Origin of the sequence: Bradyrhizobium hereditatis, from assembly GCF_020329435.1 — a bacterium.
Taxonomy (GTDB): domain Bacteria; phylum Pseudomonadota; class Alphaproteobacteria; order Rhizobiales; family Xanthobacteraceae; genus Bradyrhizobium; species Bradyrhizobium hereditatis.
This window is the reverse complement of sequence record NZ_JAGKJK010000009.1, coordinates 57,672-115,342: the sequence shown is the minus strand read 5'-3', so window position 1 is coordinate 115,342 and position 57,671 is coordinate 57,672. Positions and strand designations below refer to the sequence as shown.

Annotated in this window: 49 protein-coding genes and 2 pseudogenes (2 of these 51 cut by a window edge); 12 read left to right on the top strand and 39 right to left on the bottom strand. The window is 61.5% G+C overall.

The genetic code is table 11. From position 1 onward, the window contains the following. The 10 genes and pseudogenes from J6524_RS21730 to J6524_RS21690 form a co-directional block, all read right to left on the bottom strand. Positions 1-147 carry the start of a nuclear transport factor 2 family protein gene (locus tag J6524_RS21730; RefSeq protein WP_225674216.1) on the bottom strand. The gene continues 441 nt to the left of window position 1, outside the view, so the window shows 147 of its 588 coding nt (coding positions 1-147); it begins with the start codon at positions 145-147; the stop codon falls past the left edge of the window. Next, on the bottom strand, positions 84-956 hold the full coding sequence (locus tag J6524_RS21725) for an SDR family oxidoreductase (RefSeq protein WP_225674214.1): 873 nt from the start codon (positions 954-956) through the stop codon (positions 84-86). Before J6524_RS21725 ends, J6524_RS21730 begins: the two co-directional genes overlap by 64 nt. 378 nt (positions 957-1,334) lie before the next feature. Continuing rightward, positions 1,335-1,931: a TetR/AcrR family transcriptional regulator gene (locus J6524_RS21720; RefSeq protein WP_225674212.1), complete on the bottom strand. Its 597-nt coding sequence runs from the start codon at positions 1,929-1,931 to the stop codon at positions 1,335-1,337. 160 nt (positions 1,932-2,091) lie between these two features. Further along, entirely contained in the window at positions 2,092-2,451 is a 360-nt protein-coding gene (locus tag J6524_RS21715) for an SDR family NAD(P)-dependent oxidoreductase (RefSeq protein ID WP_225674210.1), read from the bottom strand. A gap of 64 nt (positions 2,452-2,515) precedes the next feature. Next, positions 2,516-2,956 carry an enoyl-CoA hydratase-related protein gene (locus J6524_RS37430; RefSeq protein ID WP_283843338.1) on the bottom strand — a complete coding sequence of 147 codons (441 nt, stop codon included), beginning with the start codon at positions 2,954-2,956 and terminating at the stop codon, positions 2,516-2,518. Positions 2,957-3,047: 91 nt separating this feature from the next. After that, positions 3,048-3,200 (bottom strand): annotated as a pseudogene (locus tag J6524_RS37425) (crotonase/enoyl-CoA hydratase family protein); the annotation flags it as partial. Between the two features lie 293 nt (positions 3,201-3,493). Continuing rightward, positions 3,494-4,594, bottom strand: a complete 1,101-nt coding sequence (locus J6524_RS21705) for an NADH:flavin oxidoreductase (protein WP_225674631.1) — start codon at positions 4,592-4,594, stop codon at positions 3,494-3,496. A gap of 69 nt (positions 4,595-4,663) precedes the next feature. Beyond that, positions 4,664-5,864, bottom strand: a pseudogene (locus tag J6524_RS21700) (ABC transporter substrate-binding protein). 96 nt (positions 5,865-5,960) lie between these two features. Beyond that, the gene (locus J6524_RS21695; RefSeq protein ID WP_312002435.1) at positions 5,961-7,523 is read right to left on the bottom strand and encodes a class I adenylate-forming enzyme family protein; all 1,563 of its coding nucleotides are present in this window, start codon (positions 7,521-7,523) and stop codon (positions 5,961-5,963) included. A gap of 442 nt (positions 7,524-7,965) precedes the next feature. Then, entirely contained in the window at positions 7,966-8,355 is a 390-nt protein-coding gene (locus tag J6524_RS21690; protein WP_225674205.1) for a winged helix-turn-helix transcriptional regulator, read from the bottom strand. 492 nt (positions 8,356-8,847) lie between these two features. Between J6524_RS21690 and acuI the strand changes: the two genes are divergently transcribed. The 4 genes from acuI (at position 8,848) to J6524_RS21670 (ending at position 12,312) form a co-directional block, all read left to right on the top strand. Beyond that, positions 8,848-9,834: an acrylyl-CoA reductase (NADPH) gene (acuI, locus tag J6524_RS21685; RefSeq protein WP_225674204.1), complete on the top strand. Its 987-nt coding sequence runs from the start codon at positions 8,848-8,850 to the stop codon at positions 9,832-9,834. A 94-nt stretch (positions 9,835-9,928) separates the two neighbouring features. Next, positions 9,929-10,387, top strand: a complete 459-nt coding sequence (locus tag J6524_RS21680; RefSeq protein WP_225674203.1) for a DUF2147 domain-containing protein — start codon at positions 9,929-9,931, stop codon at positions 10,385-10,387. A gap of 46 nt (positions 10,388-10,433) precedes the next feature. Further along, positions 10,434-11,216 (top strand): SDR family oxidoreductase, encoded by a 783-nt coding sequence (locus J6524_RS21675; protein ID WP_225674201.1) that lies wholly within the window; start codon positions 10,434-10,436, stop codon positions 11,214-11,216. A gap of 91 nt (positions 11,217-11,307) precedes the next feature. Beyond that, entirely contained in the window at positions 11,308-12,312 is a 1,005-nt protein-coding gene (locus tag J6524_RS21670; RefSeq protein ID WP_225674199.1) for an NADP-dependent oxidoreductase, read from the top strand. Between the two features lie 3 nt (positions 12,313-12,315). Here J6524_RS21670 and J6524_RS21665 read toward each other — a convergent pair whose 3' ends face one another. From J6524_RS21665 to J6524_RS21620, 10 genes are all read right to left on the bottom strand, one after another. Further along, complete coding sequence (locus tag J6524_RS21665; protein ID WP_225674197.1) at positions 12,316-13,137, bottom strand: enoyl-CoA hydratase-related protein; 822 nt, start codon at positions 13,135-13,137, stop codon at positions 12,316-12,318. A gap of 82 nt (positions 13,138-13,219) precedes the next feature. Next, positions 13,220-13,924 carry an SDR family NAD(P)-dependent oxidoreductase gene (locus J6524_RS21660; RefSeq protein WP_225674195.1) on the bottom strand — a complete coding sequence of 235 codons (705 nt, stop codon included), beginning with the start codon at positions 13,922-13,924 and terminating at the stop codon, positions 13,220-13,222. Continuing rightward, complete coding sequence (locus tag J6524_RS21655; RefSeq protein ID WP_225674192.1) at positions 13,921-14,226, bottom strand: molybdopterin dinucleotide binding domain-containing protein; 306 nt, start codon at positions 14,224-14,226, stop codon at positions 13,921-13,923. Before J6524_RS21655 ends, J6524_RS21660 begins: the two co-directional genes overlap by 4 nt. A gap of 264 nt (positions 14,227-14,490) precedes the next feature. Beyond that, the gene (locus tag J6524_RS21650; RefSeq protein ID WP_225674629.1) at positions 14,491-15,144 is read right to left on the bottom strand and encodes a flavin reductase family protein; all 654 of its coding nucleotides are present in this window, start codon (positions 15,142-15,144) and stop codon (positions 14,491-14,493) included. Between the two features lie 115 nt (positions 15,145-15,259). Then, positions 15,260-16,273: an NAD(P)H-dependent flavin oxidoreductase gene (locus J6524_RS21645; protein ID WP_225674190.1), complete on the bottom strand. Its 1,014-nt coding sequence runs from the start codon at positions 16,271-16,273 to the stop codon at positions 15,260-15,262. 53 nt (positions 16,274-16,326) lie between these two features. Next, positions 16,327-17,514, bottom strand: coding sequence for an acetyl-CoA C-acyltransferase (locus tag J6524_RS21640; protein WP_225674188.1), 1,188 nt, complete (start codon positions 17,512-17,514; stop codon positions 16,327-16,329). 53 nt (positions 17,515-17,567) lie between these two features. Continuing rightward, positions 17,568-18,698 (bottom strand): acyl-CoA dehydrogenase family protein, encoded by a 1,131-nt coding sequence (locus J6524_RS21635; protein WP_225674186.1) that lies wholly within the window; start codon positions 18,696-18,698, stop codon positions 17,568-17,570. Positions 18,699-18,718: 20 nt separating this feature from the next. Continuing rightward, positions 18,719-19,900 (bottom strand): acyl-CoA dehydrogenase family protein, encoded by a 1,182-nt coding sequence (locus tag J6524_RS21630; protein WP_225674184.1) that lies wholly within the window; start codon positions 19,898-19,900, stop codon positions 18,719-18,721. Positions 19,901-19,915: 15 nt separating this feature from the next. Next, positions 19,916-20,653 carry an SDR family oxidoreductase gene (locus J6524_RS21625; RefSeq protein WP_225674182.1) on the bottom strand — a complete coding sequence of 246 codons (738 nt, stop codon included), beginning with the start codon at positions 20,651-20,653 and terminating at the stop codon, positions 19,916-19,918. Between the two features lie 14 nt (positions 20,654-20,667). After that, a complete protein-coding gene (locus J6524_RS21620) occupies positions 20,668-21,396 on the bottom strand; it encodes an AMP-binding enzyme (RefSeq protein WP_225674180.1) in 729 nt (242 codons plus the stop codon). Between the two features lie 233 nt (positions 21,397-21,629). Here J6524_RS21620 and J6524_RS21615 point away from each other — a divergent pair, with 233 nt between their 5' ends. Beyond that, positions 21,630-22,373, top strand: a complete 744-nt coding sequence (locus J6524_RS21615; RefSeq protein WP_225674179.1) for an SDR family NAD(P)-dependent oxidoreductase — start codon at positions 21,630-21,632, stop codon at positions 22,371-22,373. A gap of 1 nt (position 22,374) precedes the next feature. After that, complete coding sequence (locus J6524_RS21610) at positions 22,375-23,052, top strand: glutathione S-transferase family protein (protein WP_225674177.1); 678 nt, start codon at positions 22,375-22,377, stop codon at positions 23,050-23,052. A gap of 31 nt (positions 23,053-23,083) precedes the next feature. Here J6524_RS21610 and J6524_RS21605 read toward each other — a convergent pair whose 3' ends face one another. From J6524_RS21605 to J6524_RS21590, 4 genes are all read right to left on the bottom strand, one after another. Continuing rightward, positions 23,084-24,283 carry a CaiB/BaiF CoA transferase family protein gene (locus J6524_RS21605; RefSeq protein ID WP_225674175.1) on the bottom strand — a complete coding sequence of 400 codons (1,200 nt, stop codon included), beginning with the start codon at positions 24,281-24,283 and terminating at the stop codon, positions 23,084-23,086. A 137-nt stretch (positions 24,284-24,420) separates the two neighbouring features. Continuing rightward, complete coding sequence (locus tag J6524_RS21600; RefSeq protein ID WP_225674173.1) at positions 24,421-25,560, bottom strand: epoxide hydrolase family protein; 1,140 nt, start codon at positions 25,558-25,560, stop codon at positions 24,421-24,423. A 19-nt stretch (positions 25,561-25,579) separates the two neighbouring features. After that, entirely contained in the window at positions 25,580-25,756 is a 177-nt protein-coding gene (locus J6524_RS37420) for a CoA transferase (RefSeq protein WP_283843336.1), read from the bottom strand. Positions 25,757-25,812: 56 nt separating this feature from the next. After that, complete coding sequence (locus tag J6524_RS21590) at positions 25,813-26,445, bottom strand: 2-hydroxychromene-2-carboxylate isomerase (RefSeq protein WP_225674171.1); 633 nt, start codon at positions 26,443-26,445, stop codon at positions 25,813-25,815. A gap of 237 nt (positions 26,446-26,682) precedes the next feature. Here J6524_RS21590 and J6524_RS21585 point away from each other — a divergent pair, with 237 nt between their 5' ends. Next, the gene (locus J6524_RS21585) at positions 26,683-27,198 is read left to right on the top strand and encodes a winged helix-turn-helix transcriptional regulator (protein WP_225674169.1); all 516 of its coding nucleotides are present in this window, start codon (positions 26,683-26,685) and stop codon (positions 27,196-27,198) included. A 118-nt stretch (positions 27,199-27,316) separates the two neighbouring features. Here the strand turns inward: J6524_RS21585 and J6524_RS21580 are convergent, their stop codons facing one another. Next, positions 27,317-29,119, bottom strand: a complete 1,803-nt coding sequence (locus tag J6524_RS21580) for an AMP-binding protein (RefSeq protein ID WP_225674166.1) — start codon at positions 29,117-29,119, stop codon at positions 27,317-27,319. Positions 29,120-29,305: 186 nt separating this feature from the next. Further along, entirely contained in the window at positions 29,306-30,505 is a 1,200-nt protein-coding gene (locus J6524_RS21575; protein ID WP_225674164.1) for an ABC transporter substrate-binding protein, read from the bottom strand. Between the two features lie 497 nt (positions 30,506-31,002). Here J6524_RS21575 and J6524_RS21570 point away from each other — a divergent pair, with 497 nt between their 5' ends. Together J6524_RS21570 and J6524_RS37415 are read left to right on the top strand one after the other, a co-directional pair. Then, positions 31,003-31,956: an alpha/beta fold hydrolase gene (locus J6524_RS21570; RefSeq protein WP_225674162.1), complete on the top strand. Its 954-nt coding sequence runs from the start codon at positions 31,003-31,005 to the stop codon at positions 31,954-31,956. 76 nt (positions 31,957-32,032) lie between these two features. Further along, a complete protein-coding gene (locus tag J6524_RS37415) occupies positions 32,033-32,155 on the top strand; it encodes a hypothetical protein (protein ID WP_283843335.1) in 123 nt (40 codons plus the stop codon). A gap of 400 nt (positions 32,156-32,555) precedes the next feature. Here J6524_RS37415 and J6524_RS21565 read toward each other — a convergent pair whose 3' ends face one another. The 9 genes from J6524_RS21565 to J6524_RS21525 all read right to left on the bottom strand — a co-directional run bounded on the left by J6524_RS21565 (position 32,556) and on the right by J6524_RS21525 (position 44,124). Beyond that, complete coding sequence (locus J6524_RS21565) at positions 32,556-33,362, bottom strand: enoyl-CoA hydratase/isomerase family protein (protein WP_225674160.1); 807 nt, start codon at positions 33,360-33,362, stop codon at positions 32,556-32,558. A 27-nt stretch (positions 33,363-33,389) separates the two neighbouring features. Then, positions 33,390-34,934, bottom strand: a complete 1,545-nt coding sequence (locus tag J6524_RS21560; RefSeq protein ID WP_225674158.1) for an AMP-binding protein — start codon at positions 34,932-34,934, stop codon at positions 33,390-33,392. Next, on the bottom strand, positions 34,927-35,445 hold the full coding sequence (locus J6524_RS21555; protein WP_225674156.1) for a (2Fe-2S)-binding protein: 519 nt from the start codon (positions 35,443-35,445) through the stop codon (positions 34,927-34,929). Before J6524_RS21555 ends, J6524_RS21560 begins: the two co-directional genes overlap by 8 nt. After that, positions 35,442-36,257: an FAD binding domain-containing protein gene (locus J6524_RS21550; protein WP_225674154.1), complete on the bottom strand. Its 816-nt coding sequence runs from the start codon at positions 36,255-36,257 to the stop codon at positions 35,442-35,444. Before J6524_RS21550 ends, J6524_RS21555 begins: the two co-directional genes overlap by 4 nt. Continuing rightward, positions 36,254-39,259, bottom strand: coding sequence for a xanthine dehydrogenase family protein molybdopterin-binding subunit (locus tag J6524_RS21545; RefSeq protein ID WP_225674152.1), 3,006 nt, complete (start codon positions 39,257-39,259; stop codon positions 36,254-36,256). The genes J6524_RS21550 and J6524_RS21545 overlap by 4 nt, the downstream gene beginning before the upstream one ends. A 129-nt stretch (positions 39,260-39,388) precedes the next feature. Then, positions 39,389-40,231 (bottom strand): helix-turn-helix transcriptional regulator, encoded by an 843-nt coding sequence (locus J6524_RS21540; RefSeq protein ID WP_225674150.1) that lies wholly within the window; start codon positions 40,229-40,231, stop codon positions 39,389-39,391. 31 nt (positions 40,232-40,262) lie between these two features. Then, the gene (locus tag J6524_RS21535; protein WP_225674626.1) at positions 40,263-41,990 is read right to left on the bottom strand and encodes a thiamine pyrophosphate-binding protein; all 1,728 of its coding nucleotides are present in this window, start codon (positions 41,988-41,990) and stop codon (positions 40,263-40,265) included. A gap of 61 nt (positions 41,991-42,051) precedes the next feature. Continuing rightward, positions 42,052-43,476 (bottom strand): UbiD family decarboxylase, encoded by a 1,425-nt coding sequence (locus J6524_RS21530; protein WP_225674148.1) that lies wholly within the window; start codon positions 43,474-43,476, stop codon positions 42,052-42,054. 33 nt (positions 43,477-43,509) lie between these two features. After that, positions 43,510-44,124 carry a UbiX family flavin prenyltransferase gene (locus J6524_RS21525; RefSeq protein WP_225674624.1) on the bottom strand — a complete coding sequence of 205 codons (615 nt, stop codon included), beginning with the start codon at positions 44,122-44,124 and terminating at the stop codon, positions 43,510-43,512. A gap of 166 nt (positions 44,125-44,290) precedes the next feature. Between J6524_RS21525 and J6524_RS21520 the strand changes: the two genes are divergently transcribed. The 3 genes from J6524_RS21520 to J6524_RS21510 all read left to right on the top strand — a co-directional run bounded on the left by J6524_RS21520 (position 44,291) and on the right by J6524_RS21510 (position 47,871). After that, on the top strand, positions 44,291-45,262 hold the full coding sequence (locus J6524_RS21520) for a LysR family transcriptional regulator (RefSeq protein WP_225674146.1): 972 nt from the start codon (positions 44,291-44,293) through the stop codon (positions 45,260-45,262). A gap of 107 nt (positions 45,263-45,369) precedes the next feature. After that, positions 45,370-46,611 (top strand): alpha-hydroxy acid oxidase, encoded by a 1,242-nt coding sequence (locus tag J6524_RS21515; protein ID WP_225674144.1) that lies wholly within the window; start codon positions 45,370-45,372, stop codon positions 46,609-46,611. Positions 46,612-46,890: 279 nt separating this feature from the next. Further along, positions 46,891-47,871, top strand: a complete 981-nt coding sequence (locus J6524_RS21510; protein WP_225674141.1) for a Bug family tripartite tricarboxylate transporter substrate binding protein — start codon at positions 46,891-46,893, stop codon at positions 47,869-47,871. Between the two features lie 1,554 nt (positions 47,872-49,425). On the opposite strand, the gene J6524_RS21505 is transcribed toward J6524_RS21510, so the two are convergent. The 4 genes from J6524_RS21505 to J6524_RS21490 all read right to left on the bottom strand — a co-directional run. Next, positions 49,426-49,749 carry a hypothetical protein gene (locus J6524_RS21505; protein WP_225674622.1) on the bottom strand — a complete coding sequence of 108 codons (324 nt, stop codon included), beginning with the start codon at positions 49,747-49,749 and terminating at the stop codon, positions 49,426-49,428. Between the two features lie 578 nt (positions 49,750-50,327). Continuing rightward, positions 50,328-51,692: an HlyD family type I secretion periplasmic adaptor subunit gene (locus J6524_RS21500; protein ID WP_225674139.1), complete on the bottom strand. Its 1,365-nt coding sequence runs from the start codon at positions 51,690-51,692 to the stop codon at positions 50,328-50,330. Positions 51,693-51,714: 22 nt separating this feature from the next. Beyond that, positions 51,715-53,535, bottom strand: a complete 1,821-nt coding sequence (locus J6524_RS21495; protein WP_225674137.1) for a type I secretion system permease/ATPase — start codon at positions 53,533-53,535, stop codon at positions 51,715-51,717. 11 nt (positions 53,536-53,546) lie between these two features. Next, a protein-coding gene (locus J6524_RS21490; RefSeq protein ID WP_225674135.1) for a hypothetical protein crosses the window boundary here: on the bottom strand, positions 53,547-57,671 show its 3' portion. 462 nt of this gene lie beyond the right edge of the window; only the last 4,125 of its 4,587 coding nucleotides appear in the window; the start codon falls outside the window, past its right edge — the gene reads right to left on this strand; its stop codon occupies positions 53,547-53,549.

Genomic DNA, 57,671 nt, shown 5'->3' with positions numbered 1-57,671 from the left:
GCCTTTGGAATTGCCGATAGCGTGCTCAGACGCGGCAAGCCGTGTTCCCTGATTGATGGCGCGCTTAGCGGCCAGTTCGACCGCTAACCACGCTTCGCCTTGTCCTTCTCGTTCTGAGCCATGATGGCGTCGCGCGCTGCGGCCCAATCTGAATCCTTCCAGTCGCGCATTTCGTAGAAGTTGCCGCCCATCGCCAGCGCCTGGGCACCGTCCATCACGATGGTCTCGCCGTTGATCCAGTCGCACCCGCCGGAGATCAGAAACGTCGCGAGATTTTGCAACTCGCTCATTTCCCCAAGGCGGCCCATCGGATTCGCGGCGACGGTCCTCGCACCGGCCTCGTCGCCCGGCTTGATGCGCTTGCTCATGCCTTCGGTCGGAATTTCTCCCGGCGCGATGGTGTTGAGGCGGATGCCGTACCTACCCCATTCCGTGGCCAGCGACATGGTCATGGCGTGAATCGCGGATTTGCTCATGGTCGACGGCACCACGTACGGGCCGCCATTACGTATCCATGTCACGGTAATGGAGACAACGTTGCCGCGATGTCCGCCGGCGATCCAGCGTTTGCCGACAGCGTGGGTCACGTAGAACGTGCCGTGCATCACGATATTGGCGATGGCATCGAACCCGCGCGGCGAGAGATCCTGCGTGCGGGAAATGAAATTGCCAGCCGCGTTGTTGATGAGATCCGTGAGGGGACGGTCCTTGAAAGCGGACTCGACCATCGCGTCGACCGCCGCGGCGTCGCGAATGTCCACGGCGTGTGCGGTGACCTTACCGCCATAAAGTTTCATCAACTCGGCGGCGGTCTCCTCGCAAACGCCTTTGCGGCGTCCGCAAATGTGAATCTCTGCGCCGAGGCTGAGAAATTTCGTTGCCATGGCCTTGCCGAGCCCGGTGCCACCGCCGGTCACCAGAATATTGCGGCCTGTGAGAAGCCCGTCGTTGAACATGATGCAATCCTCCGCTGCCGATTTTGTCGCTTAGTTGGTTGGTAATCCGACGTGCATAGAGCCTCGGTCACGGAGCGTGGTGAAGCCGGGTTCAAGCGGCCACAACAATACGGGATAGCTCACGGCCCATCCTCCGTTTTGCAACAAGTTGCAAAAGAATGTAGCTCGGAGTTTTTCTTTTTGCAACAAGTTGCAAAAGATAATTGCAGGCCCCAACTTGCTCGGTGCGTCGACGGTAGGTTGCGCGCCCGGTGGTCCTTTGGCTCGCTTTCAGAGCCGCATCATCGCCAAGGAGCTAACCCGACGCAGAATCGGGAAGAATTCACCCGGCATCAACGTCTCGTCCCGCATTTGCAAGGTATGGTCTCTGCTGGAAGCTTATGGACTCGGAAAGAAATTGGCGGCCTGATTGCGCAGGGCCTGCCGACCGGCTTCCAAAACGGCGTCAGACAGCCGCTTGTCGCCGGCTGCACGCGCGAGCACGATCGAACCGACCATGGTGGCAATTGCGCCGGCGGCAGCCTGCCGTGCATCGGATGAGGGCCTCTTCGGGATCAACCCCGCGATGAAGTCGATCATTTTCTCGAGCCCGGCTGCAAATGTACGCCGCGCCTCCGGGCCTGAGCGTCCGATCTCCGCGGCTAAGGCCGGAAGCGCACAGCCACGGGCCGGATTGTTGCGATGGCGGGGGCTCAGATAGGACTCGGCAACGGCGTCGAATCCTTTCGCGTCGGACAACCCTTGCGTCAAATTCAGCCAGTGGGTGACGGTTTGATCCATGGCCAAGGCGAGCGCTTCGACGACCAAAGCGTCACGTGACTTGAAGTAGGCGTAGAAGCTGCCATGCGTCAGATCAGCGAGCTTCATCAGGTCGACCACACTCAAGGCGTCGGCACCGTTCTGACGCAGACCATAGGAAGCATTTTCGACAATCCGCCTGCGCGTCTGCTGCCCATGGTCTTTCGTGTAACGCATTGCCTGCTCCGAGCTAACCTAGTAAACAGCGAAATGTTAGATGCTTAGAAACGTTAGATGCTTATCGTCATATAAAAACTGAACTCCGCAGAAAGGCGCATATCACCACCAAACCGAAAGCGGCGAGACAGAGAAGTTCAGGAAGACGACAGCACCGAAGTCAGACCGCCATCACCTTGTCCCACGCCTCGATCGGGTGATCCTCGGTCGGCGCGCCCCAGTTTGCGCCCGCGTTGTTCACCAGAATGTCCACCCGGCCGAGCTTCTTGATCGCTTCGTCAGTGAGTCGCTTGACGTCTTCGTCCCTGGAATTGTCCGCTGCGATCCACTCCGCCTTGATGCCGAGACCGGCAAGATGCGCCTGGGCCTTTTCCAGATCCGGCGCCTTGCGAGAGGAAATTACGACCCGCGCCCCTTGCTCACCTAGCGCCTCGGCGATTTGCAGCCCAAGGCCGCGGGAGCCGCCTGTAACAAGAGCATTCTTGCCGGTGAGATCGAATGCCTTCTTGATGCTTCCCATAGTCAGATCCTCAAGCTTTTGGGCGAAGTTCTGCTGCGCGGTTACGTGGGGATCCGCGGAATCCCTATTTGCCGCGGAACACTGCCGAGCGACGTTCCACGAAAGACTGGATGCCTTCTTTCATGTCTTCGCTGCTGAAGACGCGATCCTTGATATTCGGGATGTAATCGATCGCAGCTTTTTCACCGCCCTCGATGTATTTCAGCGCGGCTTCCTTGGTTACCTGAATGCCGATCGGCGCGTTCCTGGCGATCAGATCCGCAATCTCCATTGCGCGGGCGATCTGCCGGCCGGGAGCGACGACTTCCTGAACAAACCCGATTTTGTGCGCCCGGGCCGCATTGAACTCGTCACACAGAAACAAATGATACATCGCATCTCCCCAGCCGGCCCGGGTCAGATAGCGAAAGTGGGCGCCACCGAGCGGTGCGATCCCGCGCTTGGATTCCATCTGGCAGAACCGGGCGTCGTCGGCCGCCACGACAATGTCGCCAGCCAGCATCATTTCGATGCCGATCGTGAAACATATCCCCCTGCACTGCCGTCACAATCGGCTTGCGGCATCGGCTTTTCAGCGCGAACGCATCGATGTTGCCGGCCTTGATCTCGGTATTCTCAGCGTTTGGTCCAAAAAATTTCGGCATATCCAGCCCGGCCGTGAAATCCGGGCCTTCGGCACAGAGCACCCCGACCCAGTAATCGTCCGTTCGATCAAGAAGCGTCATCGCATCCGACATCTGCGCCATCATCTGCGGACTGAAGGAGTTCTTCTTTGCCACGTTGTCGATGATGATCTTGAACACATGCCCGTGCACCTCGGTCCGGATCTGGCCGACTTGGGTTTTCGTCTCGTTCATTTGCTGGTCTCCGAATTGCTTCCAGGCGACTGCGCAACGACATGCAGGCTGCAGCCAATTATTTTTTCCCAGCCAGCTTGGAATGGTCGCCAAAGGATCGGCTACAAAGCATCTGGATAGCCCCCATTCAGTAACGCTAGACCTCGGCCGAGAACCGTCCTAATAATTCTGGGTCGGGTCGCCGTTCAGCTCAGCGCGGCGAACGCGGTCCGTTCGAAAGCCATGAGTTCTTCCGTCCGGCCGTCACGTATCTTCAGCAGCCACTGCGGATCCTGAAGCAGCGCCCGCCCCACCGCGACAAGATCGAACTCCTCGCGATCGAGGCGGCGGATCAACTCGTCGAGGGACGCCGGACGGGAGCTCTCTCCGCCGTATGCGGCGATGAATTCGCCGGTCAGACCGACCGAACCGACCGAAATCGTCGGTACTCCCGTCACTTTCTTCGCCCATCCCGCGAAATTCAAATCGGAGCCATCGAACTCCGGCTCCCAGAAGCGCCGTTGCGAGCAATGCAAAATGTCGACGCCCGCATCGACCAGAGGTTTGAGCCAGGCTTCCAATGCGCGAGGCGTGTCGGCCAGCTTCACTTCGTAGTCCTGCTGCTTCCATTGGCTGATCCGGAGCAATATCGGAAAATCCGGTCCGATCGACGTGCGCACCGCGTGGACAATATCAGCGGCAAACCGGGCCCGGCCGGGCAGGTCCTTGCCTCCATAGGTATCCTCGCGGCGATTGGTACCCTCCCAGAAGAACTGATCGATCAGATAGCCGTGCGCGCCGTGCAATTCGACGGCATCGAATCCCAAACGCTTCGCGGCAAGCGCCGCATCGGCGAAAGCGCGAATGGCGTCTGCGATGTCCTCTTCGCTCATCGGCTCGCCGAACTTCTTCTCCGGTCGCGACAGACCGGACGGACTATCGTAGGCACCGGGAGGAGACCAATCCTGGGCGCGCGTGCGAACGGCTCCGACATGCCATAGCTGCGGCGCCATCAGGCCGCCCGCAGCGTGCACCTCGTCGACCACACGCCGCCAGCCCGCCAGTTCCTTATCGCCATAAAAGCGGGGAACATTCGGATCGTTCAGGGATGCCGGACGATCCACGCCCGTACCCTCCGATATGATGAACCCGACCGCCCCTTCGGCACGGCGGCGGTAGTACCGCGCGACGTCTTCGGTCGGAATTCCGCCCGGAGAGAACGAGCGCGTCATCGGCGCCATCACGACCCGGTTCGGCAAGTTCAGCCCTTTTAACTTGAAAGGCCGGAAGAGTACGTCGCTGGACATTCGCGCTCCTTGATTCAGCTGGTGGCTTTGAGGGCTCAGATCGCCCGCATTGCACTTCAAAAGGCAAGTTCACTCTTGCTCGGCGCTGAGTACGTTTCCGAACTGCTCCCAGGAACTGCCGGTCCAGCGCTGCAACTGAAGCTGCGTGTACGCCATGCTGCTTTCCAGGCCCGTGTTGATCGTAACGCCCGGTACGAGAGTCGGCAGCGACAGCCCGCGTATGCTCCGCGATTGCTTGACGATGTTTTCGCGCGAGAGATCGTCACCGCACTGCTTGAGCACCTGCTCCAGGATCTGTCCCTGCTGCGTACCGAACAGATAGTTGGCATCACCGATGTCGGCACCCGGCAGGTATTTCGCGAAATAGTCGCGGTAACCACTTGATGCCGGGATCATCGGCCCACTTCTTGTCGCCCGGATCCTTGAAGATTGTCGCGGCGACGATGCCCACAGCTTTCTCCGGCCCCGCTGGGACGATAGTTGAAGAGACTGAACTCGACACCAAATTGATCAGGAACAGCGGCTTCCAACCGATCTCGTCAACCTTCTTGATGGCTTGGGCCGCGAATTTCGGCGTGCCGGCGACCAGGAACGCCTCTGCGCCAGACGATTTCAATTTCACCACGTGGGAATCGATCGTCGGCTCGGTCACTTCGTACGAGGACGCTACAACCTTCTTGTCGAAGTCGCCTTTCAGGTAGCCTTTGAATGCATTGACGAAGTCCTTACCCAAATCGTCGTTCTGATAAAGGATCGCAATCTTTGCGTCCGGCCGGGCCTGGGTGATGTACTTCGCGTAGATTCGCCCTTCCGTGTCATAGCTGGGCAGCCCCGTGGTGGTCATCGGAAATTCAACGAAGTTCGTGAATTTGGTGACCCCGCTCACTACGAACAGATGAGGCACTTTCTTCGCGTTGACGTACTTGATGGTGGCGCTGATGCCGGGCGTACCCAGCGGACCGAACAGGAATGCCACCTCGTCGCTTTCGATAAGCTTTCTGGTCTGCTCCACCGTCTTGGGAGGACTGTAAGCATCGTCGTAGGTAATGAGGTTTATCTTGCGGCCGTTGATGCCACCGCGGTCGTTGATCGAATTGATGTAGGCGATCAGACCCTTGCCGGTATTGCTGAGCGGCGATGCGGGACCACTAAACGGGAACGTAGCCCCCACCTTCACTTCGGCGCCGGTGACGCCGGGTGTTTCTGCACGCGCCTGCACGCCGACAATCGTCACGCCGATCGCCGCTGCTAGTATGGACTTCCAGAGCATCGACTTCTCCCTTGTTCGGCGACGGATTGCGTCGCGCACTATTCGTTGAACTTCCCTGCGATCTTCGCGATCGACACCGTTTCTCGCGACGTTGTGTCAGCCCGCGGCTGCCGCATCGGACACCTTCGCAGCCCCTCGCTCGATCGCGATCTCTCGCAGCTTGTGTTTGAGTATCTTGCCGGTGGAGGCCGCGGGCAGAGCGTCGAGCACGATCAGTTCAGTCGGACGCTTGTACGAAGTGAGCTGTTGGGCCGTGTACGTCTTCAGGTCTTCGGCGCTAACTCTGGCGCCGGGGAGAAGCTGCACGAACGCGACGACCTCCTCATTGCCATCAACCGGTCGTCCCACCACAGCTGATTGGACGACTTGCTCGTGCGCGTTCAGAACCGCCTCCACCTCAGCGGGGTAGACGTTGAAGCCGGAGCGGATGATGAGTTCTTTGGTTCGGCCAGCGATGTAGAGATGGCCCTCGCCGTTCACCCGCGCGAGGTCACCCGTGTTGAACCACCCCTGGTCATCGATCGCCGCTGCCGTGAGTTCCGGAGCACGATAGTAGCCGAGCATCACGTTGGGGCCTCGGACGTGCAGTTCGCCTACTTCGCCGGTCGCAACGTTCTTGCCCTGCCTGTTCACGATGCGGTGCTCTATGCCGGGAAGAAAGGGGCCGACCGACTCGTCTGTGACAGGACGTTCTGAGCGGACACCCGATAGGCCCGGCGAACATTCGGTTATGCCGTAGTTGTTCAATAGAGGGATTCCGAATTCGTCCTCGATCCGCTTCTTCAGATCAAGGTCGAGGGGAGCGCCGGCAACGGCCATGACCCGCAGCCTGCCCCGTTCGAGCCGTTGAATGCCCTTGACCGCCTTGTGTTCGAGCAGACGCTGATATGTGGCAGGTACGCCGAACAGGCTTGTAATCCCCTCCTCGGCGATGGCATGGGCCAGCGCAGCGGGATCGGCCCTGGCCACAACATACAATGTGCCGCCGTGCATCAGCGTGGCGATCAACAGGATCGAGTACCCCACGATGTGGGACATCGGCAGCACGCCGTAGATGCGGTCGGCCGGTCCGCTTTGACGAAGGATTCCCGAAGTCTTTGCGGTAAAGAGGAGGTTGCGGTGGCTCAGCATGACTCCCTTCGGAGCACCGGTCGTGCCCGAGGTGTAGAGAAGGCCCGCGACCTGTCGGTCGCCATCCTTCTCGACGGGCTCCGCTTGCGCATCCGCATTGAGAGGACCAATGCCGATTCCACCGAACGGTCCCACAGCATCTATTTTAGCGCCGACGCGGCTGGCGTGATCGGCAGCTTCCTTTGAAAGCGCCGAGTTGAACAGCACGCGTCTGGCGCCGCTGTGCGTCCCGATCAGATCGATTTCCCTGGCAGAGAGGCGGGGATTAACCGCAATGCCCCAAGCATCGAGCTTACTCGCCGCGAAAAGCATCGCCCCGAGAGCCACACTGTTCTCGCTCGCAATCATCACGCGATCGCCGGGCCTGATTCCCAAATTGGAAAGATCCTTCGCGGCGGCGTCGACAGCTTCCGAGAACTGCCGGTAGCTCCACGAACGCCCCCCTTCCACGAACGCCGGATGATCGGGGATGTCCCGCACGAACGGCGCATAGACCTCATGTACCCTGGACGGCAGGCCGTCGAGCAATTCGGCCGCAGTGATATCGTCCACGCTCCTCATGCCATCCTCCTCGCGCCTTTTCTTCCGGGAGCGCTACGCGGCCCCCTTCAAACGGGCAGGTTCGCTCCTTCATGTCGATCGGCAGGTCGAGTAAATAGTTCTAAAATAGAACTGTCAAGTCGGACGACTGTCTATCAATTTTGAGGACGCAGATGCGTCGGTCGTACGCCCCTAATTCCTATTTGGAATTCGATGACACGACGCAAGTCGTTCGGATAAATCGATGGGATAAGGCTCGCTTGTGGCACACGCCTGCGAAAGCGGCAGAGCCGTACCACCTGAAAGCGACAGCTTTCCGGTCATGATAAAGCGCGTCAGCGTTCGACGGGAATCCGAGCCGGCGAAGTGGCGCGACCTTGAGACGTCTCAAGTCGGCCGACGCAGGTTTCCGCGATCACTCATTCAACCGTTACAGGGCGCATGCGTTTAGCTGGCGATCTTCAGGAACGTGGTGTGGCTGAGAGACGCCTTCAATTGAACCGCCATGTTGCTTGCCCCAACTCCGAAGCGAAAGCAGTACGGGCCCGAGGCTCTGGCCGAGCGTAGAGATTTCATATTCCACCTTCGGAGGAATCTGCGGATAGATATGGCGAACGATCACGCCATCGGCCTCCAGCTCACGCAGCTGAAGGGTCAATATCCTCTGCGTGGCGTTAGGGATGGCCCGGGACAGTTCCATGAACCGCTTCTTGCCGGCGAAGAGATGAAACAGGATCAGCGGCTTCCACATGCCGCCAATGACGGAGAGCGTCACTCCGACCGCGCATCCGCTTTTGGCGTCAAACCTTCTTGGACGCATGGTCACCTCCATAAATGATAGTATCAGCTATGACAGCACGAAGGGCACTAGTCTGGGGTCGGTAGAGTGTGAAGCCTATTCCATGGCACCGAAAGTCCCGGTCACACACGCCCCCCGTTGACGTCTTCGGATGTAACCATCGACGCCATTGAACAGCTCTTGATTTTCGCATTCATATCACATGACAACCGTAATACAACAAGTACTACAGCCGCAGACAGTCGCAGGATCTCGACAGAGGGCTCGTCGACAGCCCGCGCCAGATCGACCGGCGGGTGAGCCTCGGCATACCAGGTTGCCCACTCGCGCTTCGGGCACGACGTCGCCATGTCAGGCCCGCTGTCATATCGGCCGAGGCGGCCAGGGCTTCACGCGTTAGAACGCGGCGGGTACCTACATAAATGATAGTATCCGCTTTAATTGTGCCTTCTTGCGATCAAGCGGCGCGACCCTAGGTGCGTGGACAGCGAAACTCCAATTTAGGATATGGCGATGACGTTTAAGGCGCTGCTTGCTGCAAAGACAGGTGAGAAGGTTTCGACCAGCGTGGTCGAAATGAACGAGCAAGATCTCATGCCTGGCGACGTTACGGTTGCTGTCGACTATTCGACCGTGAACTACAAGGATGCGCTGGCCATTAGCGGGCGCGCAGAGATCATCCGCCAATTTCCCCTCATTCCCGGTATCGATCTTGCCGGAACGGTGGAGGCATCCTCTTATCCCGGCATCGCCGTCGGAGACCGCGTCGTCGCCAACAGCTGGGGACTGAGCCAGACCCACCATGGCGGTTACGCCCAGAAAGCGCGGGTCAAAGGCGAGTGGCTCGTGAAGATCCCCGCTCCATTTTCCACGAAGGATGCCATGGCGATCGGCACGGCTGGTTACACCGCGATGCTGTCGGTGCTGGCCCTCGAACATGGCGGCATCACACCGCAGCGTGGCGATATCATCGTAACCGGTGCCAATGGCGGCGTCGGTTCGATCGCGATCGCTCTCCTCGCCGATCTCGGTTATCGCGTCGTTGCATCGACTGGACGTCTTGAAGAAGCCGATTATCTGCGAAGCCTCGGTGCGGCCGATGTCATCGATCGGCGGACGCTTTCGGAGCCCGGGGCTCCTATAGCGCGCGAGCGTTGGGCTGGAGCAGTCGACTCCGTCGGCAGTCATACGCTGGTGAACGTATTGGCGCAGACGCAGTACCGCGGCGTGGTGACGGCGTGCGGCTTGGCTCAGGGTGCCGATCTTCCCGGAACGGTTCTGCCGTTCATCCTGCGCAATGTTACTCTTGCTGGAATCGACTCGGTGAATGCGCCGCAGGAGGCGCGAATCGAGGCATGGTCACGTTTGGCTCGCGATCTGGATGTGAACAAGCTTGCCCGAACCATGCAGGTGGTCGGCCTCGCAGAGGTTCCCGAAGTGGTGCACCAAATGTTCGCGGGGAAGGTCCGGGGCCGCACGGTCGTCGACGTGAATGCATAACCGTGTTTGCGACCCGCTTGGTCATACCTCGACGAGAATCGAACCACGCGGCATCGAAGCAAACAATAGGCCCCACTCCCTGGAGACCATCGTAATGCGTATTCTGAAACAATCAGGCGTTCTCGCGCTCATCCTGACTGCCGCACTCATGTTCTCCGGGGCCCGGGCGGACAATGCCTCACCTGTCGGCTTGTGGAGAAATGTCGATGACATCAGCGGCAAACCGAGAGCGCTTATCCGCATCACGGAATCCAATGGCACCCTGCAGGGGAAGATTGAAAAGGTGTTCCGCGCTCCGTCCGAAGATCGGAATCCGAAATGTGAAAAATGCGAAGGCGCGCTCAAGGACGTGCCGGTAATCGGCTTGGTAATCCTGAGCGGCCTAAAGAAGGATGGCGCCGAATATACCGCCGGCAAAATCCTCGATCCGGACAATGGCAAGGTCTACAGCAGCAAGATCCAACTGACCGACGGCGGCAAGAAGCTCAACGTGCGCGGGTACATTGGCGTGTCAATGCTGGGGCGTTCGCAGATTTGGGAGCGCCAAGAATAAAACGCGTCCTCACTGATCTGCTACGACGCGCATAGGAGCACGAAACATGACTCAATTGCATCAACACGACACTCCACCTTCCGTACAGGACGTTGCAATCATCGTTGGGGGCGGTCCGGGCATCAGCTCAAGTTGCGCCAGGCTGTTCGCCGAAAACGGCATGCGTGTCGGCATCGCAGCCAGGAATCCAGAAAAATCGGTCCTGCAGAATATGGAGAAGACGCACGGCGTGCGCCGATACGCTTGCGATGCCACCGAACCAGCGGCCGTGGAGTTGCTGTTCCAGAACGTCGTTCGAGACCTGGGGGCACCTACGCTTGTCGTGCATAATATCGACGGCCGCGTTCCCGGCATTTTCCGCAAGGGGATTACCGAAGCCGACCCAAGCATGGTGCTCGACACACTTCGTAACTCAGCATTCAGCGCGTACTTGGTGGGTCAGCAGGCTGCTCGACTGATGCGGGAAAACACACCAAGCCCCCGCGGAACGAAAGGAACGATCATCTTCACGAACGCAAGCGCGGCGCTCAAAGGCTTCCCGATGAGCGCTGCCTTTGCAATGGCATGTCATGCCAAGTCCGGACTCGCACAGAGCATGGCAAGGGAATTGATGCCGCAGGGTGTCCACGTGGCAAATGTGCCGATTGACGCCGCGATTGGCTGGACTCAGGAAGACGGTACCCGCGCGCACCGACTGGCGGGAACGACTGTCGACGACAACATGGCTGACCCGGACCGCATCGCCGAAACCTATCTGCATCTGCATCGCCAGCATCGGTCGACGTGGGCATTCGAAGTCGTGCTGCGGCCGTGGGTCGAGAAGTGGTGACTGCGCTCACGGAGCAGAGGTGCGTCGCTCCTGAACGGGAGCGTCAGCATACGCCTGATGCCGCGACCAAACTTCAATTGGAGAAGACATCATGAAGGCATTCGTTGTCGATAAATACAGAAAGAAGGGCGCTCTGCGCCTGGCCGACGTGCCTGAGCCGGAGTTGCGCGACGACGATGTCCTGGTTCGAGTTCATGCAACTGCGGTGAACCTTCTGGACTCCAAGGTCAGGGACGGAGAATTCAAGCTCATACTGCCGTATCGTCCGCCTTTCATTCTGGGGCACGATGTTGCCGGGATAGTCGTCAGGGTCGGCCCCAAGGTCAGGCGGTTCAAGGCCGGCGACAAGGTCTATGCACGGCCGCGCGACCATCGGATCGGGACGTTCGCGGAATTCATTGCCATGAATGAAACCGACGTGGCGCTAAAGCCCGAGAACATCAGCATGGAAGAAGCCGCTACCATCCCGCTGGTGGGGCTGACCGCCTGGCAGGCGCTAGTGGAGGTCGGCAAGCTGAAGCCCCGTCAGAAGGTTTTCATTCAGGCCGGCTCCGGTGGTGTGGGGACTTTTGCCATCCAACTCGCCAAACATCTCGGCGCGACAGTTGCGACGACAACGAGCACGAAAAATGTGGAGCTGGTCAAGAGTCTCGGCGCAGACGTGGTCATCGACTACAAGACGCAGGATTTCGAAAAGATTTTGTCGGGCTACGATCTGGTCCTGCACAGCCAGGACACCAGGACGCTTGAAAAATCTCTGCGCATGCTGAAACCAGGTGGCCTCCTCATCTCGATCTCGGGGCCGCCCGACCCAGAATTCGCCAAGGAACTAAAGTTGAACCTGTTCCTGAAACTGGTGATGCGCGTGCTGAGTCATGGTGTGCGGAAGAAAGCCAAAAGCCTTGGTGTGCACTTCTCATTCCTGTTCATGCGAGCGGAGGGGCAACAGTTGAGCGAGATCGCTTCCCTTATCGAATCCGGCGCAATCCGTCCGATCGTTGACAAGTCTTTCCCGTTTGAGAAGACAGCGGATGCCTTGGCTTACGTCGAGACCGGGCGCGCGAAGGGTAAGGTCGTCATCAGAGTCGGGGAATAAGCTTCACCTGTAACTGGGGACACGTTTCTCGATGAAGGCCTGCACGGCTTCGGTGTGCTCCGCCGTACCCGCCGCAACGACCATCTTCTCGGCCTCGTGATCCAATGACGTCAGGAAGTCAGCCGATAGCGCAAGGTCGAGATTATCCTTGATGGCGGCATAGGCGCTTACCGGACCGTTTGCCAACGTCCTCGCCAAAGCAAATGCTTCGGTTTGCAGTTCAGAATCAGGCACCACGCGATTTACCAGCCCCAGCGCTTCGCAGCGGCGTGCATCGATCCGCTCGGATAAGAGCATCAGTTCGCGGGCACGCGCCGTCCCGGCCAGCCGGGTCAACAGCCACGAAATGCCGTAATCACCGGTGAGCGCAATCCTGGCGTAACCAGTCGTCATGATAGTGGATTCGGCTGCTATACGAATGTCGCAGGCGAGCGCGATCGCAAGCCCGGCGCCAGCCGCCGGTCCCGGCAGGGCCGCGATGGTGGGCTTACGCAGGGAGACAAGCACGCCGGTCAGGGTTCGCTGACGTTCCCGCAATCGCGCAACCTTGTCGCTGAATGACATGGCGGGTGCGGCAGAGTTGCCGCCCATCCCCTTGACGTCACCGCCCGAACAAAAAGCGCTGCCTGCACCGGTAATCAGCAGTGCGCCGACGCCCGAATCGTCACCGTTGCGCTTGATCATCTGGCGCAACGCCGGCGTAAGATGGTCGGACAGCGAATTTCGTGCCTCGGGTCGGTTCAAGGTAATCACGGCGACGCGATCCCGGATCGCACACAGCAGTTCGTCCGTTCCGGTATCAATCGAGATTGATCCATCCGTCATGGTTGTGACCTTTCATGTCCTGCGTCTGGAGAGCTTTAGAACGAGTAAGCGCGTTACCCCGCTATGACTCACCGGCCAGGCGTCACCAATTTTCGTGGAACGGCCGCAGTTCCGTAAGGAATGACCAGGCCGATCGATCCTGACTGTAGAGATGGTACAGTTCATCGGCGATGGCGGCAGGCTTGATGAAGAATTCATCCGGTTTGTCGCTCATCCGCGCGCGCATCCGGGGCGTGTCGATCACGGCGTCGATGAGGACATAGGCAACGTGGACGCCTAGAGGCCCGATGTCACGCGCGATCGACTCTGCCAATATGCGCTGCGCCGCCTTTGTCGGAGCGAAGCCGGCAAAATTCGCCTTGCCCCGGATCGCAGACGTGTTTCCGGTCACCAGGATCGCGCCCTTGCCTCGATCGATCATGTCAGCAGCCACTTCGCGCGCCAAGTACAACAAGCCCATCACGTTGACCTCGAAATTGCCCTTCAGCATCTTCGGGTCGATCTCGCGAAAGCTCCCCCAGCCTCCTCCTACCGCGTTGTGGACGAGAACCTCGGCCGCCCCGAAGCGGCGCCTTACATCAGTGACGGTGGTCCGCACCTGGCTCTCGTCGGACACGTCGCGGGTTACCGCGTGCACATCGGGAAGCTCTTGCGCAAGGCGATTGATGAGCTCCGCTGAACGGGCAAGCGCGACGATACGGAACCCGCCAGCAGAGAAGCGCTTGACGATGGCAGCTCCAGTGCCCGGCCCTACACCTGTCACGATCGCGATTGGTTTCTCGGTCATTTATTGCTCCCTCGAGTTCCGGCCGCTCTCATATGAATTCGCTCGGACTGCGACTGATAGGGCGCAGCCTCGTGCGCGGACACCAGGGCCAGACGTACCGCGACGTTCTTGTGGTAGGGCGTGCCCGCAATGGGATCGCGGTTGCCGCTCTCGGTGAGCATATTGATGCGCGGCCCGTTGATCAGGCCCTCTCCATCCGACGTGGGGTATGCCTGACCGTAGCCGTGCGGCAGCGCCAGGTGGCCATTCCGCATGGCGTCATCGACCTTGCAGCGGACGACGAGGCGAAACGCGCGAGCCATTCCAGCATCTGAGGGACCACCAGCCGGACCCTTCGATCCGAATGGCTGATCAACGACCAGACCTCGTCATAGTCGTGCCGGGTAACCGCCGTGCCCTGGCGTGTCGCCACGATTGTATCGAACAGAAGATCGCCGAGCTGATGATCCGCCACCTCGTCCGATGCGCCGATCGCGCGCTGCACCGCCTGGGGCGATCGCTTCTCGCAAGCCAAAGCCGCGCTCCACAAGGGTGCCGCGGCCGCCGTGCCATTCATCTCCTCGCCATCAGGTGCCATGGAACTCCGGCTTGCTGCTGCCGGGCGGGCGCTTCATCTCGAACATGTTTTCCGTACGGACCTCGAGGTAATCTCCACCGCGGCCAGCGCGCAGTATGGGACGCGCAAGTGCAGTGTTGTAGACACCGTCCTCGATCAAGGACTTATCGATGTATACTGCGACGACCTCGCCTAGCACGAACCACCCTTCAACCTTCTCACCGCGCGCGTTCGTCAATTGAGAGACTTCGGTAACCTTGCATTCCATCGCGGCCCTGCTCTCGCCCACCCGCGGCGCAGCGACGTGGCGTCCGGGTATTGGCGTCAGCCCTGCTGCTTCGAACTCGCTCACGCCGTGATCGAGTGGCGTCGCCGTCATGTTCATGCGGTCACCCAGATCCATCGTGACCAGATTCCAAACGAATTCGCGGGTCTCACTGACGTTCTTTACGGTGTCCTTCCACGAAATTGAGGAGAACCCGATAATCGGAGGGTCGTAGAGGAACGCGTTGAAGAAGCTATATGGAGCGAGGTTCAGTTGACCGGTCGCATTTCGTGACGAAATCCAGCCAATCGGACGCGGCGCGACAATCGCGTTGAATGGATTATGTCGGAGTCCGTGGCCCTTCGAAGGCTCGTAGTAATGGAAGTCGGCCAGATCCATAAACTCCCCTTCCCGAGACTGCCGAAGGCCATCCATCGCTGGCCAATCGAGCTTCACCATAACAATCACCGCACGCCCAACCATGCGTGGGAATAGCCCTCGTTAGAACATCCGGCTACGCGATCGCGCGGGCGGCAGCCGGCCTTTGCTCGGCATTATCGAGGAAGCCAGTCAGGCGCTGACGGATGATTCGCTCGGCATCCGCCATGATGCGGTCAATCAGTTCCTTCACCGTCGGAATATCGTGAATGAGCCCTACGACCATGCCGCAGCTCCAGGCGCCCGCTTCCATGTCGCCTTCGATCATCACCTTCGGATAGACTCCAGCGACCTGCTCGTGGATGTCGCCAATCTTCAGGCTTGCGCCTTTCTCGCGCTCGATCTCCAGCAACTGGTCGACGCCCTTGTTCTTCAAGACGCGCTCGGTATTGCGCAGCGCGCGCATGACCAGCACGGTGTCGAGTTCGGTCGCCTTGACTAAGGCCTGCTTTACATTGTCGTGGACTGGCGCTTCCCTCGTGGCGATGAAGCGGGTACCCATGTTCATGCCGGCCGCCCCCATCGACAGCGCCGCGACGAGGCTCCGCGCGTCGGCCATGCCGCCCGATGCCACGAATGGAATCTTCAGCTCGTCCGCCGCACGGGGCAGCAGGATCATGTTCGGGATGTCGTCCTCGCCGGGATGGCCGCCGCATTCGAAGCCATCAACGCTGACAGCGTCGCAGCCGATCTTCTCGGCCTTGAGCGAGTGCCGCACCGAGGTGCATTTGTGGATCACCTTGATGCCAGCGGCTTTCAGCGCCGGCATATACTGCTCGGGGCTGCGGCCAGCGGTCTCCACCGCCTTGACGCCGCCTTGCTTGATAGCAGCGATATACTCCGGATATGGCGGCGCGGTGAAGCTCGGCAGGAAAGTAAGGTTCACGCCAAAGGGCTTATCCGTCATGTCGCGGCAGCGCGCGATCTCCTTGGCCAATAGTTCCGGCGTCCGTTGCGTCAGGCCGGTGATGATTCCGAGCCCGCCGGCATTCGATACTGCGGCGGCGAGTTCGGCGAACCCTACATAATGCATTCCGCCCTGAATGATCGGATGTTCGATGCCGAACATCTCGGTAATTGCAGTCTTCACGCGTACCTCCAATGTGTTTTGACAGATCTCTAGTCCAGCCAGCTTGTCGTCCGTCAGTGGACAACTTCGAGGAGGCCTGCGGCACCCATGCCGCCTCCAATGCACATCGTGACCACCGCATATTTCGCCCTGCGCCGGCGTCCTTCGATCAGAGCATGGCCGGTCAGCCGCGCTCCGGTCATGCCGTAGGGATGACCGACTGCGATCGATCCGCCATTGACGTTGAGCTTCTCCGGGTCGATCCCGAGCTTGTCGCGGCAATAGATCACCTGCACCGCGAATGCCTCGTTCAATTCCCAGAGATCGATATCGTCGATCTTCAGTCCGTGTCGCTTGAGCAGCCGAGGCACGGCATAGACCGGACCGACGCCCATCTCGTCCGGTTCGCAGCCTGCGGCGACGAAGCCACGGAAGATACCGAGCGGCTTTAATCCCTTTTGCGCCGCGAGCTTGTCGCTCATGATGACAGCGGCACTGGCGCCATCCGAAAGCTGACTGGCATTGCCTCCGGTAACAGTGAAGCCTGGCCCCTTGGCAGGCTTCACACCGGCGAGACCCTCTGCGGTGGTATCGGGACGCGGTCCCTCGTCGGCCGACAATGTCACCTGCTGATACGACACGGCGCCGGTCGCCTTGTCCGTGATTGCCATCGTGGTCTTGATCGGTGCGAGTTCGTCGTTGAACCGGCCGGCTTGCTGCGCAGCCGCCGTCCGGCGCTGGCTCTCGAGGCTGTATTCGTCTTGGCGTTCGCGCGAGATATTGTAGCGTTTCGCGACGATTTCGGCCGTATCGAGCATCGCGATGTAGGCATCTCCCTTTATCGCGAGCAGTTCAGGATCGACGGCATGAAAATTGTTCATCTGGTTGTTCTGGACCAGGCTGATCGATTCACCGCCGCCTCCGATGGCAACTTCCACGCCATCGAAGATGACCGAGCGCGCAGCCAAGGCAATCGCCTGCAGGCCGGACGCGCATTGCCGGTCGATGGTGGTTCCCGCCACACTGACCGGGAGTCCGGCGCGCAGCAGCGCCTTGCGTGCAATGTTCATCCCTGTGGTGCCCTGTTGCATGGCGCAACCCATCACAACATCCTCGACTTCGGCGCTCTCCACGTTGGCGCGTGACAAGGCAGCGGAAATTGCATGACCCAGCAACGTCGCGCCTTCGGTATTATTGAGGGCGCCCTTGTAGGCTTTGCCAATGGGAGTGCGAGCAGTCGAGACGATTACGGCTTCAGTCATCGCTTACCTCTGGTCGGGATGCAGCAATCGATTTGCTGCGCGGGGAAGGAGATTCAGCTCTGCTGCGCGTACCGCATCAGATGATAGGCAGGATCGCCGAACTGGATGTTGATGGAGCTTATTCGCTTGAAGTAGTGGCCGACGTTCAACTCGTCGCTCATGCCCATGCCGCCGTGCAGTTGCACGGCCTGCTCCGCGACGAAGCGCGCGGCATAGCCTACCTTCGTCTTGGCGCCGGACGCCAGTTTCGATCCGTTCGGTTCCTTCGATGCCAGGCTTAGGTTCAAATGCTGGGTCAGCGAAATCGACTCCTCAAGCGCGATGAACATATCGACCATTCGATGCTGCAGCACCTGAAACGTTCCCAGCGCAACCCCGAACTGCTTGCGCGTCTTGCTGTATTCGAGCGTCGCCGAGTTCAGCTCCGTCATGGCGCCGACGGCTTCCGCGCAAAGGGCCGCGATGGCGCGATCGCGGGCCGCCTCCAGGGCAGCGACGCCCTCGCCTTCGTTGCCCAGCATCTGGCTGGCCGGCACCTCGACGTTCATCAGCGTGAGTTCAGCGGCGCGCCGACCGTCGATGGTCTTGAAGCTCTGGAGGTGAAGATTGGCAGCGTGGCGATCTACAATAAACAGGCTCACGCCATCGCGGTCGCGTGGCTGGCCCGAGGTGCGTGCCGAAACGATCAGCTTGTCGGCCCATGGCGCTCCGACCACCGCTGCTTTACTTCCGCTCAGAACAAACCTGTCCCCTTGGCGGCGTGCCGTTGTGTTTACGTTGTCAAAATCGTAGCGCGATCGTCCCTCCGCCCACGCCAGGGCCCAGATCGCATCGCCCTCCATGATCTTCGGTAGAAACGCCTGGCGCTGCTCGGACGAGCCGATGTTCTCGATCAGGTCACCGGCCAGGACAACCGTCTCAAAATACGGCTCGACGACGAGGTTGCGGCCGAACTCCTGCATCACGATCATCGTCGCAAGCGAGCCGCCACCAAGGCCGCCGGAGCTTTCCTGGAACGGCGCGGCACAGAGCCCAAGTTCGGCAAAGGATTTCCAGTGCCTGCGGCTCCAGCCTTCATCGGTCGCAACGATCTTGCGGCGCTCATCGAAATCGTACTGCTCGCGCAGGAAGCGTTGAATGCTGGAACGGAGCAATTCCTGTTCTTCGGTCAACTGAATATCCATCGGATGCCTCGTGCGATTCGTCAGAGACCGAGCACCGCTTTCGCGATGATGTTGCGCTGGATCTCGTTCGATCCTCCGTAAATGCTGAGTTTGCGGGAGTTCAGATACTTTTCCGTCGCGGTGTGTCCGTAGTCCGGCCCCGGCATGAAGTGGTTGGCGCTTACCGGGTGCTCACGGATGGCCAGACCGTAATTTCCGATCGCCTGATGCGTCAGGTCCGTGATGCGCTGGAAGATCTCGGTGCCCCGGATCTTGAACAGCGACGCCGCCGGCCCCGGGTCGATGCCCCGCGACATCTGCGCGACGATGCGCAATTCGGTTGCCTCCAGCGCCAGCACATCGAGCTCGACGCGCGCGATCTCCCTGATGAATTCCCCGAAGGCTGGATCGTCCTCACCAACCTCGGTTCTCACGATCTGCTTGAGACGCCCGAGATACCGAGTGGACCGGCCGATCCCGGCCATGCTGGTGCGTTCGTTGCCGAGCAGGAATTTCGCGTAGGTCCACCCCTTGTTTTCCTCGCCAATCAAGTTCTCTACGGGGACCCGCACGTCCTCGAGGAACACGTCGTTGACTTCGTGCGATCCGTCGATGGTGATGATGGGCCGCACGGTGACGCCGGGCGATTTCATGTCGATCAGCAGGAAGGAAATGCCGGCCTGAGGCTTTGCCGAAGGATCGGTGCGCACCAGGCAGAAGATCCAGTCGGCATGCTGGGCCAGCGTCGTCCAGGTCTTGTGGCCGTTGACGATATAGTGATCGCCGTCGCGCACCGCCTTGGTGCGGACCGATGCGAGGTCGGATCCGGAGCCCGGCTCCGAATAACCCTGGCACCACCAGTCCTCGCCTGAGAGGATACGCGGCAGAAACTTCTTTTTCTGCGCGTCGTTGCCGAAGGTGTAGATGACCGGACCGACCATGGTCACGCTGAACGCAAGCGGCGGCAGCGTCCCAGCGCGCGAGGTCTCCTGCTCAAAGATGAATCGTTGCGTAACGGACCAGCCGGGGCCGCCATATTCCTTGGGCCAGAGCGGCGCGATCCAACCCTTCTTGTAGAGGATGCGGTGCCAGAGCAGCGACTGCTCCTTGGTCAAATCGGTCTCGGGGTTGGGAACGCGCATTTCCTGCGGATAGTTCTCCGCAATAAAAGCGCGCACCTCGTCACGAAATGCAGCATCCTCGCTGGAAAGATTGAGCTCCATCGTGCGAGGCTCCCGTTACCACTTCTCGCCGAACGGACGGATCTCCAGCTCGAAGGTCCAGGCGCTCTTGGGCTGCTGATAGAGCATCCAATAGCTTTCCGCGACCGACGACGGCGGCATCAACGCATCGGGGTCGTCCAGCGCGGTCGGACCAAGTGCCTCTAGCCGCCGCTGGCGTACCCACTCGGTGTCGACGCCGGAATCGATGATGAGATGCGCCACGTGAATATTCTTGGGACCCAACTCACGCGCCGTCGCCTGGGCTACGGCTCGCAGACCGAACTTGGCGCTGGCGAACGCCGCATAACCCGCCCCACCGCGGAGACTCGCGGTCGCGCCGGTGAAGAAGATATTGCCCTTGCCCCGGGGCAGCATCAGCCGCGCGGCTTCGCGCCCGGCGAGGAAGCCGGAATAGCAGGCCATCTCCCAGACCTTTCGGAACACGCGCTCGGTGGTTTCTAGGATCGGAAAATTGACGTTGGCCCCGATATTGAAGATGCAAACCTCAAGCGGTGCGTACTTGTCGGCATCTCTAAGGAAGGAGATGATCTCCTCTTCCTTGCGCGCATCGAGCGAACGCGCGTGAATTTCGCCGCCCGCCCTCTCGATCTCCTTGACGAGCGGCTCGAGCTTGGCGCCGTTACGGCGCCCGGCAAACACCGTGAAGCCCTCGGAGGCGAACTTCTTTGCGATCTCGCCGCCGATAAAGTCCCCGGCACCGATTACGGCCACGGTTGCGTTTCTCTTTTGCAAAGGCGTTCTCCCGGTCAGGTTAAGTGAGTTCGTCGCTGGAACCTCGCCGCCTGCTTGGCAGCAGCTCGGTCGCGACGCAAACAGGCCGCGAGCTCATGCTCGCGTATCTTGCCGGCTGAGCTTCCCGGCAAGACATCGACGACAACGATCTTCGGCGGCCGAATATAGGCGGCGAGCCGAGGTTTGATGGAATCCATCAGATCGGTCGCCTTGACGCGCGATCCCGGGAACGGCTGCACGAATGCGATAAGCTCCCCATCACCGTTGAGGGCTCGGCCAATGACTGCGGATTGCACATCCTTGTGTGAATTGAGAATTGCCTCGAGCTTGGCTGAGACGGCGCCAATCATTTCTTTGGTACGACCGAGAATGTACAGGCAATCGCCGTCAAAGCGGGCAATGTTGCCGGTATTGAACCAGCCTTCGCTGTCGATCACTTTGCCTGTCAGCTCGGGAGCGAGATAATAGCCGCGCATCACGTTGCGCCCGCGCACGTGGAGTTCTCCGACTTGTTCCTTTGATAGTGGTATGCCGTCGAGTGTTCTGATGCGCCCCTCAACTCCCGGCAGCAACGTGACAACAACGCCCAGCTCCAGATCGCAGTAGCTCCAGGATGCCCCGTTCTCGACGAGCGCGATCCGGTCGGGGGCTTCGACAAACTGTCTTGCCGTTACTTCATGGATGCGGCTCGGCAAGCCGACAGCAATCTCGTCGAGATTGATCGCCTCCGAAAGCTCCGCCACGACTGACCTCCCGACCAAGCATGCCTGCTTCTGCAACGCGGCACATTCGCCGCTTTACCTAACGTTCTTTTTTAGAACTCGTCAATCACTAATTCATTATCCCTGGACATGCGGCCCGAAGGGGCAACTTTGCTGCCCCATTATTGCGCGCATTTTGTTGGAAAGCCTCGTTTACAAAGTATCGTTCCGCAGCTACGATTAAAGTATCAAATAGGAACTTATCGGAGAACGGGATGGTGGAGCGCCGCGGCGTAGCGATACTTGTTGGCGCTGGCGACGCCATCGGCGCGGCCGTCGCCAGGCGTTTTGCGAAGGGCGGCTATACGGTTTGCATCTGCAGGCGGGATGCGTCCAAGTCGCAGGGGCTTGTGGGCGAGCTGAGAGCTGCCGGACATAGCATTCACGCGTTCAGTGTCGATGCCCGCCAGGAAGCGGAGGTCCAAGGCATATTTGCGCGAATCGAGAAGGAGCTGGGGCCGATCGAGGTCTGCCTGTTCAACGCGGGATCGAACGTCAACAAGCCATTGCTGGAGACAACCGAGAAGCTGTTCTTCAAGGCTTGGGAATTGGCCTGCTATGGCGGCTTCCTGGTCGGACGTGAGGCTGCACGCGTCATGCTTCCGCGCAAACACGGCACCATCTTCTTTACTGGTGCAACGGCCAGTGTGCGTGGCGGCTCGGGGTTTGCGGCATTTTCAGCAGCGAAGTTCGGACTTCGAGCAGTGGCTCAGGCGATGGCGCGGGAGCTCGGACCGAAGAACATTCACGTCGTGCATCTCCTGATCGACGCCGGCGTCGACAGCGAGGCCATTCACCAGCGCATGAAAGCAGCGAAGGGAATCGATGCAAGCGAAATTCCCCCGGACAGCCTGACCAAGACATCTTCCATTGCCGAAGCCTACTGGTTCACGCATCAGCAAAGCAGGGATGGCTGGACCCACGAACTCGATCTCCGCCCCTCCGTGGAGAAGTGGTGATATGAACACGACGCCAGACCTGACCCTGTGGGGCGTTGGGACCAGCCGCACCATTCGTGCGCACTGGGCCATGCACGAACTTGGCTTGTCCTACGAGACAAAGCCCATCGGACCGCGAACGGGTGAGACCAAGACCGCTGAATACACCAAGCTCAATCCGCGTCAGAAGATTCCCTTGCTGCAGGACGGTGATTTCTGCATCGGTGAAAGCGCAGCGATCGTTGCCTATTTGTCGCGAACCTATTCGACGCCCGACCGTTCGCTGATTCCCGTAACCCAGCGCGACTTCGCCGCTTGGCTGGAATGGTGCTTCTTTATTGTGGCCGAGCTCGACTCAACCAGCCTCTACGTCATGCGCCGCCATCGCGCGGATGCACTGGGACACATCTACGGAGTTGCCCCCGAAGTCGTCGCACAAGCCGGTGAGTATTTCCGGCAACAGTTGCGACACGTGGAGGTCGCGCTGGCAGATGGGCGGCAGTTCCTGATGGGCGACCAATTCACCAGCGCCGACATCCTGCTCACGACCTGCCTTGAGTGGGCCGTCGCCTATGGGGTCGGAATTTGCGACAATGCGCAACCCTACCTCGAACGCATCAAGAAACGGGACGCCTATCAGCGAGCCGTCGCGGCGAATGTCCCGATGGCACCGATCACGCCAGCGGCCGCGAAGGTCTGAGAACGTTCAACGGTCGCGAGAGAGCTTCGCCTCAGACAGCCACGCGCACGGCGCGCTCGGCAATCATCGTGTCGATGGCGCTGTCGTCATACCCCAGTTCGCGCAAGACATCGCGCGAGTGTTCGCCGACCCGGGGAGCCGGTCCGCCGATTGCAGCTTCGTTGATTTCGAAGCGGGCCGCGGGCTTGGGCTGCCGAACCCGCCCGACCTTCGGCTGATCGAACTCCGTGATGATGCCGCGCGCGACCACCTGCTCATTGTGGATGATTTCGCCCCGTCGCAGAATCGGAGCGCACGGCACGTCGGCAGCGTCGAGGCGATCGAGCCATTCGGCGGTGGTGTGTTGACCGATGTATTCCGCCATCTTGTTGATGCGCGCGGTGGCGTTGACCGAACGCGCCGATGGCGTCGCAAACCGGGGATCGTTGGCAAGCTCGGGATCGCCCGAGGCCCGGCAAAACCCCTGCCATTCGGAATCGGAAATGGTACCGGCCGTGATGTAGCCATCGCTGGTCTTGAACACGAGATCCGGCCGGTCGTTGGGATCGGCGGCGGTGGCCTCGGCTCCTACCACCGTGTACTGCATCATGCCTTCCGGCCACAGGTAGGAAATCATCGCATCCAGCATTGCGACCTGGATATGATCGCCCTGCCCGGTTTTCTCGCGGGCATAGAGCGCCGCCGCCACGGCCTGTGCGGTGAACACTGCGGTAGTTTTGTCGCACACGATGGTGCGGATCATTTGCGGACGGTTCGTGACCGGCTGCGACTGGATATCGGCAAAACCTGATAGGCCCTGAATGATCGGATCGTAAACGCGCTTCTTCACGTACGGGCCGGTGTCGCCGACGCCGCTGATCGAGACGTAGATCAGGCGCGGATGCCGCTGGCGCAACTCCTCTACGCCGAGTCCGAGGCGCTCCATGGTGCCGGGCCGGAAATTCTGCACCAGCACATCGGTCTGCGCAACCAGCCTGGCGAGCACCTCGCGGCCGGCCGCGCGTTTGACATCAATCGACAGCGAACGTTTGCCGCGGTTCGAAGAGATGAACAGCGCGGAGAACTCGCCGTCCTTGTCGATCGTGGCACGGCTGCGGCGGGTGATGTCGCCGCCGATCGGCTCGATCTTCAGGACGTCGGCGCCCTGATCGGCCAGAAACATGGTCGCGAACGGGCCCGACACAACGCCAGTCAGATCGAGGACACGAACACCGCTAAGCGGGCCAGGCATGGGCATTCTCCCGAGTTAACTTCTGCTTTAGATCCGCGAGTTTGGCTTCGCCACTCATCCCGGACAGCCGTTCTTTTTGCTTGTTAAACAGTTTAAGCGCGTGGATGCCTGGGACAACATGACGTTTGGGCCGCATCTCAACGCACCGTCCGGAAGAACTTCCTGACGTCGCCGACATACAGCTGCGGCTGCTCGAATGCGGCGAAATGCCCGCCCTTCTCCATCTCGCTCCAATGCGTAATATTGGAAAAATTTGGCTCCATCCAGCGCCTGACCGGCGTGATGATCTCCTTGGGGAACACGGCGACGCCCGTCGGCACCTTCACGACCGGCGTGGTCCTGCGCTTGCCAAAACTCTCCCAATAGAGCCGCGCCGACGAGGTCGCCGTCGCGGTCACCCAATATAGCATGACGTTGTCGAGCAGATCGTCCTTGCCAATGATGTTTTCGGGATGGCCGTTACAATCGGTCCAGGCCCAGAATTTTTCCAGAATCCAGGCCGCCTGCCCACTCGGCGAATCCGTCAGGCCATAGCCGAGTGTCTGCGGCCGCGTCGACTGCTGTTTCGAGTAGCCGGAATCGAGGTCGACGTAGTGCTTGAGGCCGGCGATCGCCCGCTTCTCCTCCGGTGTCGGCTCGCCCTCGACCTTCGGCGCCGCGTTGAACGCAAGCGTAACGTGGATGCCGGCGCAATGCGCAGGATCCTGCGCACCCAGCGACGTCGTCACCGCCGAGCCCCAGTCGCCGCCCTGCGCGCCATAGCGCGCATATCCGAGACGGTCCATCAACTTGGCCCAGGTCGCCGCGATGCGGTCAACGCCCCAGCCGGTGGTCTTGGGTTTTGTCGAGAAGCCGAAGCCCGGGAGCGAGGGACAGACGACATGAAACGCGTCGGCGGGATTGCCGCCGTGGGCTGCGGGATCGACCAGCGGCGCGATCACCTTCTGGAATTCGACGATCGAACCGGGCCAGCCATGGGTGATGAGCAGCGGCAGCGCGGACGGCACTTTCGAACGGACATGCAGGAAATGGATGTCGAGCCCGTCGATCTCGGTGGTGAACTGGTCGAAGCGATTGAGCTTCGCCTCACGCGCCCGCCAGTCATAGTGCTTGGCCCAGTAGCCGCAGATCTCCTGGATCCATTTCAGCGGCGCGCCCTGGCTCCAGTCGTCGACCAGTTCCGGCTCTGGCCAGCGCGTACGGGCAAGCCGCGACTTGAGATCGGCAAGAATGTCGTCGCTGACGTGGATGCGAAACGGCTTTATGGTGCTGGTCATCGGTTGCCCCCAAGTCTTGTCATTCCGGGGCACGCGAAGCGCGAGTCCGGAATCCATTGAACAACGAACTCGGCGGCACGGTGGATTCCGGGCTCGATACGTCGGCACCCTGATCCGCCAGAAACATGGTCGCGAACGGGCCCGACACTATCCCGGTCAGATCGAGGACACGAGCGCCGTTAAGCGGGCCAGGCATGGGCATTCTCCCGAGTTGACTTTAGCTACGCCACTCATCCCGGACAGTCGCCGCCGTCAGGCCGTCTTAGGAACAGGCTGTCTGGTCTGCTCGATGATCGACTCCTCGACGTCGCGGACTTGGTCCTTGCCAAAGAACATTTCCTTTCCAACGAAGAAAGTCGGCGAGCCGAAGGCTCCCCGGCTGACGGCGTCGTTGGTCAGATCGATCAGCCTCTTCTTGACGTCATCCTGTTGTGCGCGCGAGATCAGCCGGTCGATCTCGATGCTCGAGGAGATGAATGCGTTACGGAAGATTTCGGGGTCGTCCATCTTCTTCGGCTCTTCCCACATATGATGGTAGGCGGCGCGGAAGTAGGGCTCGAACACGCCTTCGAATTGGGCGGCGACGGCGCCGCGCATCAACATCAGCGTATTGACTGGAAAGAAAGGATTCTGACGGAATTTCGTGATGTTGTGGCGCCGGATAAAGCGCTGGGTCTCGAGTGCCTGATATTCCGGCTTGTTCTTGATTCCGCGAAGCGAGTCGAACGGCGACATATTGCCCGTCGCCTTGTAGATGCCGCCAAGCAGAACCGGCACGTACTCGAACTTGACGCCGGTACGCCGCTCGATCCCCGGAATGGCTACTTCCGCCAGATAAGCGTTCGGGCTGCCGAAATCGAACTGGAACTCTACCTTCAGGGGCATGTCGGCTCCTCCCGCGAGTGTTTGAATGATCAAGTCTGGTGCTCACTAGCCGAAATCCGGCTATCATTCGTTTACAGTTCTAAAAACGAACTGTCAAACTGTTGCAAATTTCCGCTGGTTTCGCCCCATCCGTAGGGATTGTTTGGAGATGAGTACCTATCTAGAATGATAAGGAAGCGACGGTTCCCTGGACGATTCGAGCAGAAACAGGGCGCCTGATGGACTGGAGAGCAGCAGATGCGATGGGATGCCCTTGAAGAAGAGCCGTGTTCGATGGCCCGCACGATCGGCGTGATCGGTGACCGTTGGACCCTTCTTATCCTGCGCGAATGCTTCCTGCGCACGCGCCGCTTCGAAGGATTTCAGTCCGCGCTCGGAATCACGCGGCATCTGCTCGCGGAACGGCTGAAGAAACTGGTGCGGCAAGGCGTGCTGCGCCGCATTCCCTATCAGGAGTCGCCCAAGCGCCATGAATACATCCTCACCCAAAAGGGCCTCGATCTCTATCCGATCATGATGGCGATCGTGCATTGGGGCGACACGCACATGGTCGACGAACGCGGGCGGCCGTTGCTGCACCAGCACCGCAAATGCGGCAAGAACTTCGATCCGGTCATGGTGTGCTCCGAATGCGGTGAGCCGCTGTCGGCCAAGGAGGTTCATACCCATCCGGGCCCCGGCGCCCGAAGCACAACCCCGGCAACAAAAGCGCCGGAGAAGCCGAAGGCAAAGCCGCGCCGCAGTGCCGCTTGAGGTGACCGCTCACGCGGGCTTACCACAATGCTAAGCAGGCATCAGCGCGAGCATACCGTAGGCACCAAATGGCGGACACGAGATGTCCGTCGACGGTCGCGGCCGGCTGAACCCGTCCTCAGACCTGGATCACCTCTCGACTTGCCTCATTGCAGTAGAGACGTTCGACCTGGTCAGCGCGATGTTTCAGCACAGCACGTTGATTGACGTAGGCCTTGTCAGTGATTTCTCCTGCCGCCAGTGACGGCGGGTCCTTCAGCAGCAAGAACGAACAGATTCTTTCGCTGCTTCCAACAGTTTCGTTGTATTCCTGAAAACGATCTTTCAGAAATTGAACCACGAGAGGGTCGCAGGTTAGATCCGCGGCTGGGGTCTTGGAAATCCGCGCCGCCTCGGTCGGATTCAACCAGCAGAGCAGCGCGCACGATTCACGGTTTTCTCCCGCAACGACAATGTCCAGCAATACGCCGCGCGTTGCCGCCAAAATCGCCGCGCGCATATTCCCGATCGAGACCCACGTGCCGTTCGCGAGTTTGAAGTTCTCTGAGATTCTGCCCGTAAAGCGCAGCCCAAGCTCCGGCTTCTGAGGGTCCAGAAACGAGACGGTATCGCCGATGCGATAGAAGCCTTCCTCATCAAAGGCCTGTTCCGTCAAATCCGGCCTTCCGAGATAACCGGGGGTAACGTTGGGTCCCTTGACCCTTGCCTCGTAGGTATCGGAGACGGGGATCAGTTTTAGCTGCAGGCCCGGCGCGGGAAGACCAATCTCGCCCGGCTGGTCCGTCGCCCAATGGGTTGTACTGATCGTCGGGGCCGTTTCGGTGGTGCCGTAGCCCGACATGACCGGGATTCGCCGACCGGTGATCGACGATGTCAGCCGATAGAGTTTTTCAAGCGTGCCCTGCGAGATTGCAGCCCCGGCATAGCTCAATCTGTCCATCCGCTTGAACACGCTGGCGCCAAGCTCGAGATCGTTCTCGATCGCATCACACAAGAGGTTATAGCCGGCAGGTACGTTGAACATGGCCGTCGGCGAAATCTCCCTGAGATTCGCGACCGTCTTGTGGAAGAGCTGAGGCAGCGGCCGACCATCGTCGATGTAGAGCGTCCCGCCATTTTTGAGAATGCTGTGAAGGATTACGTTACTGCCCATCGTATGGTGCCAAGGCAGCCACTCGACCTGCACCGGCGCGTCCGGAGGAGACACGAGCAGACTCCCCATTTGCAGGGAGCTCGCCATCATGCGGTGGGTGTTGAGCACGCCTTTGGGGAAACCGGTCGAACCGGATGTGAAGAGAATCTTTGCGACAGCGTCGCAAGAAACAGCGCGTGAAGCATCCGCGAATCCTGCACTTCCCGTTAGGGATGTCAGTACGCCGAAAGGCACGGTGTCCGGCGCCCCATCGACGCTGATCCAGGTTGCGGCTGCCAGTTCGGGAATCGAGCGCCCCGCGGAAAAGTCGCGCCCGCTCTGGACGAAAACGAAATTCGGGCGCAGCGCTTCCGCTATATCCTTGAGACGAGCCAGGCCGCCGGGCATCAGCGTGTAGTTAGGCGAGATCGGCGCCAGGATTATCCCTATCGACATCGCGGCAAACGAGATCACCGCGTTCTCGATGGAGTTTCCTGAAAGTATCGCCAGCTTGTCAGCCGGCTTTGCGCCCATATCGATCAGGCTTTGGCCGACCGCCTGAACCTGCAACCATGCTTCGCCATAGGTGATCTCGTCCCACCCCCCGTTCGCATTGCGCTGCGCGAGAAAAATTCTGTCGGGAACGGAATTTGCCCAGGTCGGGAGGAAGTCCGTGATGCGCCAGTCGCACTTCCCCAGCTCAACGGGCGAGCTCAAAATCAGTGTGCCGTCGGGTCGACGCTCTATGGAAAGCTCCCTCGGCGCAAATGTCAGTGCCTTCGTCGACATCGAAGATGATCTCCTGAATTATCGGGATGGGCCGATCGAGCACGCTACACGCGCTTAGCCTTGTGCCCATCGCTGCTGGGCCGCCTCCCTGGATAACGCGCTGTCAGTTGGTCTGTCGGGCCGGACCGGTCGGCAGTTTGCCCTGAACCTGCCAACCGCCGCACCTGTCGCTGCGCCGATGCAACCTCACTCGGACCTGGCGTCCAGCACTTCCCCGAAAGCTTGCCAGCTCGTGCCGGTCCATCGCTGCAACCGCATCTGCGTCCAGATCATGTTCTCGGCGTCGGTGGTGTTCACCTTGATGCCAGGCAGCGCAGTCGGAACGACGAAGTCCTTCAGGTTCTTGGCCTGCGCAAGAATATTCTTGCGAGACAGGTCGTTGCCGCACTGCTTTAGAATCTGCTCGAGCAGGATGCCTTGCTGATAGCCAGTCAGATAGCTGCCGTTGGTGATATCGGCACCCGGCAAATACTTATCAAAAAACACCCGGAAGGCCTGCATGCCCGGGTCATCTTTCCATGCCGAATCCAGAACATCCTTGTTGGTCGTGCCGACGATCACGCCGACCGATTTGTCGAGACCGGCGGGCGCCAGCGTGCCTCCGACAGAGCCGGATGGAAAATTGATGATCACGGTTGCCTTCCAGCCGATCACCGAGGCTTGCCGGATTGCCTGCGCGGCGAACTTCGGTGTGCCGGCAATCACGAGAGCGTCCGCACCGGAGCTCCTCAGATTGACGACCTGTGAATCAACCGTCGGTTCGGTCACCTCATAGGAAGCGCTCACGACCTTTCGGTCGAAATCTTTGCCGAGAAACGCCTTGAAGGCGTTGACGTAGTCTTTGCCGAGGTCGTCGTTCTGATAGAGGATGGCATACTTGGCGTTTGGCAGCGCCTTCGTCAGATACTTGGCGTAGATCTTTCCTTCGGTGTCGTAGCTGACAAGACCCGTCGTGGTGAGCGGGTAATTGGCGACGTCCGTGAACTTGGATGACCCGCTGATAATTGCGATGCTGGGCACTCCCTTCGAGCGCAGGTATTTTGCCGTAGCCGAGATGCCGGGAGTGCCGAGCTGGCCAAACATGAACGACACTTCGTCGCTCTCAACCAGTTTGCGGACGTGCTCCACCGCTTTGGGCGGACTGTATGCGTCGTCATATGCGATATAGTTGATCTTGCGACCGTTAATGCCGCCACGGTCGTTGACCGACTGTATGTAGGCCATAAGTCCCTTGCCCACGAGCCCGATCGATGAAGCCGGTCCGCTGAAGGGAAAAACGCCGCCGATCTTGATCTCCGTCGCTGAAATTCCGGGCTCTTCAGCCGCGAATGCCGGGCCGCTCAAAAATAAAGTCAGAGCCGCCACGGTCTTCCATTTCACCAACATTGCGTATCCTCCCAAACGCGCACCCTTCCGGGGTACGTCGCATGCTGCAATCCTACAGTTCTTTTTCAGAACTAGTCAAGCATTTAGATAAGCGTATGCCGGCCGACTAGCGACGGCCTCGCGGCGCGGCGGAAACTTACGAGTTCAACCATTCCACCGAATCTGTGCTTTGGTAGCCCCACCGGCGCATGACGGCCACGCGCGCTCGCACGCTGAATGTCAGGCGGAGAGTCATGGCATCGCCTCGCCCAGCTGACGCGCACATCCGTTCCAATTTCAAACCGATGTTGACGCATTCCCTATCGTCGATTAGCTTTACAAATTCGCGAGGCCCAAGAAATGCGCAAAGCCAGGGCACATAGTTTTCCAGGATCGATCGTGTCGTTTGTAGCAAAGCTGCGCCTTACCTTTCAAAGATGGCGGAGCGACTCGATGTTAAGCGCGTCTTGGCGGCGCGCGTGGGATCGCTGATGTAATCGGCAATGGAGAACAGTTCAGTGGATTTTGTCACTGTCCAGAACGGACCAATAGAACTTAATGTGGCATGCAGCGGCTCAGGCCCGCTGATCGTCTGCGTCCATGGCTTTCCCGAGCTCTGGTACTCTTGGCGGCACCAGATTGCGCATTTTGCGGCATTGGGTTTTCGGGTGGCCGCGCTCGACGTCCGCGGCTATGGACGGAGCTCGAAGCCGAGAGAAGTTGAGGCCTATACACTGCGCAATCTCGCCTCTGACGTCGTTGCCGTGATTGACCGTCTGGGCGGCGGCCCGGCTATTCTGTTCGGCCACGACTGGGGTGCGCCCATCGTCTGGCATACCGCACTGCTACACCCGGAGAATATCCGAGCGGTAGCTGGTCTGAGTGTTCCCTTCTTTCCGCGCGGAAAAGCGCCTTTCATCGAAGTGGCGCGATCCGCTTACAAAGGACGTTTCTTCTACCAGATTTATTTCCAGGAAGAGGGCGTCGCCGAGGCGGAACTTGAGCCAGACGTCGCGGCCGCCCTGCGCAAGATGTATTTCGCGTTGTCCGGGTCTGCATCCCTCAACAAGTGGCTTGAGCCGAAGCCGCCCGAGGCAAAGCTGCTAGACGGGCTCATCGATCCACAGCCTTTTCCAGGCTGGATGAGCGAGGCCGATCTCGGCGTTTATGTTGATGCGTTTCGTGCCGGCGGCTTTCGCGGCCCGCTCAACAGATACCGCGCCCAGACCATGGACTTCGTCGATCTGGCCGAATTGACCGGACGGAGCATTGCGCAGCCATCGGCCTTCATTGCCGGCGAGCGCGACCCAATACGCGCCTTCATCCCGGGCGCGGACCTTTACGCTACCCCCGGGATCGGCTGCACCGATTTCCGCGGCTCTACTATCATCTCGGATATCGGACATTGGGTGCAGCAGGAAGCGCCAAACAGAACCAACACGGCGCTCGAAGCGTTCGTTCGAGGGCTCTAACGCAAATGACGCCTGGCACGAGGATCGATCTTTTCACCGAGCGCAGACATTATCGGCCTCACATCTGATGTTCCCGTTGCGCCAGAAGCAGCCGGTTCTCCCAGAGCCGCTGGAGCGCACGGCGACCGTGATCGCATCGGGCATCGGCGGCTTTCCGGCAATCGTCGAGGTGGTTCGATCTGGCTTCAAGGACAAGTAGTACTGGGCGGTAACTCCCGAGTGCGTGGTTCAAAACTATCAGTAATAGGTTTGCGACGGATTGAACTAGAGGCCGCGGCGGGGCTCGTGCAGCCGCTCGCGACTATCCGCTATCATCGAGCGTACGAAATCTTACACAATCGTAGTCTGGCCAGGAAATCATGGCGCCGGGTAACGGGGGAACGCTACCGCCTCTCCCCATACCAACTAGGGCTACGGTAGCTTATCCAATCCTTCGCATGAGGCGGTTCAAGAGTCCCGCACCCATGTTACACCCTTACCGAGGCGCTAGCCGCAGCGCGGTATGGCCGCGCTGGCACCCTGTTCTTGTTGAGGCCAAGCTTGGGTCGCCCCGATGAGACCGGCCGCGGTGCGGTGTCGTTAATTCCGGTTCCCCGTGATCAGCGCCCAGCGAATTTCGGCGGACGCTTGGCGTTGAAAGCTTCGACGCCTTCCTTGAAGTCATCCGATTGGCGCAACCGGCTGTAGCAATGCCCCTCGAGCTCGATTGCGATCGCGAGCGTGGAATCCTCCGTATCGTTCAGGAGCTTCTTCGCGGTGCGCTGCGCCAGCGGCGAGAAGGTGCGCAGCTCGTCAACGAGTTGGTCTGTCGCCTTCTCCAGTTCGAAGTCCGGCACGCATTCGGTCGCAATCCCCCATTCCAGCGCCTGCTTTGCCGAAATGCGCTTTGATCGCATCACGATGTCCTTCGTGCGGGTAATGCCGACCATCTTCTGCAGCCGTGCGGATCCGCCCGATCCCGGGATTTGCCCAAGCTTCTGTTCCGGCAAGGCATATTGCGTGGTCTCTGACGCGATGCGGAAGTCGCAGGCGAGCGACAGCTCGAAACCGACACCGAAGCAATAGCCGCGATTGGCTACGATCACCGGCTTGGCGCAACGCGCGGGCGCCGCGATGTTCCAGGCCAGTTTCGACACATGCTCGGGGCTCGCTTCCATGAAGCCGCCGATATTACCGCCGCTGGAGAAATGTTCGCCTTCGGCCCGCAGCACGATGACACGGACACGCGGATCTTCGTCGAGCGTTTCAAAGGTCAGCCGCAGCTGGTCGCGCTGCGGCATCGAGACGACGTTATAGGGCGGTCGGCCAAGAATGATATCGGCCCGTTCGCGCTGCTCATCGAGCTCGACCTTGAATCCGTCGAGCTTGTTCAGGCGAGGATCGGCAAAGATGTAGGATGACGGCATTTCTTGCTTCCTTCTGTTTGTAAGCGATCAGGCCGCGTCCGGTGGCGGCCGGCGCTCGGCGTCATACTCTCCGGCGACGAGCAGGCGCCGCAGCAGCTTGCCGACCGGCGATTTCGGGATGGCATCGACGAAGACGTAACGCCGCGGGCGCTTGAAGTTGGTAAGGCCCGAGGTGCGGCAGAACTGCTCGAGCTCCGCCTCCGACACCGGCCGATTGCGCTTGACAAAGGCTGCGACGACCTTGCCCCATTTCTCGTCGGCAAGACCGACCACCGCCACTTCGGAAACCGCGGGATGCAGCGACAAGCAGCTCTCGATCTCCACCGGCGAAACATTCTCGCCGCCGGTGATGATCATGTCGTCGACGCGGCCGGTGACGAAGAGATCGCCCTCGGCATCGATAAAGCCAGTGTCGCCGGTAAAGTACCAGCCCTCGCGCAACGCCTTGGCATCAGCTTCGGGCCGCCGCCAATAGCCTTCGAACGCTTCATCGCCGGCGAGCAAGGCGATGATCTCGCCTTCCTCTCCCGGTGCGGCCAGCTCGTCCACCGAGCGGGAGTTGATGCGGACTACCCTGATGTGCTGGTTGATGCCGGCCTTGCCGGCTGAGCCGGGCTTGATCGGCGCATTCTGGTCGATCGTGAAGGTGTAGATCTCGGAGCTGCCGTAATGATTGACGAACAGCTCAGGCTTGAACACGTCGGCCAGCTTCTTGAGCAGTCCATCCGTCATCGAGGCGCCGGCAAAGCCGAGCTTTCGAACGCTTGATATGTCGGTGACAGCAAACGCGTCGTGGTGAACGAGATCATGATAGAGCGTCGGCACCAGATAGAGATTGCTGACCCTTTCACGGTCGATCAACGCAAGCGCCTCGCGGGCGTCGTAGCGCGGCAGGCAGATGAAGGCGCCGCCGATCAGGGACATGGCGAGCAGGGAGCGGACGCCCATGGTGTGATAGAGCGGCATCACGCCAAGCGTGCGCTCGCCCCGGCCATAGAGGTTCTGCGCCACATGCGCGACGGCCGCTGCCCGCTCGGCGCGGTGACGGCGCGGCACACCTTTTGGCCGAGATGTCGTGCCCGAGGTGTAGAGCATGATCGACCAGGCATCGGCACCGACTCGCGGCAGGGCATCGGAAGCGGTGCCACCCACCATCTCCGCGAAGGCCGGGTCGCCGTCGACCTTCATGCCGACCGCAACGCGCTGCAGGCTGGCCGCGCGTGTGGAATTTCTGACGGCCTCGGCGGAGACATCCTGATAGAACACGGCGCGCGCCTCGGCATTTTCGATGCAGAAATCGAGCTCGTCGGCCTTGGCGCGCCAGTTGATGGGAGTGAGGACGAGGCCTGCCAATTGACAGGCCCAATGCAGCGTCGCCGCCTCCCAGCGGTTCTGCAGCACAGTGACGACATGGTCGCCGGGCCTCAGCGCGATTTGGTCGAAGGATGCCACGAGCGTCGAAATCTTGCGGTACCACTGGCGATAAGTGAGGCGGACATCGCCATCGACCAGCGCAAGCGCATCCGGATCTCGCGCGACGCTTGCAACAAAGCTGCTGCCAAGATCAAGCATCTGACTTCTCTTCCGTGGTGCTGGCAAAGTCGGCGGCCGCTTCGAGCGCCGCCTTTATGATCGGGGTGTATCCGGTGCAGCGGCAGAGATGGCCGCTGAGGAGATCGCGAATATCGGCTTCGCGCGGCGAGGGATTGCGGCGCAGATAGTGATCGAGCGACATCAGGATGCCGGCCGTGCAGAACCCGCATTGCAGAGCGTGGTTGCGGCGGAATGCCTGCTGCAGGATGCCAAGCCGGTCGGCTGAGGGGGCGAGGCCCTCGACGGTTTGAACCTCGCAGCCATCGACCTGCGCTGCCAGGGTGAGGCAAGAGCGCGTGAGCATGCCATCGACGATGACCGTGCAGGCGCCGCAAACGCCGTGCTCGCAGCCAACATGGGTTCCCGTCGCGCCGATCCGATGGCGCAGGAAGTCGGAAAGCAGCATGCGCGGCTCAGCCTCGGCCTCAACTGGTTTGCCGTTCAGGTGAAAGCGGACTGGATGATGGCCATGGGCGGCAAGACGCGTCATTGCAGCACCTCGCCGATCAGGTCGCGCCCAATAATCCGCACCAGATCGCGCCGATATCGCGCAGTCGCGTGCACGTCGTCGCGCGCGTCAAGTTCGTAAGCAAAGCCGTTCAACGCATCGTCAAGCGCGGTGCCATCCAGGCATGGCCAGTCCCGCGCCATCGGTACATCTGCGACGCCACCCACGGCAAAGCGGACGCCGTTCGGCGTCGCCACGGCCGCACAGGCCACGATGGCGAAATCGCCGTGGCGGCGGGCGACCTCGCGGAAGGCGCATCCGCCGCCGCGATGACCGGGAAACGACACGGCCTCGATCAACTCGTCTTCGGCGCGATCGGTAGCCATCATACCGACAAAGAAATCGCGAGCTGGGACGCGGCGACGCTGTCGTTTGCTGCGCAGATGCACCTCGCCGCCGAGCGCAATGAGCGCGAGCGGCATCTCGGCGCTGGGGTCCGCATGCGCCAGCGAGCCGCAGATGGTGCCGCGGCTGCGCGTCTGGACGTGGCCGATCCAGGGTAGCGCCAGCGCAAGCAGTGGCAGCGTCCGTGTCAGTTCCGGCCAAGCGAGCAATGTGGCCTGGCGCACGCCCGCGCCGATCGTCACGACGCCCGCCCGCTCCTCGACGCGGTTGAGCTCCTTTAGCCGCATGATGTCGATCAGGACCTTTGGCCGGGCCAGGCGCATGTTGAGCATCGCCATCAGCGACTGGCCGCCGGCCAGCACGCGAGCATTGCCGCCCTCGTTCGAAAGTCCTTCCAGAACTTCGTCGAGGGACTCGGCCCTGACATAGTCGAAGGCGGCGGGCTTCATCGTCGTCCTCCAAACAGGCTTGCGAGCCTGCCGAGCAGCGCAACGAGGGAGAAGCCGCTGGCGGACGCTCCACCGCCGGCCTTGCGCGCAAGTGCCGCGAAAAACTGTCCGATGATCACGCGCGTGGCGCCGTCGAGCAGGCGGCCCCCGATGCTGGCGACCTTGCCGCCGATCGATGCGTCATAGCTGTAGCGCAGCCTCGTGCCGCCCTTGCCGTCGGGCTCGAGCGTGATCCGCCCCTCAGCGTCTCCGAAGCCGAGCGCACCCTCGGCCTTGCCGCGCAACCGGACGGCATTGGGCGGGTCGAGATCGAACAACTCGACATCGGCGCGATAGCGTCCTGTCACCGGACCGATGCCCAGCGTCACGTCGGCGCGGAAGTGCGTGTCGGAGACCTTCTCGATGCGCTGGCATCCGGGAATTACGGCCTGCAATGTCCTGGCATCGAGCAACATCGTCCACACCTGCTCCGGCGCAGCTTTGACCGCAGCGCTGCCTTCTCCGCGCAGCCGGCGGTCTGCCTCCCGAGCGGCGGCTGCCCTCGTTTGTCCTGCCGCCGGCAACGGTTCCGGCCCGCGCGCCAGGTCGGCGAGCTTCGCCGGCACCAGTGGCAATGTGACGTCGGCCAGTCGCAGCGCATCGGCCACGGCGTTAGCGATGCACACAGGCGTCGACATGCAATTGCCTTCGCCGACGCCTTTTGCCCCCAGCGGGGTAAGCGGCGACGGCGTCTCCATGTGAATGATCTGCGGATCCGGAACTTCGGTCGTGGTCGGCAACAGATAGTCGGCAAACGTTCCGGTCAGAAAGCTGCCGTCGGCGGCATAGGCGTATTCTTCATAGAGTGCCGCCCCCAGCGCCTGGGCAAAGCCACCGCGGATCTGCCCGTTCACCATGGCCGGATGCAGGATGGTGCCGCAATCGTGCATGGTCACGTAGCGATCGATCCGTGTTTCAAACGTCGTGCGATCAATCTCGACGCCGCAGAAATCGAAGATGAAGCCGTGGCAGAGAGAGGAGTTCATCCGATCGTCATCATCCGGTGCGGTCAGCTCCGGCGGGCTCCAGAACACGGTCTCGCGGATGGTCTGGTCAGCATCGTCACGCAATGAGCCCGGCGACCAATGGCTGAGCGCCGCAACTCTGGAAAAGGCAAGGCGGTTCTCTGGATTGTGCTTCGAACCCACGAAGCCGGCCGCGAATACGATATCCGCCGGCTCTACGTTCAGCTGACTGGCGGCGACGCGCGCGAGACGGGCAGCGATGCGTTCGGCCGCCAATTTGGCGGTGCCGGCCACGGCTGCCGCAAACCGGCTCGCATAGTTTCCAGAGGCGATCGACCATGCATCCTTGGCGGTATCGATTTCTGTGTTGACGCGAATATCCTGCGGCTTGAGGCCGAACACATCGGCGACCACCTGGGACAGCACCGTGCGATGCCCCTGCCCTTGCGGCACCGAAGCGACGTGAACCGTCACGCTACCGAGTGGGTCGAGCGCAATGGTGGCGGTCGCCTGGGCGCCGTTCTTCGGGCCCGCCTTGCGCCGCTCGGCAGCCGTGAGAACGGTGGTGATGTAGCCCATGTTGGAGACGCTGGGCTCGACGACTGCGGTGAAACCGATGCCGTAGAGGCGGCCTTGCGCACGCGCCTCGTCGCGTCGCGCCATCAGTTCGGCCAATCTTCCTTGCTCGACGGCTCTGGCGACGGCTTCCTGGTAGTTGCCGGAATCGAGCAACGCGCCGGTGGCCGTGCGATAGGGAAAGGCATTCGCGGGAACGAGATTGCGCTTGATGACGTCGAGCGGATCAAGGCGCAACCCGATCGCGATCCGCTGCACCAGCCGCTCCAGCGCGAAGTAGACTTGCGGTCCGCCAAACCCGCGGTTCAGCCCAGTCGGCGTCTTGTTGGTGACCACGACGCGATTGCGCACCTTCACATGGCGGATATCATAGGCGCCGGTAAGGTTGCCGTGCATGCGGTAGAGGGTTGCTGGCTCGGGTGCGCGCAGGTGGGCGCCGCAATCCTCGACCTGGTCCCAATCGAGAGCGAGGATTCTGCCGTCGGCGGCGACAGCAGCCGAAAGCGTGGTGGCGCGGTTGGTGGCCGAGACCGAAGCAGTGAGGTGCTCGAGCCGGTCCTCGATCCATTTCACGGGACGTCCGACAGCGCGCGAAGCCGCGCCGATCAACACAATGTAGGGAAATACGCCCTGCTTCACGCCAAAGCTGCCGCCGGAATCGGGCGGGGTGCGCAGCCGCAGCCGGTTGCCTGGCACTTTCAGGGCGCGTGAGATCACCGTGTGGATACTGAACGGTCCCTGGAAATTGGCGAGGATGTCGAAGGCGTCCTCTGCCGCATCGTGAGTAGCAATCACGCCATAGGTTTCGATGGGCGTGCAGGAATTGCGCGGATAGCGGATATCGATCGAGAAGCGATGCGGCGCTTGCGCAAACGCCTGGTCCGGATCGCCATAGGAGAAGCTACGATCGCTTGCGAGGTTGCTGGGAAAGCCATCGTGTAGAACCGGCGCATCGGCCGCAAGCGCCGCCAGCGGATCGACCACGGCCATGCACGGCCGGTACTCGACATCGATCAGTTCGACGGCATCTTCGGCCCGAGCACGATCGCTCGCGACAACCACCGCGACGGGCTCGCCGACATAGCGAACGCGTTTCGTCGCGATTGGCCAGCATTCCACCGGCGCCTTTACGCCGACCACGAGGCTTGAGGTCAGCGCCTCGATCTGCTTGCCGGTGAGAACGGCCGCAACGCCCGGGGCGCGACGTGCCGCCTCCGCGTCAATCGAAATGATGTCGGCGTGAGCGTGGGGTGATCGAAGGATCGCAGCATGCAGCGTGCCCGGCGGCGTGCCGATATCGTCGATGAAACGGCCGCGGCCAGTCAGGAGTGCCGCATCCTCGACGCGCTCGATCGAACGGCCGACCCACGGCCGGCCTTCCATGTCGACAGATGATGCCGGTCGAGCCGCCACCTGCGCCATTTACGACATTCCTCCCGATTGCGCTCTGCGACGCCACGCGGATCAGATGTAAGAACGCCAGCCAGAGGAGCCATACCGTCCGCTCTCACCACTTACCAAATCGTCTCATTTGGAGGTGCGCGCGGAAGATCAGCTCGCAAGGCGCGAGACGTTGCGGAACTCGCGCGGACTCACGCCGGCGTGATCGCGAAAGAAGCGCGTGAAATGCGCAGGCTCCGGGAAGCCGAAACGCTCGCTGATCTCGCCAAAGGGCATATCCTGATGCATGACCGCATCGAGCACCCGCTCCATGCGCACCACATTCAGGTAGATCTTGGGCGATATGCCAAGCGAGGACTCGAACAGACGAAAAAACTGCGCACGCGACAAGCCCGCACTCTTCGCAAACTGGTCAACGTTAGCGCATGAGCCTTCCCTGGCGCGCATCGCTTCCGTAACGCGCCTGATCCGCCAGTCGCAGCTCTTCGCATTCATGCCGCGGATCGAAGCCGGAAAGCGGCGCCATGCCGTGAAACGCTCGATCACCGCGATCATCAGATCCGAGAGCGCCTGTTCATGGGTGCGGGTGCAGTCCGGGTGCTCTACCATTTCGGCGGCCAGCCGGAGCGTGAGCTGACGAATCCGCGGCGAGACCTCTCCGGAAGGTTGGTCGAAAAAGCCGGGCGCGCCGCTGGCGGCCCAGCCGGAACGAAATTCCTTCAGCCAATGCGGCTCGACATAGAGCGCGAGAATGAGAGTCCTCGGCCGCGCCGGATCATGCACATAGGCATGCGGCGTCCAGGCATCGACCAGGACAGCATTGGTATCGGTGAGTGGATAGGCTCTGTCCCCCACCATGAATTGCGTATCGGCGCCTTCGACCTTCAGGAGGACGTGGCACTGCGGATGCGCGTGGCGCACCAGCGAGCGATCCATATCCAGGAGCGCAACCCTACCGAAGGTGCCGTGAGCGATGCGCAGAGCTGTCGACATACTGGTCCTCCCTTCACAAGCTGCTTCGTTTTCATGGTGCGAATCGTACCGCGTGCCGCGACGCCAGCGCATGCTGACGCAATTGGGTCAGCGTGGCAGAAGGTGTGATGGCCTCCGGATCGATCTTCAGTTCGAGGAGGGCCGGCTTGCGCCGCTCGTCTGCATAGGTCTTTGCCCGCGCGAAGGCGGCGGCAAAACCTTCAATTTCGAGAACCTGTTCGCCATAGCACCCGAACGAGCGGGCCAGCGCGACAAAATCCGGATTCTCGAGCGCTGTCGCATGAACGCGCCCCGGATATTCCTTTTCCTGGTGCATGCGAATCGAGCCGTACATGCCGTTGTTGACGACAATGACAATCACGCCAAGCCCGTACTGCGATGCGGTCGCAAGCTCGTTGGCGCTCATCAGGAAGCAGCCATCGCCGGCAAAGCAGACTGCCGTGCGGTCAGGATGAACCAGCTTGGCCGCGATCGCCGCAGGCAGGCCATAGCCCATCGCGCCGGATGTCGGTGCAAGCTGCGTCCTGAAACCGCCATAGCGATGGAACTTGTGCACCCAGATCGCGTAGTTGCCCGCCCCGTTCGAGATGATGGCATCGTCCGGCAGGGCTTCGCGCAAGTGAAGCATCACCGCGCCGAGATCGACCGGGCCTGGCATCGATCCGGGTATCTGATCGGCGATGAACTCCTCGCGCGCCGCTGCGAGCCATGCCTTCCGCCGCGCCTCCGTCCCCGCTTCGTATCGCTCCGAAGACCGGAGCCCGGCGAGCGCCGCGGCCATCTCGGACATACCGGCGTTGATCGACAGATCGGCCTGATAGATGCGTCCAAGCTCGTTCGGGTCGGCATGTATGTGCACGAGGCGCTGAGCCGGCCGAGGAATTTCAAACAACGTGTAGCCCGAAGTCGTGGTCTCACCCAGGCGTCCGCCCAAGGCGATGATCAGGTCGGCGCCGCGAATGCGTTCGATCAACTTTGGGCTTGGGCCCAGGCCCGCGTGGCCGACATAGTGCGAATGCCGATTGTCGAGAATGTCCTGTCGCCGGAAGCCGGCGACAACCGGCAGGCTGAATGTCTCCACGAAGCCCTTGAGATCCGCGCAGGCTCGGGCATTCCATCCGCCGCCACCGACGATCACCAGCGGCCGCTCGGCGCCGTCGATCATCTCGACCAAGCGCGACAACTGAGCGGGACCGGGATGGCCCGCAACCCGCACGTAAGAAGCAGCATTCGCGACCGCGGCTTGCTCCGTCAGCATGTCCTCAGGCAGCGAGACTACGACCGGCCCCGGGCGCCCGGACACCGCAACATGGAAGGCGCGGCTGACCAGCTCGGGAATGCGCTCGGCACGATCGATCTCGACCACCCATTTGGCCATGCCGCCGAACATCCGGCGGAAGTCGACCTCCTGCCAGGCTTCACGCCGCAGCATGCCGCGGGCGACCTGACCGATGAACAGGATCATCGGGGTCGAATCCTGCGAGGCCGTGTGAACGCCGATGGCGGCATGGCTTGCGCCTGGCCCCCGCGTGACAAAGCAGATTCCGGGATGCCCGGTCAGCTTGCCATACGCTTCGGCCATGTGCGCCGCGCCCGCCTCATGCCGGGTCACGATCGTGCGGATCGTCTCGCCCGCGCCGGCAAGCGCATCGATCACGGCCAGGAAGCTTTCACCCGGCAGGCAGAATACCGTATCCACGCCGTTGATCTTCAGCGTATCGACGAGAATTTCGCCGCCACTGCGCTGGCTTGAAGTCATCAACATCGACAGCTCTTCGGCTCATGATACATGGTTGGTCGAACAGGCCGGCCTTGATTCCCTAAAGCCGATCTTGGGCAAGAACACGCGAAAGCGCCGAATCCGGATTCTTCTGCAGGGCATAAGCGAGATCGACCTGCTCCTCGCCCTTGACGTGAATGCGCTTGAAATCGAGCTCCGGCGCGTCGACCGGCACGGTCGCATCGAGACCCATCTTGGCGCTGATGCCGTCCCGAGTGGTCGGATCGAGCTTGGAGCCGAGCGCGCCGGAAACGACCAACAAATCGCGATCGGCCTGGAAGCGCGTCGCTATCGCCCACTCGATTTCCTCGGAGTCGTCGATATTGACATCCTTGTCGACGACAACGACCTGCTTGATGTCGTAGTGCGCGCCGAAGGCGCACATGATGATGTTCTTCGGCTCGCCGTCGGACGTCTTGTTGATCTTGATCGCAAGATGGTAGCGGCAGGTACCGCCACGCGGCAGACGCACGTCGAGCACGTTTGGAAAACTTCGCCGCAAATGCTGCAGTAATGTCGCCTCACGCGGCACGGCGCCGAGGATGAGGTGCTCATAGCCACCGCCGACAATCGTGTGGTAGATCGGCCGGGCACGGTGAGTGACGGCGTCCACCTCTATAACCTCCCGGTTTGCGCGCGGCCCGTAGTATTGGGGAAACTCACCGAACGGCCCTTCCGGCTCACGCACGCGCGGGAGAATTCGCCCTTCGATCACGATCTCCGCCTGAGCCGGCACGCGGACGGAATTGGTCTTGCACTTCACGACGTCGATAGGTTGACCCAGCAGTGCGCCGGCTATCCCCATCTCGTCTTCATCGAGCGCAGCAATCGCCTGCGACGCCAGAAGCAATGCCGGATGGACTCCAATAACGATCGCGATCTCGAGCGCCTCGCCCGCCTCCTCGGCCATGCGGAAATAGGAAAGCGTGTGCCTGGGTAGCAATAGAACGCCGATCCGGTTCGGACCGCTGATCTGGCAGCGATGGATCGATACGTTCTGAATGCCGTTGCGCGGATTGCGCGCGATCAGCAGACCTGCCGTGATATAGGGCCCGCTGTCGCGCTCGTTGTGCTTCGGGATTGGTAGCTGCCTGAGAAGGTCGACCTCGTTGTGGACGATTTCCTGAACCGGCCCGCTGCTAACTTCGCGGCTCGGCAGCGGCTCGCGCGCCGCAGCGAGGAAGCGCGCCAGCAACTGCTCCGCGCCAACACCGATGGATTCGGCGACCCAGTCCCGGGCCGCGAAAAGATTGGCGACCACCGGAATGTCGTGTCCGCCCGGCTTTGGAAATAGCACCGCGCGATCGCGCTCCAGCCGCTTCGAAACGGCAGCAAGTTCGTCGGCGAGCTCCACGCCCTCGCGGGCGACCGCGAGCCTGCCCCGCTCGGCAAGATGGGCGAGCCAGGCGCGCAAATCCTTTGGCGCGTCCGCAGCAGCGGGTCTGGCCAGGTTTTCGGTCCGCATGATGTGCTCCTGTCGGTGGTCTTCGGCAGGCATTCAGGGAGCAATTTTTCGCAGTGATCGACGTTTCAGCGCCTCGTCTTCGCCCCAGCGGCGCACCACGCCGATATCGATATCGAACAGGTCGAGCACGCGTCCGACCGTGTGCTCGACCATGTCGTCCAGACTGTCGGGCTTGGCGTAGAACGCTGGCACTGGCGGCGCGATGATCGCCCCGATCTCGGAGAGTGCGGCCATCGTGCGCAGGTGCCCCGTATGCAGCGGCGTCTCGCGCACCATCAACACGAGCCGGCGTCGCTCCTTGAGGATCACGTCGGCGGCCCGCGTCAGCAGGGTGGTCGTGACGCCGGATGCAATTTCCGACATTGACCGCATTGAGCAGGGAGCGACGACCATGCCTGCCGTACGAAACGAACCGCTGGAGATCGAGGCGGCCATGTCGTCGATGGCATGGTTGAAATTGGCAAGCGCCCTCACCTCCGAGATCTTCAGGTCGGTCTCGTAGGCAAAGGTCTGCTCAGCCGTCTTCGACATCACAAGATGCGTCTCGACGCCGGCATTACGGAGCAATTGCAGCAGGCGGACGCCATAGACGACGCCGGAAGCTCCGGAAATACCGATAATCAGCCGTGAGGGCGTCCGATCCTGCATGACGGTTCGCGTTCCGCTCCCTGTGTCGCGGCGCAACAGACGGTCGAACGTCATGCGCCGTTTGAAGGGACAGTAGGGGGAAGCCAGGATCAGAACAAATAATGATTGATGATGAACTCGATCATCTGAAATGATGGCCGTCTAGCATGACAGGGAGGGGACGGCTATGGAATTCAGGCAGATGCAATACTTCCTTTGCCTGGCGGAAGAGAGGAACGTGACCCGCGCGGCGCGCCAGCTCAACATCGTGCAGCCGGCACTCAGCATGCAGATCGCCAAGCTCGAGGCCGAGCTCGGCCAAAAGCTGTTCGAACGAAGCAACAACGGCATGACGCTGACGACCGCCGGCGAAGCATTCTCCCGGCTCGTGTCTCCGATCGTGCGCGACGTCGAATATGCCAAGCAAGAAATGGCGCGGCTCAACGGCCGGATCTCGGGGCGGGTTTCAGTCGGGCTGATCACGTCGGTGGCGCAAAGCACGATGGCGAGTTCGTCGGCAACCGTTGCGCAACTCTATCCGGAGATCACGCTCTCGGCCTGCGAGGGCTACACGGAAACGCTGACGGACTGGGTCAATTCCGGGCAACTGGACTTTGCGCTGATCAACGTGCCACGCCGGCGCGTTTCGCTCGCCGCGCACCATGTGATGGACGAGGAAATGGTATTCGCCTGCCGAAAGGATTCGCCCATCAAGCCGCCGACGAACCTGCGCTTCGGGAATCTGCCCGAGTTCGACCTGGTCATGCCATCGAGACGGCACGGCCTGCGCATAATCCTGGAGGAGCACGCGGCCACGGCCGGCATCGAATTGAAGCCGAGACTGGAGCTCGACACTCTGCCCGCGGTCTGCGATGTGATCGCCACAACGAATCTGGTGACCGTGCTGCCCACGATTGCACTTCAACAGTCGCTAGCCGACGGCAGGGTGAGAGCGCACCGCTTTGTCGAACCGCGTATCGTCAGATCGATCGCCTGGGTTCATCATCCGCGCCGAATGGTGTCCCCGGCCGCCAGAGCCGTGCTGGATATCATTCGCCGCGACCTGCTCGAGGCAGCGAGATCGGCAAGCAACTACGTGCAGCCGCATTCCGGCGGCGCCGGGAGGCGCCACGCTACCCGACGCGCCAGGTCGCGATAGCAGCATCGCTGGCAATCATCTGAAATGATCGCAGTTATCATCGCTAATTATTTGCGGTGATGGCGGGGCGCATTCTATGACGAGCTACGCAATAAGGACGCTTTCTCATGACGGGCGATCTTCGCCGCTCTTCATCACGCGCGCACGCCTGGGGTGCAGGCAGCGGAACTAGTCCCGAGGCTCGCTTGCGGCAGCGTTTGCCTACGCTGGATGACATCGAGCGCCGCGCCCGCCGCCGCATCCCGCGCTTTGCCTTCGACTTTCTCGAGGGCGGCACCGGGAGCGATCTCAACACGCGGCGCAATCGACTGGCGCTCGACGCGGTGGAATTGGTCCCCCGCTACGGCAATCCCGGTCCCGTCCGCATGGACGTCGAACTGTTCGGCGTGCACTGCGCCGCGCCGATCGGCATTTCTCCCGTGGGCGTCGACGGCATCATCTGGCCCGGCGCTACGCAGATTCTCGCGCGCGCCGCCGGCAAGGCGCGTATTCCCTATATTGCCGGCTCGCTCGCCACTGCTGCGATCGAAGAGGTCGCCGAGCTCGCAGGTCCCTATGCCTGGTTTCAGCTCTACGGCCTGCCCGCCAACGATCATGCCGTTACTTTCGATCTGATCAAGCGGGCCGCTACGGCCGGCGTACGGGCGCTGGCAGCGACACTGGATGCGCCGGTACGCTCAAAACGGCCTCGCGACCTGCGTAACGGCCTGGTGGTCCCATTCCGCCCTACGCCGAAGACTATCCTGGACGTCGCGCTGGCGCCGTCGTGGCTGCTCGCGCTCGCCACAGCGGGGACCCCGGCCTTTCGCAACATGGAGCGCTACGTCGAAAAGCCGGCGACGTTGGCGAATACAGCCGGCTTTGTGCAGAGCCAGATCAAGGGCACGTTTTCGTGGGATGTGCTGAAACGGATGCGGGATGCCTGGCCGGGGGCGCTGGTCGTGAAGGGTGTCATGCATCCCGACGATGCCGAGATGGCCGTTGCAACGGGAGTGGACGGCATCCTGGTTTCCAACCATGGCGGTCGGCAATTCGATGCGGCGCCTGCCGCGATCGATGTCCTGCCCGCCATCGTCGCACGCGTCGGCAGCAGAGCCACCACCCTGTTCGACAGCGGCATCCGCTCGGGCCTCGACGTCGCCCGCGCCCTCGCGCTTGGCGCCCGCGGCACATTTGCAGGCCGCGCCTTCCTTCTCGGCCTCGGTGCGCTCGGCGAGCACGGCGCAGACTATGTAGCCGGGCTGTTGAAGGAAGAACTGGAAACCGCGATGGGGCAACTGGGCGCGCAATCGCTCGAGGCGTTGACGCAACTGCCACGTCGCAATCGGGACGCTTTCGATTTTACTTAAGTCCGCGAAAGCTACGCCGGCGACAGCGATTGGCGTTCTAGAACCCGTTCGCCGTCGAGCGATCGCAGTCAACTGCCCAACCAGACCCTGTTTTTGAGACGCTTTGGTAAGTCCCGAGACTCGACGGAATCGAGGTGCGTCAGTCGCTTGTCCAGAATTGGATCCCAAGGGCGCCCAAGTGCGCCGAGGAAACGTTCGGGTACGTACAGGGCGCGCGTCACGTGGACAGGCTTGTCCGAGTGGACACGGTCCGCCGGCCCCTACCCTTTGAGGACGCCAATGTTTTTCCGCTCCACTGCCATTGCACTTTGCACGTTGTCTGCTCTCGTCATGCAGGCCGATTCGGCGATCGCAGACAATTATCCTTCCCGTCCAATCACATTGGTGGTCCCCTTCCCGGCCGGAGGCGCAAGTGACGCAATCACACGTATCCTCGCCGACAAGCTGGGAGAGGCCCTCCGCGTCACGATTGTGGTCGAAAACAAGGGAGGCGCCGGCGGGAATATCGGCACGAACAGTGTGGCGAGGGCTGCTCCGGACGGCTATACCCTGCTGCTGAGCTCTTCAGGCCCGCTCGCCGTCAACAAGACGCTGACGGCTGATCTTCCCTATGATCCGGAGACCGCGTTCGAGCCGATCTCACTGATCTCGACAATGCCCAACGTTCTCGTCGTCAATCCGGCCAAGATTCCGGCGTCCAACGTAAAGGAATTTATCGACTTTGCGAAAGCGAGCCGAGAACAGATCTCATATTCGTCGATCGGCAATGGAAGCTCGCAACATCTTGCCGGCGTGCTGTTTGAGCGCCGGACCGGAACGCGTTTGCTTCATGTCCCCTACCGCGGGGCCGGCCAACTAACCGTCGATCTTGTGTCGGGCGACGTGCCGGCCAGCTTTCAGCTCATACCCAACATTGCGAGCCAGCTGCAGGCCGGTCAGGTAAAGCCACTGGCCGTAACCAGCAAGCAACGCAGCAAGGCGCTTCCAGACGTTCCCACCATGGCGGAAGCGGGAATTGCGGATCTGGAATCCTCTGCTTGGTTCGGCCTGCTCGTTCCCAGGGGGACGCCCAAACCGATCGTCGACCGGCTTCACAGCGAGGTGGTCAAGATCATGTCCAATCCGGCGGTGCAGAAGCGCATGATCGATATCGGAGCCGATCCGATCTACACGAGCCAAGCTGAGTTCAAGGCCCTGATTTCAGCGGAGGTGATCAAATGGCGAAGCCTCATCAAGGAGGCTGGCATCTCCGGCAACTAACGACAATTCGGCAACGATGGCTGCAATTTTGTTGCTCATCGTTGCAGGCTCCCACCAATGCAGGACTAGGTCCAGAACTCGTTGATCATATCCAGAGGTCGATGGCTGCGGCGCTTCGAAATGACACAATAATAACCTTGTCGCCTAGCATCGCTTTACGCACCGCCGCTCGGTTAGCCCACGGAATTGTCGGCCCGTATCGTTGCCCGGGATACTCTCGATGCAAGTCACCTTGATGAAGGCAAGATTCATTAGGGGCAGAGCGGCTGCACGTTAATAGCACACGCCATCCGGATTGCTCTCAGTTCGGTATTCTCCGACTCGTGCACGATTGAGCCCAAACATTCCTCCAAACCGCTTTTCTGGAGCAAACGTCAGAATGCTGCATTTGGCCCAATAGCCGTTCACGAGGCCGGCGCCTCGGACTTTCATGATCTGCGATGCGAGACCGTTCGGCGGTCCGGCTCCATCGAGCGGAAAGGACAAATTGGAATTCTGGGATGTTGCGGTCAGCTTCAAGGAGAAGAGCCCCGCCCGAGCAGATCGGATGGGCATCGAAGCTGAGTCACTCGTTATCCTTGCAGCTGTGACCAAGGGAGCGTGTAGCCCTTCCCGCCTTCGTCGTCGAGCACCCTTGCATAGATCGCCGCGTAAGTGCACTGGTTCAAATAGGGACAATAATGCTGGCCAAATGGCGGGGTCGATGTACTGCCGTGGCGTGGGAGAGCAGCGCGTTGGTTGTCCGATCTGTTCGCCTTAATACCCTATTCTACGATGATGGCGTGATAGACCTGCCCGAGTAGCCTCCGCGGTATATACGCGCCAAAAAATTTGGCTGGAGAAGAGCTGCTTACATAGCGAACTCAGCAGCTTAAGTGCTGGCTGGGGCGGGAGGGATCGAACCTCCGAATGGCGGAATCAAAATCAGTTTGATTATCTACTGATTTCGAGGCGCATTTGGAAAAAATGCCGAAAACGGCCTCTAATGATATCAACAACTTGGCAGCCGTTTCCAAATGAAAAAAATCGCCCCATGACCGTGCAAGCGCAATATTTGGTCACGGTCCGTCCCTTTGCGGGCACATCGACAGGCGCAGTTGGCGCCAAGTCGTGCCGCCGGGTTACGTTCGTAGCGAGCCCAATTCCCGCCGCTCAGGCCTAGCTCCATTCCGGCACACGCCCAGACTACAGACGAGGGTCCCTAGTGCTTCCGGGATACGCTGCTTCGACGTAAATATGGCGGTTATTCGTCTTCACGACCCGCACGGGATTGCAAGGCGTGGTGGAGCGGACGGCGGAGCGGTGAAGCGCGCCCGTTAAAGGCTCGCGCGTCAGCGCAGACCGCCCTTTGGGGCGGCGCAGCGCAGCGTTCCTCGATCAGCGGGGCTCCACTCCACAACCCGCATGGTCTGGCGCCGTTTAATGCGATCGAGAGCGCGGTGTCCTCATCCGGGGCATTCCTGGCACGCGCCTTTACTAGGGCGGATCGGGAAACTGAATGTCGTCGCTATGTCTCGCAATTTGAAGTCCGGCCTCACATCAGCACCCCGCTTGTCAGAAACCGGTGTGGCTTGCAACAAAGTCCCTGACGTGTTCGGGTACTGGTACGCCATCGATATAGCAGCGGGCTTGAATATCTTCGGCGACTTGATTGGAAACATCCTCGATCCAGTGCTCAAGTGTGTTGAAGGCCATGACGCGAACCGGGGCGTTGAATTGGCCGGTTAGGAGATCGGAGATGGTCGTTTCGAGGTCGTCCCGCTCGATCTGTTTTTCAGGGCAATCACTGCGTGACGCTCCGAAACTATCGAACACAAGGTAGACGGTCTGATCAGCGCCGTAAGGCACTACCGTCGGCAACCAATTTGGCTTAGGCATCGCCACGTTGCACTCCTTCGATGCAAGTTACTGAAACGTCTGGCATGCTACTTCTAGTCGGAAGCCGACAATCTGGATGCACTGTTGCGCAAATTTTCGTACAACATTTGATGGCTGCCTTTCATCGTCAAGCAGCCCCGGCATGATTGCCGAGTCGCACGCCGTCGCTATCAGGCTTCCTTTCACGCGATCTTTATGTCCGACATGGGTCACAAGCGGCGGGTCAAAAGGATCGCTGATGCGAAGTCCGGTCCGCCCTCAATACCAGACCAGCCGCAAGCGACGAAGTTGGTCGGCTTGGGGCCGCGAGCTGACATCAGTCCGGTCGCTACTTCCGTTTCGTCCCAGGGTCGGACCCTGGTCAGCGCGACTCGGACAAGGGTGCAGCGCCGTCCACGACCTGACGGAAGATCTGCGTTCGGCCCCCTAGTCGACCGAGGCGGATTCATTTTCTGTCGATCCGCAAGCCTATAGCAGAAGCAGTGGATACCCAAGTTGCGCATCGCGCCACGCGCTCGAACTCCGTTCGTCACGCATATTCGCGGTGCTCGGGATTGACGACCAGATTGCTCGTTCATTCAGGTTTCGCGGAAAGCGCGGGAGAAGCTATCGAAGGCCGGCTTCATGATGTACTCGAAAAACGTACGCTCTCCGGTCTTGATGTAAATGTCGGCCGGCATGCCGGGTGTCGGGATGAAATCAGGCATGCGCTTGAGAATATCGTCTTGGTCTAGGCGCACCCGAACCACATAGAATTCCCGACGCGTGTCACTCGCATGGCGTGTTTCGGCCTTGATCTGTACTTGCTCCGCCAACACGTCCGCTGACACATAGATGACGCTTGCGCCGACCATGGGCGTGATGCGCTGGTTGAGCGCCGACAGCCGCACCAGCGCCTCCTGACCTACGCTCACGTGCGAAATGTCGTTGGGACTCACATGTGCCTCGATGACGCGCTCTTCGCCTATCGGTAGGAGCTCAAGCAGCACGGCGCCAGGAGAGACGACGCCGCCCGGTGTATGGAAGTTTCTCTTCACCACGATGCCTCGAACCGGCGAGCGAACGTCGACGCGGTCGACGATATCCTGGGCGGCGCGAATCTGCTCCTCCACGTCATCCAGGTCCGCTTCGGTCTCGCGCAGCTCCTTGATCGCATCCCGGAGCGCCGTCGAGTGGAGCTGGGCTATTCTTTCGTTCGCCTGAGCGATTCTCTCCTTCGAGTCGGCGATGCGGCCAAGATACTCGCCGAGCTCTCCCTCGAGACTCGCCTCGGAGCGTTGCAGCGCCAGCACATCTGACTTGCGGACCAACTGCTGGCGAAGAAGCGAATTCTTGTCCTTCAGCTCTTCGGCGAAAAGGGCAATACGCTGCTGGGTGGACTGCACTTGAGCCTGATATCCGCGGATGCTTTCCTCCAGCCCGGCGATTTGCTTCATGAGTACGCCTTCCTGGGTAACGAGACTAGTCCGGCGTGCCCTCAGTTCGGCACGTTGCCGCTCAAGAAGCGCTTTGATTTCCGGATCACGTGCGCTCGCGCTGAATGCTGCGGGAGGTTCGATTGTCTCTGAAGAGCTCATTTCAGCTTCGAGACGCGCCTTCATGGCGAGCAGCCGATACTTCTTTAAAACCAACCGCCTCAGCTTGGCGTTGGCAGCGGTGTCGTCCATGCGAACGAGCACCTGGTTGGCCTCCACGGCATCACCGTCCTTTACCGCAATCTCGCGGATGATGCCGCCCTCAAGGTGCTGGACCAGCTTGTTCTGTCCGGTAGCCACGAACGTGCCCGAGGTGACTACCGCACTGTTCAGTGGAGCGACTCCGGCCCAAACACCGAAACACCCTAGCCAAACGACCAGCATGGCGAGGCCGGTAAAGATGGGCCATTTGGCGCTCAGCGGGACGCCGCGGTACCACTCACCGGTGCTGTCCTTTTTTGCTTTCATGCTGTCCTCCCGCGCGGTCACCTCACGGGCCAGAGGATTCGATGCGTTGCGGCTGCTCCGGCTTACCTGCGGCGGCTCCACCGGGCGACCGAACCAGGCGATGCAGCACGTCGCTCGGGGATCCGAATGCTTCCGCCCGTCCGGCCCGCAGGATGAGCACTTTGTCCACGCTGTTCAGCAGCGCCGGGCGGAGGGTTACCACCACCGCGGTGACCCTCCGCTGCTTGGCGCGCTGCAGGGTCTCGGTCAGAGCCAGCTCGCCCGCCGCGTCGAGATTCGAGTTGGGCTCGTCGAGGACGACAAGGCACGGATCACCGAAGAAAGCCCGGGCGAGCGCGATGCGCTGCTTCTGTCCCCCGGAGAGCGGCCCGCCCCCGCGGTCGAGCACGGTCTCGTATCCTTGCGGCAGCTGACAGATCATGTCGTGGATGCCCGAGAATATCGCCGCCTCATAGATGCTCGCGTCGGGCAGGTCGTCCCGCATGCGGCAGATGTTCTGCTTGATCGTCCCGGGAAATAGCTCGACCTCCTGGGGCAGATAGCCGGTGTATTCGCCAAACTGGCGGCGATCCCAATTGCGCAGCTCCGTTCCATCCAGCCTGACCTTACCGGCGGTCGGCACCAGACAGCCCACCAGAATGCGCGCAAGCGTCGACTTGCCCGACCCAGACGGTCCGACAATGGCCAGAGACTCTCCGGGCGCGAGCTCGAGCGACACACTATTGAGCACCGGCTCCTTCGAGCCGGGCGGCAAATACAAGACCCGATCCACGGTCAGGCGCCCTTGCGGCTTGGGCAGGCGCAGCTTCGGCGTCTCGCGCTGGAATGACTCGACTGCCTGCTTGACACGCTGATAGGCCGATCGCGCCTGAACGCAGCTGCGCCATCCCTCGATCAGGCCCTCGAGCGGCTGCAACGCGCGGCCAACGATGATTGCGGCCGCGATCATCATGCCGCCGGTGATCTCGGCGTTGAGGGCCAGATAGGCGCCCACGCCGAGGATCGTGATCTGGGTCACGAGCCGGACGAACTTCGACGCACCGCTGATCCAGAAATTCCGGTCAAGGGCCTGGCTCTGCACCGTCAGGGCCGGCGCCTGCCGGCGACCCCAATGAAGAATGCTCTCGCTCAGCATTCCCATCGCATTGATCACCTGCGAATTTCGCGCCAGCGACTCGGCCGCCGCATCGGCCTCAGCAGCATGCAGGCCTGCCTCGCTAAGACGCTCCGAAGTCGCCTTCTGGTTGAGCACCGCAATCAGCACCAGCGCCAAGCCTGACACGACAGCGATTAAGCCGAGATCACGGTGAATGAGAAATATGACTCCGAAGTAGAGGGGCGAGAGCGGCGCGTCCATCAGCATAAGCATGACGGGGCTCGAGATGAATCCCCGCACCTGGTGAAGGCTACGAATCGCCTGGATGGTCCCGCCCTCGCCCGCCCTGGCGTTGTTGATGCTGCTCGCCAGCACTGCACCGCCGAGCACCGCCTCCATCTTGGTCGCAAAACGCCCCAGCACCTGCCGACGCAGAATGTCGATGATCGAGAGGATGCCGATGAACGCCAGCGCGAGAGCCGAGAGCATCAGCAGTGTTTCGACGCTGCGGCTCGTCAGCACGCGATCGGAAATCTGGAACAGGTAGATCGGCAGCGTGAGCATCAGCAGATTCACGACGACCGAAAATGCAGCGACCGCAATCAGGTTCGTGCGCGCGACCGAACGCCAGGTGGCCAGCGGGTTGACAGGTCCAACATAGTCGCGGGCCTCGCCGCCGGGTGCGACGCGAAGGTGATCTGCAGAATGGCTGCGCGGCGGATTGTCCAGTATCTCGACGGCCGCCATGTTCGCCCCCGCTATAGGATAGCAAGTTCAGGGTCTGTTGGCTGATTCGTATCCACGATCTCAGGAGGCGGCGGCGCAGTGTCAGACGCCGACGCGGCGTCGGCCGAAGAGCCCGTATCCTGCGGGGGAGCTGCGCTGTCGCTGCTAAGGTTAACGCCGTAATCGGTGTACTCGGTTCCGGTGTGCAGAGCATTTTCTGGTGGCGGTGGCTCATCCTTCAAAGCGATCACGTCGCCTGCGGCCTCATCGACCGGCGCCGCATCCGTAAGAGCGTCGTTGGCCACGGTCCCGCTGTCGACCGGATCTGACACGTCGCTGGCCGGATCGCTCGCGGCGGCAGCTATTGTCGTCGGCGCCGGCTCGCTCGTTTCAACCACCGGCGCCGCGTCCGCAAGAGTGTCGCTGGCCACGGTCCCGCTGTCGGCCGGATCTGACACGTCGCTGGCCGGATCGCTCACGGCGGCAGCTGTTGTCGTCGGCGCCGGCTCGCTCGTTTCAACCACCGGCGCCGCATCCGCAAGAGCGTCGCTGGCCGCGGTCCCGGCGTCGGCCGGATCTGACACGTGGCTGGTCACGTCGCTGGTCGGATCGCTCACGGCGGCAGCTGTTGTCGTCGGCGCCGGCTCGCTCGTCTCTGGCGCCGCATCCGCAACAGCGTCGCTGGCCGCGGTCCCGGCGTCGGCCGGATCTGACACGTCGCTGGCCGGATCGCTCACGGCGGCAGCTGTTGTCGTCGGCGCCGGCTCGCTCGTCTCAACTGGCGCCGCATCCGCAAGAGCATCGCTGGCCGCGGTCCCGGCGTCGGCCGGATCTGACACGTCGCTGGCCGGATCGCTCACGGCGGCAGCTGTTGTCGTCGGCGCCGGCTCGCTCGTCTCAACTGGCGCCGCATCCGCAAGAGCATCGCTGGCCGCGGTCCCGGCGTCGGCCGGATCTGACACGTGGCTGGTCACGTCGCTGGTCGGATCGCTCACGGCGGCAGCTGTTGTCGTCGGCACCGGCTCGCTCGTTTCAACGACTGGCGCCGCATCCGCAACAGCGTCGCTGGCCGCGGTTCGGGCGTCGGCCGGATCTGACACGTGGCTGGTCACGTCGCTGGTCGGATCGCTCACGGCGGCAGCTGTTGTCGTCGGTGCCGGCTCGGTCGTCTCAACGACTGGCGCCGCATCCGCAAGAGTGTCGCTGGCCACAGTCCCGGCGTCGGTCGGATCTGACACGTCGCTGGTCGGATCGCTCACGACGGCAGCTGTTGTCGTCGGCACCGGCTCGGTCGTCTCAACGACGGGCGCCGCATCCGCAAGAGTGTCGCTGGCCAGGGTCCCGGCGTCGGCCGGATCTGACACGTCGCTGGTCGGGTCGCTCAGGGTGGCAGCTGCTGTCGTGAGCACCGGCTCGGTCGTCTCAACGACCGGCGCCGCATCCGCAAGAGTGTCGCTGGCCAGGGTCCCGGCGTCGGCCGGATCTGACACGTCGCTGGTCGGGTCGCTCAGGGTGGCAGCTGCTGTCGTGAGCACCGGCTCGGTCGTCTCAACGACCGGCGCCGCATCCGCAAGAGTGTCGCTGACTGCACTTACTGGCTGTGCCGCGTCACCGGTCACGGGCGCAATGGTGTCGCCTACGTCATCGGCCAGCGTAGCCGCAGCGTCGGTCACCGCCGCCAGCACCGGCTGCGTCGTCGCCTCGACCGGCGCGATCGTGTCGTCGACGTCATCGCTCAGCGTAGCCGCGCTGTCGGTCACCGCCGCCAGCACTGGCTGCGCCGTCGCGTCGACCGGCGCAAGCGTATCGTCGACGTCATCGCTCAGCGTAGCCGCAGTGTCGGTCACTGTCGCGAGCACCGGCGCCTCGACCGGCGCAATCGTGGCATCGACGTCATCGGTCAGCGTGCTTACGGTGTCGGTTGCCGTCGCGAGCACCGGCTGCGCTGCCGCATCGACCGGCGCGATCGTGGCGCCGATGTCATCGCTCAGCGCACCCGCGGTGTCGGTTGCCGTCGCGAGCACCGGCTGCACTGCCGCCTCGACCGGCGCGATCGTGGTGTCGACGTCATCGCTCAGCGCAGCCGCGGTGTCGGTCGCGGTCGCGAGCACCGGCTGCACTGCCGCCTCGACCGGCGCAATCGTGGCGCCGACGTCATCGCTCAGCGTAGCCGCAGTGTCGGTCACGGTCGCGAGCACCGGCTGCATCGCCGCCGCGACCGGCGCGATCGTGGCGCCGACGTCATCGGTCAGCGCACCCGCGGTGTCGGTCGCGGTCGCGAGCACTGGCTGCATCGCCGCCGCGACCGGCGCGATAGAGGCGCCGACGTCATCGGTCAGCATGCTTACGGTGTCGGTTGCCGTCGCCAGCACCGGCTGCACCGGCGGCGCGACCGGCGCGATCGTGGCGTCGACGTCATCGGTCAGCGTGCTTACGGTGTCGGTTGCCGTCGCCAGCACCGGCTGCACTGCCGCATCGACCGGCGCGATCGTGTCGTCGATGTCATCGCTCAGCGCACCCGCGGTGTCGGTCGCGGTCGCGAGCACTGACTGCACCGCCGCCTCGACCGGCGCGATCGTGTCGCCGAGGTCATTGATCAGCGTGGTTCCAGTGTCGGTTGCCGTCGCGAGCACCGGCTGCACTGCTGCCTCGACCGGCGCGATCGCGTCAACCACGTCATTGGTTAAGGTGCTTCCGATGTCGGTTGCCGTCGCCAGCACCGGCTGCATCGCCGCCGCGACCGGCGCGATCGTGGCGCCGACGTCATCGGTCAGCATGCTTACGGTGTCGGTTGCCGTCGCCAGCACCGGCTGCACCGCCGCCGCGACCGGCGCGATAGAGGCGCCGACGTCATCGGTCAGCGTGCTTGCGATGTCGGTTGCCGTCTCCAGCACCGGCTGCACCGGCGGCGCGACCGGCGCAATCGTGGCGTCGACGTCATCGGTCAGCGTGCTTACGGTGTCGGTTGCCGTCGCCAGCACCGGCTGCACTGCCGCATCGACCGGCGCGATCGTGTCGTCGATGTCATCGCTCAGCGCACCCGCGGTGTCGGTCGCGAGCACCGGCTGCGCCGCCGCCTCGACCGGCGCAATCGTGGCGTCGACGTCATCGCTCAGCGTAGCCGCAGTGTCGGTCACCGTCGCCAACACCTGCTGCACCGGCGCCGCGACCGGCGCGATCGTGGCGCCGACGTCATCGGTCAGCGCACCCGCGGTATCGGTCGCGGTCGCGAGCACCGGCTGCATCGCCGCCTCGACCGGCGCAATCGTGGCGTCGACGTCATCGGTCAGCGTGTTTACGGTGTCGGTTGCCGTCGCCAGCACCGGCTGCACTGCCGCCTCGACCGGCGCGATCGTGGCGCCGACGTCGTCGGTCAGCGTGCTTACGGTGTCGGTTGCCGTCGCCAGCACCGGCTGCACCGCCGCCTCGACCGGCGCGATCGTGGCGCCGACGTCATTGGTCAGCGTGCTTACGGTGTCGGTTGCCGTCGCGAGCACCGGCTGCACCGCCGCTTCGACCGGCGCGATCGTGGCGCCGACGTCATCGGTCAGCGTGCTTACGGTGTCGGTTGCCGGCGCCAGCACCGGCTGCACCCCCGCCTCGACCGACGCGATCGTGGCGCCGACGTCATCGGTCAGCGTGCTTACGGTGTTGATCGCCGTCGCGAGCACCGGCTGCACCGCCGCCTCGACCGGCGCGATCGCGTCAACTACGTCGTTGGTCAAGGTGCTTACGGTGTCGGTCGCCGTCGCGAGCACCGGCTGCACTGCCGCCTCGACCGGCGCGATCGTGGCGCCGACGTCATCGGTCAGCGTCCCCGCGGTGTCGGTTACCGTCGTCCCCGCGGTGTCGGTTACCGTCGCGAGCACCGGCTGCGCTGCGACCGGCGCGATCGTGCCGTCCACGTTATGGGTCGGCGTGCTTAGGGTGTTGGTCACCGTCGCGAGCACCGGCGGCGGCACCTCGACCGGCGCGATGCCTCCCACCACGTCATTGCTGAGACTGCCGACAGCTCCAAGCAGGGGAGCGAAGCCGATCATCGACGGGCTGAAAGAGTCGCACGTTGGACTGAACGGATTCGAGCGTTGACCCACCTTGCATTTGAGTGCCTCCGAGGTGGGAATCCGCTGGTAGCGGGTTGACGGAACTGTCTTCGA

Coding starts and splice junctions, on each gene's coding strand:
- J6524_RS21690 (WP_225674205.1), bottom strand. CDS start 8,355: ATGCGTCCAAGAAGGTTTGACGCCAAAAGCGGATGCGCGGTCGGAGTG.
- J6524_RS21565 (WP_225674160.1), bottom strand. CDS start 33,362: ATGCCGTCATCCTACATCTTTGCCGATCCTCGCCTGAACAAGCTCGAC.
- J6524_RS21505 (WP_225674622.1), bottom strand. CDS start 49,749: ATGCCTAAGCCAAATTGGTTGCCGACGGTAGTGCCTTACGGCGCTGAT.
- J6524_RS37420 (WP_283843336.1), bottom strand. CDS start 25,756: ATGCCTGGCCCGCTTAACGGCGCTCGTGTCCTCGATCTGACCGGGATA.
- J6524_RS21575 (WP_225674164.1), bottom strand. CDS start 30,505: ATGTTGGTGAAATGGAAGACCGTGGCGGCTCTGACTTTATTTTTGAGC.
- J6524_RS21615 (WP_225674179.1), top strand. CDS start 21,630: ATGGTGGAGCGCCGCGGCGTAGCGATACTTGTTGGCGCTGGCGACGCC.
- J6524_RS21585 (WP_225674169.1), top strand. CDS start 26,683: ATGCGATGGGATGCCCTTGAAGAAGAGCCGTGTTCGATGGCCCGCACG.
- J6524_RS21560 (WP_225674158.1), bottom strand. CDS start 34,934: ATGCTTGATCTTGGCAGCAGCTTTGTTGCAAGCGTCGCGCGAGATCCG.
- J6524_RS21630 (WP_225674184.1), bottom strand. CDS start 19,900: ATGGAGCTCAATCTTTCCAGCGAGGATGCTGCATTTCGTGACGAGGTG.
- J6524_RS21510 (WP_225674141.1), top strand. CDS start 46,891: ATGTTTTTCCGCTCCACTGCCATTGCACTTTGCACGTTGTCTGCTCTC.
- J6524_RS21635 (WP_225674186.1), bottom strand. CDS start 18,698: ATGGATATTCAGTTGACCGAAGAACAGGAATTGCTCCGTTCCAGCATT.
- J6524_RS21540 (WP_225674150.1), bottom strand. CDS start 40,231: ATGTCGACAGCTCTGCGCATCGCTCACGGCACCTTCGGTAGGGTTGCG.
- J6524_RS21705 (WP_225674631.1), bottom strand. CDS start 4,594: ATGTCCAGCGACGTACTCTTCCGGCCTTTCAAGTTAAAAGGGCTGAAC.
- J6524_RS21665 (WP_225674197.1), bottom strand. CDS start 13,137: ATGACGGATGGATCAATCTCGATTGATACCGGAACGGACGAACTGCTG.
- J6524_RS21680 (WP_225674203.1), top strand. CDS start 9,929: ATGCGTATTCTGAAACAATCAGGCGTTCTCGCGCTCATCCTGACTGCC.
- J6524_RS21675 (WP_225674201.1), top strand. CDS start 10,434: ATGACTCAATTGCATCAACACGACACTCCACCTTCCGTACAGGACGTT.
- J6524_RS21660 (WP_225674195.1), bottom strand. CDS start 13,924: ATGACCGAGAAACCAATCGCGATCGTGACAGGTGTAGGGCCGGGCACT.
- J6524_RS21545 (WP_225674152.1), bottom strand. CDS start 39,259: ATGGCGCAGGTGGCGGCTCGACCGGCATCATCTGTCGACATGGAAGGC.
- J6524_RS21715 (WP_225674210.1), bottom strand. CDS start 2,451: ATGGGAAGCATCAAGAAGGCATTCGATCTCACCGGCAAGAATGCTCTT.
- J6524_RS21610 (WP_225674177.1), top strand. CDS start 22,375: ATGAACACGACGCCAGACCTGACCCTGTGGGGCGTTGGGACCAGCCGC.
- J6524_RS21640 (WP_225674188.1), bottom strand. CDS start 17,514: ATGACTGAAGCCGTAATCGTCTCGACTGCTCGCACTCCCATTGGCAAA.
- J6524_RS21600 (WP_225674173.1), bottom strand. CDS start 25,560: ATGACCAGCACCATAAAGCCGTTTCGCATCCACGTCAGCGACGACATT.
- J6524_RS21525 (WP_225674624.1), bottom strand. CDS start 44,124: ATGCAGGATCGGACGCCCTCACGGCTGATTATCGGTATTTCCGGAGCT.
- J6524_RS21670 (WP_225674199.1), top strand. CDS start 11,308: ATGAAGGCATTCGTTGTCGATAAATACAGAAAGAAGGGCGCTCTGCGC.
- J6524_RS21590 (WP_225674171.1), bottom strand. CDS start 26,445: ATGCCCCTGAAGGTAGAGTTCCAGTTCGATTTCGGCAGCCCGAACGCT.
- J6524_RS21725 (WP_225674214.1), bottom strand. CDS start 956: ATGTTCAACGACGGGCTTCTCACAGGCCGCAATATTCTGGTGACCGGC.
- J6524_RS21555 (WP_225674156.1), bottom strand. CDS start 35,445: ATGACGCGTCTTGCCGCCCATGGCCATCATCCAGTCCGCTTTCACCTG.
- J6524_RS21580 (WP_225674166.1), bottom strand. CDS start 29,119: ATGTCGACGAAGGCACTGACATTTGCGCCGAGGGAGCTTTCCATAGAG.
- J6524_RS21500 (WP_225674139.1), bottom strand. CDS start 51,692: ATGAAAGCAAAAAAGGACAGCACCGGTGAGTGGTACCGCGGCGTCCCG.
- J6524_RS21515 (WP_225674144.1), top strand. CDS start 45,370: ATGACGGGCGATCTTCGCCGCTCTTCATCACGCGCGCACGCCTGGGGT.
- acuI (WP_225674204.1), top strand. CDS start 8,848: ATGACGTTTAAGGCGCTGCTTGCTGCAAAGACAGGTGAGAAGGTTTCG.
- J6524_RS21605 (WP_225674175.1), bottom strand. CDS start 24,283: ATGCCTGGCCCGCTTAGCGGTGTTCGTGTCCTCGATCTGACTGGCGTT.
- J6524_RS21495 (WP_225674137.1), bottom strand. CDS start 53,535: ATGGCGGCCGTCGAGATACTGGACAATCCGCCGCGCAGCCATTCTGCA.
- J6524_RS21650 (WP_225674629.1), bottom strand. CDS start 15,144: ATGGATCTGGCCGACTTCCATTACTACGAGCCTTCGAAGGGCCACGGA.
- J6524_RS21535 (WP_225674626.1), bottom strand. CDS start 41,990: ATGACTTCAAGCCAGCGCAGTGGCGGCGAAATTCTCGTCGATACGCTG.
- J6524_RS21530 (WP_225674148.1), bottom strand. CDS start 43,476: ATGCGGACCGAAAACCTGGCCAGACCCGCTGCTGCGGACGCGCCAAAG.
- J6524_RS21720 (WP_225674212.1), bottom strand. CDS start 1,931: ATGCGTTACACGAAAGACCATGGGCAGCAGACGCGCAGGCGGATTGTC.
- J6524_RS21520 (WP_225674146.1), top strand. CDS start 44,291: ATGGAATTCAGGCAGATGCAATACTTCCTTTGCCTGGCGGAAGAGAGG.
- J6524_RS21550 (WP_225674154.1), bottom strand. CDS start 36,257: ATGAAGCCCGCCGCCTTCGACTATGTCAGGGCCGAGTCCCTCGACGAA.
- J6524_RS37430 (WP_283843338.1), bottom strand. CDS start 2,956: ATGATGCTGGCTGGCGACATTGTCGTGGCGGCCGACGACGCCCGGTTC.
- J6524_RS21655 (WP_225674192.1), bottom strand. CDS start 14,226: ATGGCTCGCGCGTTTCGCCTCGTCGTCCGCTGCAAGGTCGATGACGCC.